Origin of the sequence: Pseudomonas fluorescens (assembly GCF_001307275.1) — a bacterium.
Taxonomy (GTDB): domain Bacteria; phylum Pseudomonadota; class Gammaproteobacteria; order Pseudomonadales; family Pseudomonadaceae; genus Aquipseudomonas; species Aquipseudomonas fluorescens_AA.
Window position 1 is genome coordinate 3096638 of the sequence record NZ_CP012831.1, and the last position, 57042, is coordinate 3153679.

General features: G+C 61.9%; 51 protein-coding genes (2 of these 51 only partly in view). 18 read left to right on the forward strand and 33 right to left on the reverse strand.

The annotated features are described in order from the left end of the window. A protein-coding gene (locus AO356_RS13675) for a DUF1090 domain-containing protein (protein WP_060740242.1) crosses the window boundary here: on the reverse strand, window positions 1-263 show its 5' portion. It extends 133 nt beyond the left edge of the window; the window shows 263 of its 396 coding nt (coding positions 1-263); it begins with the start codon at window positions 261-263; its stop codon lies off the left edge, out of view. A gap of 90 nt (window positions 264-353) precedes the next feature. Beyond that, complete coding sequence (ligB, locus tag AO356_RS13680; RefSeq protein WP_060740243.1) at window positions 354-2027, reverse strand: NAD-dependent DNA ligase LigB; 1674 nt, start codon at window positions 2025-2027, stop codon at window positions 354-356. Between the two features lie 206 nt (window positions 2028-2233). Between ligB and AO356_RS13685 the strand changes: the two genes are divergently transcribed. Beyond that, window positions 2234-2854 (forward strand): LysE family translocator, encoded by a 621-nt coding sequence (locus AO356_RS13685; protein ID WP_060740244.1) that lies wholly within the window; start codon window positions 2234-2236, stop codon window positions 2852-2854. A 224-nt stretch (window positions 2855-3078) separates the two neighbouring features. Here the strand turns inward: AO356_RS13685 and metK are convergent, their stop codons facing one another. Continuing rightward, the gene (gene metK, locus AO356_RS13690) at window positions 3079-4269 is read right to left on the reverse strand and encodes a methionine adenosyltransferase (protein ID WP_060740245.1); all 1191 of its coding nucleotides are present in this window, start codon (window positions 4267-4269) and stop codon (window positions 3079-3081) included. Window positions 4270-4288: 19 nt separating this feature from the next. Further along, window positions 4289-5284 (reverse strand): ArsR/SmtB family transcription factor, encoded by a 996-nt coding sequence (locus AO356_RS13695; protein ID WP_060740246.1) that lies wholly within the window; start codon window positions 5282-5284, stop codon window positions 4289-4291. Between the two features lie 310 nt (window positions 5285-5594). Between AO356_RS13695 and tkt the strand changes: the two genes are divergently transcribed. The 6 genes from tkt (at window position 5595) to fba (ending at window position 11974) form a co-directional block, all read left to right on the forward strand. After that, a complete protein-coding gene (gene tkt, locus AO356_RS13700; RefSeq protein ID WP_060740247.1) occupies window positions 5595-7592 on the forward strand; it encodes a transketolase in 1998 nt (665 codons plus the stop codon). 151 nt (window positions 7593-7743) lie between these two features. Continuing rightward, window positions 7744-8799 carry an erythrose-4-phosphate dehydrogenase gene (gene epd, locus AO356_RS13705; RefSeq protein ID WP_060740248.1) on the forward strand — a complete coding sequence of 352 codons (1056 nt, stop codon included), beginning with the start codon at window positions 7744-7746 and terminating at the stop codon, window positions 8797-8799. A gap of 24 nt (window positions 8800-8823) precedes the next feature. Then, the gene (locus tag AO356_RS13710) at window positions 8824-9987 is read left to right on the forward strand and encodes a phosphoglycerate kinase (protein ID WP_060740249.1); all 1164 of its coding nucleotides are present in this window, start codon (window positions 8824-8826) and stop codon (window positions 9985-9987) included. Window positions 9988-10018: 31 nt separating this feature from the next. Then, window positions 10019-10243 carry a hypothetical protein gene (locus AO356_RS13715; protein WP_060740250.1) on the forward strand — a complete coding sequence of 75 codons (225 nt, stop codon included), beginning with the start codon at window positions 10019-10021 and terminating at the stop codon, window positions 10241-10243. 56 nt (window positions 10244-10299) lie between these two features. Next, window positions 10300-10635 (forward strand): MliC family protein, encoded by a 336-nt coding sequence (locus tag AO356_RS13720; RefSeq protein ID WP_060740251.1) that lies wholly within the window; start codon window positions 10300-10302, stop codon window positions 10633-10635. 274 nt (window positions 10636-10909) lie between these two features. Further along, window positions 10910-11974 carry a class II fructose-bisphosphate aldolase gene (gene fba / locus AO356_RS13725; protein WP_003177554.1) on the forward strand — a complete coding sequence of 355 codons (1065 nt, stop codon included), beginning with the start codon at window positions 10910-10912 and terminating at the stop codon, window positions 11972-11974. A 465-nt stretch (window positions 11975-12439) separates the two neighbouring features. Here the strand turns inward: fba and AO356_RS13730 are convergent, their stop codons facing one another. The 3 genes from AO356_RS13730 to AO356_RS13740 all read right to left on the reverse strand — a co-directional run bounded on the left by AO356_RS13730 (window position 12440) and on the right by AO356_RS13740 (window position 15281). After that, entirely contained in the window at window positions 12440-12724 is a 285-nt protein-coding gene (locus AO356_RS13730) for a hypothetical protein (protein ID WP_060740252.1), read from the reverse strand. Window positions 12725-13609: 885 nt separating this feature from the next. Then, window positions 13610-14278 (reverse strand): polysaccharide lyase family 7 protein, encoded by a 669-nt coding sequence (locus tag AO356_RS13735; RefSeq protein ID WP_060740253.1) that lies wholly within the window; start codon window positions 14276-14278, stop codon window positions 13610-13612. Window positions 14279-14612: 334 nt separating this feature from the next. Then, the gene (locus AO356_RS13740) at window positions 14613-15281 is read right to left on the reverse strand and encodes a polysaccharide lyase family 7 protein (protein WP_060740254.1); all 669 of its coding nucleotides are present in this window, start codon (window positions 15279-15281) and stop codon (window positions 14613-14615) included. Between the two features lie 321 nt (window positions 15282-15602). Between AO356_RS13740 and AO356_RS13745 the strand changes: the two genes are divergently transcribed. The 3 genes from AO356_RS13745 to AO356_RS13755 are packed head-to-tail and all read left to right on the forward strand — an operon-like array spanning window position 15603 to window position 18573. Further along, window positions 15603-17726: a putative bifunctional diguanylate cyclase/phosphodiesterase gene (locus tag AO356_RS13745; RefSeq protein WP_060740255.1), complete on the forward strand. Its 2124-nt coding sequence runs from the start codon at window positions 15603-15605 to the stop codon at window positions 17724-17726. Between the two features lie 42 nt (window positions 17727-17768). Beyond that, entirely contained in the window at window positions 17769-18272 is a 504-nt protein-coding gene (locus tag AO356_RS13750) for a M48 family metallopeptidase (protein ID WP_060740256.1), read from the forward strand. 4 nt (window positions 18273-18276) lie between these two features. Next, window positions 18277-18573 carry a winged helix-turn-helix domain-containing protein gene (locus AO356_RS13755; RefSeq protein WP_060740257.1) on the forward strand — a complete coding sequence of 99 codons (297 nt, stop codon included), beginning with the start codon at window positions 18277-18279 and terminating at the stop codon, window positions 18571-18573. A gap of 126 nt (window positions 18574-18699) precedes the next feature. Here AO356_RS13755 and AO356_RS13760 read toward each other — a convergent pair whose 3' ends face one another. After that, window positions 18700-19152 (reverse strand): GNAT family N-acetyltransferase, encoded by a 453-nt coding sequence (locus AO356_RS13760; RefSeq protein ID WP_060740258.1) that lies wholly within the window; start codon window positions 19150-19152, stop codon window positions 18700-18702. Window positions 19153-19411: 259 nt separating this feature from the next. Between AO356_RS13760 and AO356_RS13765 the strand changes: the two genes are divergently transcribed. Beyond that, window positions 19412-20149, forward strand: a complete 738-nt coding sequence (locus AO356_RS13765; RefSeq protein ID WP_060740259.1) for a substrate-binding periplasmic protein — start codon at window positions 19412-19414, stop codon at window positions 20147-20149. 135 nt (window positions 20150-20284) lie between these two features. Here AO356_RS13765 and AO356_RS13770 read toward each other — a convergent pair whose 3' ends face one another. The 14 genes from AO356_RS13770 to AO356_RS13835 form a co-directional block, all read right to left on the reverse strand. Further along, the gene (locus tag AO356_RS13770) at window positions 20285-21121 is read right to left on the reverse strand and encodes an IS3 family transposase (RefSeq protein WP_060739330.1); all 837 of its coding nucleotides are present in this window, start codon (window positions 21119-21121) and stop codon (window positions 20285-20287) included. Beyond that, complete coding sequence (locus AO356_RS33055; RefSeq protein WP_237140769.1) at window positions 21118-21375, reverse strand: transposase; 258 nt, start codon at window positions 21373-21375, stop codon at window positions 21118-21120. The genes AO356_RS13770 and AO356_RS33055 overlap by 4 nt, the downstream gene beginning before the upstream one ends. A gap of 155 nt (window positions 21376-21530) precedes the next feature. Continuing rightward, window positions 21531-23714, reverse strand: a complete 2184-nt coding sequence (gene yccS, locus AO356_RS13780; protein ID WP_060740260.1) for a YccS family putative transporter — start codon at window positions 23712-23714, stop codon at window positions 21531-21533. A 234-nt stretch (window positions 23715-23948) separates the two neighbouring features. Beyond that, a complete protein-coding gene (locus tag AO356_RS13785; protein WP_060740261.1) occupies window positions 23949-25127 on the reverse strand; it encodes an NAD(P)/FAD-dependent oxidoreductase in 1179 nt (392 codons plus the stop codon). A 151-nt stretch (window positions 25128-25278) separates the two neighbouring features. Continuing rightward, entirely contained in the window at window positions 25279-26616 is a 1338-nt protein-coding gene (dbpA, locus tag AO356_RS13790) for an ATP-dependent RNA helicase DbpA (protein WP_237140825.1), read from the reverse strand. A 314-nt stretch (window positions 26617-26930) separates the two neighbouring features. Beyond that, window positions 26931-28397 carry a multidrug transporter subunit MdtD gene (gene mdtD, locus AO356_RS13795; protein ID WP_109791138.1) on the reverse strand — a complete coding sequence of 489 codons (1467 nt, stop codon included), beginning with the start codon at window positions 28395-28397 and terminating at the stop codon, window positions 26931-26933. A 70-nt stretch (window positions 28398-28467) separates the two neighbouring features. Next, window positions 28468-29805, reverse strand: coding sequence for a TldD/PmbA family protein (locus AO356_RS13800; protein ID WP_060740263.1), 1338 nt, complete (start codon window positions 29803-29805; stop codon window positions 28468-28470). Further along, window positions 29805-31247 (reverse strand): TldD/PmbA family protein, encoded by a 1443-nt coding sequence (locus AO356_RS13805; RefSeq protein ID WP_060740264.1) that lies wholly within the window; start codon window positions 31245-31247, stop codon window positions 29805-29807. The genes AO356_RS13800 and AO356_RS13805 overlap by 1 nt, the downstream gene beginning before the upstream one ends. A 370-nt stretch (window positions 31248-31617) precedes the next feature. Continuing rightward, entirely contained in the window at window positions 31618-33321 is a 1704-nt protein-coding gene (gene betA, locus AO356_RS13810; RefSeq protein WP_060740265.1) for a choline dehydrogenase, read from the reverse strand. Window positions 33322-33468: 147 nt separating this feature from the next. Next, complete coding sequence (gene betB, locus AO356_RS13815) at window positions 33469-34941, reverse strand: betaine-aldehyde dehydrogenase (protein WP_060740266.1); 1473 nt, start codon at window positions 34939-34941, stop codon at window positions 33469-33471. A gap of 79 nt (window positions 34942-35020) precedes the next feature. Beyond that, on the reverse strand, window positions 35021-35641 hold the full coding sequence (gene betI / locus AO356_RS13820; protein WP_060740267.1) for a transcriptional regulator BetI: 621 nt from the start codon (window positions 35639-35641) through the stop codon (window positions 35021-35023). A gap of 310 nt (window positions 35642-35951) precedes the next feature. After that, window positions 35952-37130 (reverse strand): choline ABC transporter ATP-binding protein, encoded by a 1179-nt coding sequence (choV, locus tag AO356_RS13825; RefSeq protein ID WP_060740268.1) that lies wholly within the window; start codon window positions 37128-37130, stop codon window positions 35952-35954. Next, entirely contained in the window at window positions 37127-37972 is an 846-nt protein-coding gene (choW, locus tag AO356_RS13830) for a choline ABC transporter permease subunit (protein WP_060740269.1), read from the reverse strand. The genes choV and choW overlap by 4 nt, the downstream gene beginning before the upstream one ends. A gap of 71 nt (window positions 37973-38043) precedes the next feature. Next, window positions 38044-38991 carry a choline ABC transporter substrate-binding protein gene (locus tag AO356_RS13835; protein ID WP_060740270.1) on the reverse strand — a complete coding sequence of 316 codons (948 nt, stop codon included), beginning with the start codon at window positions 38989-38991 and terminating at the stop codon, window positions 38044-38046. 425 nt (window positions 38992-39416) lie between these two features. Here AO356_RS13835 and AO356_RS13840 point away from each other — a divergent pair, with 425 nt between their 5' ends. Then, window positions 39417-40793 carry an L-serine ammonia-lyase gene (locus AO356_RS13840; protein ID WP_060740271.1) on the forward strand — a complete coding sequence of 459 codons (1377 nt, stop codon included), beginning with the start codon at window positions 39417-39419 and terminating at the stop codon, window positions 40791-40793. Between the two features lie 617 nt (window positions 40794-41410). Next, window positions 41411-42514, forward strand: a complete 1104-nt coding sequence (locus AO356_RS13845) for a GlxA family transcriptional regulator (protein WP_060740272.1) — start codon at window positions 41411-41413, stop codon at window positions 42512-42514. Window positions 42515-42632: 118 nt separating this feature from the next. Here the strand turns inward: AO356_RS13845 and AO356_RS13850 are convergent, their stop codons facing one another. The 6 genes from AO356_RS13850 to choX all read right to left on the reverse strand — a co-directional run bounded on the left by AO356_RS13850 (window position 42633) and on the right by choX (window position 48133). Beyond that, the gene (locus tag AO356_RS13850) at window positions 42633-42896 is read right to left on the reverse strand and encodes a hypothetical protein (protein WP_060740273.1); all 264 of its coding nucleotides are present in this window, start codon (window positions 42894-42896) and stop codon (window positions 42633-42635) included. Between the two features lie 382 nt (window positions 42897-43278). Then, window positions 43279-44442, reverse strand: coding sequence for a gamma-butyrobetaine dioxygenase (locus AO356_RS13855; protein WP_060740274.1), 1164 nt, complete (start codon window positions 44440-44442; stop codon window positions 43279-43281). Between the two features lie 19 nt (window positions 44443-44461). Further along, the gene (locus tag AO356_RS13860; RefSeq protein ID WP_060740275.1) at window positions 44462-44938 is read right to left on the reverse strand and encodes a thioesterase family protein; all 477 of its coding nucleotides are present in this window, start codon (window positions 44936-44938) and stop codon (window positions 44462-44464) included. Window positions 44939-45101: 163 nt separating this feature from the next. Further along, window positions 45102-46067 (reverse strand): L-carnitine dehydrogenase, encoded by a 966-nt coding sequence (locus AO356_RS13865; protein ID WP_060740276.1) that lies wholly within the window; start codon window positions 46065-46067, stop codon window positions 45102-45104. Between the two features lie 162 nt (window positions 46068-46229). Beyond that, on the reverse strand, window positions 46230-47117 hold the full coding sequence (locus AO356_RS13870; protein WP_060740277.1) for a 3-keto-5-aminohexanoate cleavage protein: 888 nt from the start codon (window positions 47115-47117) through the stop codon (window positions 46230-46232). Window positions 47118-47188: 71 nt separating this feature from the next. Then, the gene (choX, locus tag AO356_RS13875; RefSeq protein ID WP_060740278.1) at window positions 47189-48133 is read right to left on the reverse strand and encodes a choline ABC transporter substrate-binding protein; all 945 of its coding nucleotides are present in this window, start codon (window positions 48131-48133) and stop codon (window positions 47189-47191) included. A 192-nt stretch (window positions 48134-48325) separates the two neighbouring features. On the opposite strand from choX, the gene AO356_RS13880 reads away from it, so the two are divergent. After that, window positions 48326-49285, forward strand: coding sequence for a GlxA family transcriptional regulator (locus tag AO356_RS13880; protein WP_060740279.1), 960 nt, complete (start codon window positions 48326-48328; stop codon window positions 49283-49285). A gap of 68 nt (window positions 49286-49353) precedes the next feature. After that, window positions 49354-50529 carry an AAA family ATPase gene (locus AO356_RS13885; RefSeq protein ID WP_060740280.1) on the forward strand — a complete coding sequence of 392 codons (1176 nt, stop codon included), beginning with the start codon at window positions 49354-49356 and terminating at the stop codon, window positions 50527-50529. Window positions 50530-50734: 205 nt separating this feature from the next. On the opposite strand, the gene AO356_RS13890 is transcribed toward AO356_RS13885, so the two are convergent. The 5 genes from AO356_RS13890 to AO356_RS13910 form a co-directional block, all read right to left on the reverse strand. Continuing rightward, a complete protein-coding gene (locus AO356_RS13890; RefSeq protein WP_060740281.1) occupies window positions 50735-51151 on the reverse strand; it encodes a DUF3010 family protein in 417 nt (138 codons plus the stop codon). An 87-nt stretch (window positions 51152-51238) separates the two neighbouring features. Continuing rightward, on the reverse strand, window positions 51239-52015 hold the full coding sequence (locus tag AO356_RS13895; protein WP_060740282.1) for a hypothetical protein: 777 nt from the start codon (window positions 52013-52015) through the stop codon (window positions 51239-51241). 142 nt (window positions 52016-52157) lie between these two features. After that, a complete protein-coding gene (locus AO356_RS13900) occupies window positions 52158-52481 on the reverse strand; it encodes a helix-turn-helix domain-containing protein (protein WP_060740283.1) in 324 nt (107 codons plus the stop codon). Continuing rightward, entirely contained in the window at window positions 52465-52719 is a 255-nt protein-coding gene (locus tag AO356_RS13905; RefSeq protein WP_060740284.1) for a type II toxin-antitoxin system RelE family toxin, read from the reverse strand. The genes AO356_RS13900 and AO356_RS13905 overlap by 17 nt, the downstream gene beginning before the upstream one ends. A gap of 102 nt (window positions 52720-52821) precedes the next feature. Continuing rightward, window positions 52822-53223, reverse strand: a complete 402-nt coding sequence (locus AO356_RS13910; protein ID WP_060740285.1) for a lysozyme inhibitor LprI family protein — start codon at window positions 53221-53223, stop codon at window positions 52822-52824. Window positions 53224-53458: 235 nt separating this feature from the next. On the opposite strand from AO356_RS13910, the gene AO356_RS13915 reads away from it, so the two are divergent. The 3 genes from AO356_RS13915 to dgcA form a co-directional block, all read left to right on the forward strand. Further along, window positions 53459-54436 carry a dipeptidase gene (locus tag AO356_RS13915; RefSeq protein ID WP_030139307.1) on the forward strand — a complete coding sequence of 326 codons (978 nt, stop codon included), beginning with the start codon at window positions 53459-53461 and terminating at the stop codon, window positions 54434-54436. A gap of 79 nt (window positions 54437-54515) precedes the next feature. Continuing rightward, window positions 54516-55046, forward strand: a complete 531-nt coding sequence (locus tag AO356_RS13920) for a DUF5943 domain-containing protein (RefSeq protein ID WP_025215877.1) — start codon at window positions 54516-54518, stop codon at window positions 55044-55046. Between the two features lie 15 nt (window positions 55047-55061). Beyond that, a protein-coding gene (gene dgcA / locus AO356_RS13925; protein ID WP_060740286.1) for a dimethylglycine demethylation protein DgcA crosses the window boundary here: on the forward strand, window positions 55062-57042 show its 5' portion. 80 nt of this gene lie beyond the right edge of the window; the window shows 1981 of its 2061 coding nt (coding positions 1-1981); the start codon lies at window positions 55062-55064; its stop codon lies beyond the right edge, outside the window.

Consider the following 57042-nt stretch of genomic DNA (forward strand, 5'->3'; position numbering starts at 1 on the left):
TCGTGCTTGGCATCGAGTACCTTGTTTTCACGCTCCTTGCGCAAGGACGCATCGGTGCAATGGGTGGTGACTTCACTCAATGCGGTTTCCAGGCCTGCCTGCTGGTCCTGGTTGCCACGGGACTTGGCCAGTTCGATCTGGTTGATGATGCCCTGGCGCTTGGCCGCGCAGCCGGTGAGTTCCGGGGTTTGTTCGTCCGCCAGCAAAGGGGCGGCCATGGCGCTGCATAAGACCAGCAGGGCAACGGGGGACAGGAAATTCATAGCAACTCCGTAAAAAATCGCGAGCGGTCGGTACAGATGCGCTGTTGGAACGCATGTTCGCCCCTTGGGTTCAACCGCACGGGGGCCGGATTAAAAACCGTCGACCCCGGCGGAGCGTAATACGTCACTCAAGGCCAGCACCTGCGGGTCGCGAAAAAAGGCGCTCAATTGCGCGGCGCGTCCCGCTCCGATGCCGACTTCGACTTGCCATTGTTCGGTGCTGCGCTCGGCCAGCGCCTGCCACGGCCCTTCCAGCCGGGCCTCACCGATGGGTGGCAGGCCCAAGGCCTTGAGCCATTGCCCGAAAGGGCGTTGCCGGGCGCTGTCGAGGCCGGCGAGCAGGCGCGCGCTAGTGCGTTCGCCGAAGCCGTCAATGTTAGCAAGCTCGGCGGCATCGAGGGTCAACCAATCCAACAATCCGTGAAGCCTGCCGGCAGCCAGGAGTTTTTCCCAGGTGCCGGGGCCGACATGGGCCAGGGCGAGCCCGTGCTTGCCGCTGAGCCAGTTCAGGCGGGCGAGGAATTGGCTTTCACAGCCGGGCGTCGCTTGCCAGCAACTCAAGAAGTGGTGATTGCTTGCCGTGGGGGCATTGACGTCCTGGCGCTCGAGGCTGCGCAGCACCACCTCGTCGAGGCGTGGAATGGTCAGCCCGGCCAGGCTGATGGCAACCCGATCGCCGGGACGGATGTCCATCTCCTCCCAGCGCTTGAGGGAACTGACGCTGACCCGGCGAATCCGCCGGTCGTCGAGCAGGGTCGGTTCGAGTTCCAGCACAGGGGTGATGCGCCCGGTACGCCCGACCTTGAAGCGCACCTTGCGCACTTCGGCCAGGGCCTGGGCATACTGGTATTTCCAGGCCACGCTCCAGAACGGCGTCCTGGCCTGCCAGCGGTCGGCGGGTGGACGGCGGCTCTGGCGCAGGACGATCCCGTCACTGGCGAAGGCCTGCGGCGTGCGATACCAGTGGTCGCGCCACCGCTGGGCATCCCTCAGTGTCCGGACAGGTTGGTTGTAGTCGTGGGTGTCAGCGAAACCCAGCGCGTTCAGCGCGGCCATCCGCTCTGGCAGGGTGCCGGGCCCTTCAGGCCAGTCCCAGACAAACAGGCCGATGGAGGATGCCTCCTGCGCCGTCAAATTGTTGCGCGCCATCAAGCCCGCCACGGTTGCGCGGGCATTCAGGCTGCCGTGGCTGGCTTGGACATGGGCGTCCAGGCGCCAGTACAACTCGCCCTGGACGACCAGGTCCACGGGCTGGCGCAGTTGCTGCGCGATGGCGCCGATCTGGTGCGCACTCGCGGTCCAGTCATGCCCCAGGACGCCATCGCCGCGGCTGATCGCCTGATGCAGGCGACCCGTGCGGTAAACCAGGGAGACCGCCACGCCATCGACTTTCGGTTGCGCCCAGACGTCCTCTCGACCGAGCAGCCAGGCCTCCACGGCGTCGGCGTCCTTCAGTTTTTCCAGGCCGGTATGGACGATGGGGTGCCGCACCTTTCCGCCCGCTGAGCGCAGGGGATTGTCGGGCGCCGCGAGATCGAAGCAGCGGCGCCATTGGCCCAGCTGTGTGCGGGACTGATCATAAAGCTCATCGGCCACCAGCGATTGGCCGAGGCGGTGGTAACGGTCGTCCCAAGTGTCGATTTGTTGTTGCAGTGCGGCGATCTCCGCCCGGGCCCGTTCAGCGGGCCAGTCGGGACAGGGTGCGGCTAGCGCGGGGAGGGCAATGAATACGAGGCAGACGAGGGCATAGAGGAACGGTGGCATCGAAGCATCCTTGCTCGGTTGAGTATCTGAAGGCTAGTCAGCGTCCCGGCTGTTGCGAGGGGCGGAGCGTTACCGGATTTTGCGGCGCCTGGTGGCAAAGTCGCGGCGGTACAGTCCCGCAGGATTTCGTCACGCAACTGTCCCTTGAACCCCTCAATGACCGGTGCAGAATGAGCCTTCGATCCACCTCTGCCTGGAACGCCCGAATGGACCTGCCGACACTCGCTGTTTTCATTCCGGCCTGCTTTGCGCTGAACATGGCGCCGGGGCCGAACAACCTGCTCTCCATCAGCAACGCCTCGCGTTATGGCTTCGTCCGGGCGTGCAGCGGTGGCGTCGGTCGGTTGCTGGCGTTTGCGATCATGATCGCCCTGGCTGCGGTGGGGCTCACCGCCGTGTTGCACACATCGGAGCTGCTGTTTCTGGGGATCAAGCTCGTCGGTGCCGGTTACCTGTTCTATCTGGCCGTGCAGTTATGGCGGGCCCGGCCCGAGGCCGACAGCGAAGCCGGGCTCGCATCGATGACCCGGGCCGGCCTGGCGCGCCAGGAGTTCCTGGTGGCGATTGGTAATCCGAAGGCAATTTTGTTGTTCACTGCGTTCCTGCCGCAATTCGTCGACCGTACAGGTACCGTCACCCAACAATTCGCCGTGCTGGGCGGCTTGTTCCTCGCGCTGGAGTGCATCGCCATCGGGTTGTATTGCTACATGGGCATTTACGCGCGGCGGCTGTTCGCCCGGCCCAGTGGCAAACGCCTGTTCAATCGGATGTGTGCGGGGCTGCTCGCCAGTGCGGCTTCGTTTTTGCTGGTGGCACGGCGCTCTTGAGCGCCATGACGAGGGGATTTTGTGGGAGCAAGGCTTGCCCGCGATACAGGCGCCTCGTTACCGCAGGGACCGCGTTGTCCTCATCGCGGGCAAGCCTTGCTCCCACAGATAAATTCTCCCGCCACAAGAACCAGGCATGACTTTGCACTCTGAGTAGTCAAGCACCTGACATGAAAAAGCCCCTGACGACCCAGTCGCCAGGGGCTTTTCCTTACACGCGGGTGTTACAGGCCGGCAGCGGCGCGCAGGGCGTCCGCGCGGTCGGTTTTTTCCCAGGTGAACGTGGTGAAGGTATCGCCATCGACGGTCCTGGTCTCTGGCGTACGGCCGAAGTGACCATAGGCGGCGGTTTCCTGGTACATCGGGTGCAGCAGGTCAAGCATGGTGGTGATGGCGTATGGACGCAGGTCGAACACTTCGCGGACCAGGTTGATGATCTTGTCATCGCCGATCTTGCCGGTGCCGAAGGTGTTCAGCGAGATCGACGTAGGCTGGGCGACGCCAATGGCGTAGGACACCTGGATCTCGCAGCGCTCGGCCAGGCCGGCGGCCACGATGTTCTTGGCGACATAACGACCGGCGTAGGCGGCCGAGCGGTCAACCTTCGATGGATCCTTGCCGGAGAACGCGCCACCGCCGTGACGGGCCATGCCACCATAGCTGTCGACGATGATCTTGCGACCGGTCAGGCCGCAGTCGCCCACCGGGCCGCCGATGATGAACTGGCCGGTCGGGTTGATGTGGAACTGGGTGTCCTTGGACAGCAACTCGGCAGGCAGCACGTGCTTGACGATCAGTTCCATCACACCTTCACGCAGGTCTTTGTAGGACACCTCGGGGTTGTGCTGGGTCGACAGGACGACGGCGTCGATACCGACCACCTTGCCGCCTTCGTAACGGCAGGTCACCTGGGACTTGGCGTCCGGGCGCAGCCACGGCAGCAGGCCGGATTTACGGGCCTCGGCCTGGCGTTTAACCAACTGGTGCGAGAAGGTGATCGGGGCCGGCATCAGCACGTCGGTCTCGTTGCTGGCGTAGCCGAACATCAGGCCCTGGTCGCCTGCGCCCTGGTCTTCAGGCTTGGCCCGGTCAACGCCCTGGTTGATGTCCGGGGACTGCTTGCCGATGATGTTCATCACGCCGCAGGTCGCGCCGTCGAAGCCGACGTCGGAGCTGTTGTAGCCGATGCCCAGGATGACGTCGCGAACGATCTGTTCCAGGTCGACCCAGGCCGACGTGGTGACTTCGCCAGCGATGATCGCCACGCCCGTTTTCACCAGAGTCTCGCACGCCACGCGGGCGAACTTGTCTTCAGCAATGATGGCGTCCAGCACCGCATCAGAAATCTGGTCGGCGATTTTGTCCGGATGCCCTTCAGACACGGACTCGGAGGTGAAAAGGGAGTATTCGCTCATCTCGATGTTTTCCTACAAGTTACCGTTGGTGAGTGTCGCCAGTGGGTCGCTGAAAGTGGCGAACCTGGATCTGGAAACCATTACGTAAGCCTACATAGAGGCTTTCCCCGGGCACGAGGCCCGCTGCGGTGGCCCAGCGGGCCAGGTCGTCCTGTTCAAAGCCGAGCCAGAGGTCGCCGCAGGCTTCCCTGGCCCAGCTCTGGTTGTGGCTGCATAACTCGGTCACCAGCAGGCTGCCGCCCGGTTGCAGCAGGCGGGCCATGTGCTTGAGTGCATCGGCCGGCGCGGCGAAATGATGCAGCACCATGTTCAATACCACGCAGTCGGCCTGCAGGCTCATGCCATCCAGTGCATCGGCCAGTTGCAGGCGCACGTTAACCAGGGCCTCGCGCTCACACACCTGGCGCGCCAGTTCGAGCATGGCCGGGCTGTTGTCCAGTGCCGTCACCTGACTGAAGCGCCGCGCCAGCTCCGGCAGAAAGGCGCCATCGCCGGGGCCGACTTCGATCGCCGTGGCCGCAGGCTCGAAGCTCAATTTGTCGAGCAGCGCCACCACGCTTTCACGGTATTGCGGCAAGCCGGCGATCAGGTCTTGCTGGGCGCGAAACTTCTCGGCGACCCGTGCGAAGAAGTCCTGGCTGGCGGCCGCCCGCTGCCCGTGAACCTGGGTGATGCGAGCCTGCACGTCGGTCGGCAGGCTCAGTGCGTCCACTTCGTCCAGCAGCGCCGCGTGCAGCTTGCCGCCCAGCAGGTCGGTGTGGGGCAGGGCGCGACGATAGAAAATGGCGTTGCCTTCCCGGCGGGTCGCCACCAGGTCGGCCTGGGCCAGGACCTTGAGGTGGTGACTCATGCCGGACTGGCCGATGCCGAAGATCTGCGCCAGTTCCAGCACGCCGAACGAGTCGTTGGCCAGGGCGCGCAATACATTGAGCCGCAACGGATCGCCGCCGGCCTTGCAAAGGGCCGCCAGCTCATCGCAGTCGTCGTGACGAATGGAGGGCGCGGGCAGGTTCATCGTGGGGCCGTCTGTTTCATGAGTGGGGCGGTCCGTTTCAGTGAGGCAGTCTAGTGAGGGGTTTGAATCATCGCAAGTTCAATATCAAAAAGTTTTGATATTGGTTGATAAATGGCACTTCCCACTCCGTGCTTGACTCTACAGGCCATCAGCGGAAAGGTTTCACCCGGCGAATGCGACTTTATCCACCGGAAAAACGCTCAAGGATGACTATCTGTCATTGCCCCGGAGCGGGTGGGTGAGGGAAAATGCTCGCCTTTTTCAGTTTCGTTTTATTCATTCTCGATTCAATACCCGCAGGAGAACAGCGATGCCCAGCCGTCGTGAGCGTGCCAATGCCATTCGTGCCCTCAGCATGGATGCCGTGCAGAAAGCCAACAGCGGCCATCCCGGTGCCCCCATGGGTATGGCGGATATCGCCGAGGTGCTTTGGCGCGACTACCTCAAGCACAGCCCGAGCAATCCCTCGTTCGCCGACCGTGACCGCTTCGTGCTGTCCAACGGCCATGGTTCGATGTTGATCTACTCGCTGCTGCACCTGACCGGCTATGACCTGTCGATCGATGACCTGAAGAACTTCCGCCAGTTGCACAGCCGCACCCCGGGCCACCCGGAATACGGCTACACCCCAGGCGTGGAAACCACCACCGGCCCGTTGGGCCAGGGCCTGGCCAACGCCGTGGGTTTTGCCCTGGCGGAAAAAGTCCTGGCGGCGCAGTTCAACCGCCCAGGTCACAACGTCGTCGACCACCACACCTACGTGTTCCTGGGCGATGGCTGCATGATGGAAGGTATTTCCCATGAGGTCGCCTCCCTGGCTGGCACCCTGGGCCTGGACAAGCTGATCGCGTTCTACGACGACAACGGCATCTCCATCGATGGCGAAGTCGAAGGCTGGTTCACCGACGACACCCCCAAGCGCTTCGAGGCCTACAACTGGCTGGTGATCCGCAACGTCGACGGCCACGATCCGGAAGAAATCAAGACCGCCATCGAGACCGCTCGCAAAAGCGCCCAGCCGACCCTGATCTGCTGCAAGACCACCATCGGCTTCGGCTCGCCGAACAAGCAAGGCAAGGAAGATTGCCACGGCGCACCGTTGGGGGCCGAGGAAATCGCCCTGACCCGCGCTGCGCTGAAATGGAACCATGGCCCGTTCGAAATCCCGGCCGACATCTACGCCGAATGGGATGCCAAGGAAAAGGGCCGTGCGCTCGAAGCCGAGTGGGACCAGCGTTTCGCTGCCTATTCCGCCGAATTCCCCGCGCTGGCAAACGAGCTGGTGCGTCGCCTCAGCGGCGAGCTGCCGGCCGACTTCGCCGAAAAAGCCTCGGCGTACATCGCTGAAGTCGCCGCCAAGGGCGAAACCATCGCCAGCCGCAAGGCCAGCCAGAATACCCTGAACGCCTTTGGCCCATTGCTGCCGGAACTGCTGGGCGGTTCGGCCGACCTGGCCGGTTCCAACCTGACCCTGTGGAAAGGCTGCAAAGGCGTCAGCGCCGAAGATGCCAGCGGCAACTACATGTACTACGGCGTTCGCGAGTTCGGCATGAGCGCAATCATGAACGGCGTTGCGCTGCACGGTGGCCTGGTACCTTACGGCGCCACTTTCCTGATGTTCATGGAATACGCCCGCAACGCCGTGCGCATGTCGGCGCTGATGAAAAAACGCATCCTGTATGTGTTCACCCACGACTCCATCGGCCTGGGCGAAGACGGCCCGACGCACCAGCCGATCGAGCAACTGGCAAGCCTGCGCTGCACGCCGAACCTGGACACCTGGCGTCCCTGCGACGCCGTGGAATCGGCGGTGGCCTGGAAATACGCCCTCGAGCGTAACGACGGCCCATCGGCGCTGATCTTCTCCCGTCAGAACCTGCAGCACCAGAACCGCGATGCCGACCAGATCGGCGACATCACGCGCGGCGGCTACGTGCTCAAGGACTGCATCGGCGAGCCTGAACTGATCCTGATCGCCACCGGCTCCGAAGTCGGCCTGGCCGTCCAGGCCTACGACAAGCTGACCGAGCAGGGCCGCAACGTACGCGTCGTGTCCATGCCGTGCACCAGCGTGTTCGATGCCCAGGATGCTGGCTACAAGCAGGCGGTGCTGCCGCTGCAAGTCAGCGCGCGGATCGCCATCGAGGCTGCCCATGCCGATTACTGGTACAAGTACGTGGGCCTGGAAGGCCGCGTGATCGGCATGACCACCTACGGCGAATCGGCGCCTGCGCCGGCGCTGTTCGAGGAGTTCGGCTTCACCCTGGAAAACATCCTGGGTCAGGCTGAAGAGCTGCTGGAAGACTGATCCGAAAGTTGCGTCGTCCGGGCTGACGCCATCGCGAGCAAGCTCGCTCCCACAAGGATTTTCACCGGCCCTGTGGGAGCGAGCTTGCTCGCGATAGCGGTGGCCCAGGCAATACTGGACTGAAGGATTTACCACGGTAACCGAGAACCCCATGCCCCAACCGCGTCCCTACAAAGTTGCACTCAACGGCTACGGCCGGATAGGTCGTTGCGTCTTGCGTGCGTTGTTCGAGCGAGGGGCCAAGGCCGATTTCGAGATCGTGGCGATCAATGACCTGGCCGACATGGCCAGCATCGAATACCTGACACGCTTTGACTCCACCCACGGCCGGTTTCCCGGTGAAGTGCGGGTCGAGGGCGATTGTCTGCATATCAATGGCGACTGCGTGAAAGTGCTGCGCAGCGCCACCCCCGAAGGCATCGATTGGGCGTCCCTGGGTGTCGATCTGGTGCTCGAATGTTCCGGTGCCTACCACACCCGCGAAGACGGCCAGCGTTTTCTCGCGGCCGGCGCGCCTCGGGTGCTGTTCTCCCAGCCGATGGCCAGCGAAGCGGATGTCGACGCCACCATCGTCTACGGTGTGAACCAGGATTGCCTGACCGGCGAAGAGCTGCTGGTGTCCAACGCGTCCTGCACCACCAACTGCGGCGTGCCGCTGTTGCGCCTGCTGGACCAGGCCATTGGTCTGGAATACGTGTCGATCACCACGATCCACTCGGCGATGAACGACCAGCCAGTGATCGACGCCTACCACCATGAGGACTTGCGCCGCACCCGTTCGGCGTTCCAATCGGTGATTCCGGTGTCCACTGGTCTGGCGCGCGGCATCGAACGGCTGCTGCCGGAACTTGCCGGGCGAATTCAGGCCAAAGCCGTGCGGGTGCCGACGGTCAACGTGTCCTGCCTCGACATCACGATGCAGACCGTGAGCGATACCGACGCCACCGAGGTCAACCGGATCCTGCGCGAAGCCGCCACCAGCGGCCCGCTCAAAGGCCTCTTGGCTTACACCGAGTTGCCTCACGCCAGTTGTGATTTTAACCATGACCCTCATTCGGCCATTGTCGATGCCAGCCAGACCCGTGTTTCCGGGCCGCGGCTTGTGAACATCCTGGCCTGGTTCGACAACGAATGGGGGTTTGCCAACCGAATGCTGGACGTTGCCGAGCATTACCTGCAAACCGCTTCGAAAAAACCTGCTCTCTAAACAGTTACCCAGGAATTGCGACCCATGACCGTGTTGAAGATGTCCGACCTCGATCTGCAAGGTAAGCGCGTACTGATCCGCGAAGACCTCAACGTCCCCGTCAAGGACGGTGTTGTCACCAGCGACGCGCGTATCCTGGCTTCGCTGCCGACCATCAAGCTGGCCTTGGAAAAAGGCGCGGCCGTGATGGTCTGCTCCCACCTGGGCCGCCCGACCGAAGGCGAGTTCTCGGCGGAAAACAGCCTCAAGCCGGTAGCCGATTACTTGAGCCGTGCCCTGGGCCGCGACGTGCCGTTGGTCGCGGACTACCTGGGCGGCGTCGATGTGAAGGCCGGTGATGTCGTGCTGTTCGAAAACGTGCGCTTCAACAAGGGCGAGAAAAAGAACGCCGACGAATTGGCCCAGCAATACGCCGCCCTGTGCGACGTATTCGTGATGGACGCCTTCGGCACCGCTCACCGCGCCGAGGGTTCGACCCATGGCGTGGCGAAATTCGCCAAAGTCGCCGCCGCAGGCCCGTTGCTGGCGGCCGAACTGGACGCACTGGGCAAGGCACTGGGCTCGCCGGCCCAGCCGATGGCCGCCATTGTGGCCGGCTCCAAGGTCTCCACCAAGCTGGACGTGCTCAACAGCCTGAGCCAGGTGTGCAACCAGTTGATCGTCGGTGGCGGCATCGCCAACACGTTCCTCGCCGCCGCCGGTCACCCGGTCGGCAAATCCCTGTACGAGCCGGACCTGCTGGACACCGCCCGGGAAATCGCCGCCAAGGTCAGCGTACCGTTGCCGGTGGACGTGGTCGTGGCCAAGGAATTCGCTGAAAGCGCGACGGCCACCGTCAAGCTGGTGGCCGACGTGGCCGACGACGACATGATCCTCGACATCGGCCCGCAAACCGCAGCCAACTTCGCCCAATTGCTGAAATCCTCCCAGACGATCCTGTGGAACGGCCCGGTCGGCGTGTTCGAGTTCGACCAGTTCGGCAACGGCACCAAGGTGTTGGCCCAGGCCATCGCCGAAAGCTCCGCGTTCTCTATCGCTGGCGGCGGCGACACCCTGGCGGCCATCGACAAATATGGCGTGGCCGCGCAGATCTCCTACATTTCCACCGGTGGCGGCGCATTCCTCGAGTTCGTCGAAGGCAAAGTGTTGCCGGCCGTGGAAGTCCTGGAAAGCCGGGCCAAGGCCTGAGGCTGCGTTGACCAGGCAAAGGAGTGTTCTGATGGTCAAGACGTTCACGTTGCTGCTGGCGACAACGATGCTGGTGGCTTGCTCGAGCAGGCCGGAGGCTCCGGCCTCGCAGACCGACACGCCGACGCCCGAAGAAGGCTGTTACCAGGCCGACTGGCAGGCCGAGACGAATCCGGTGCTGAACAAGCGTTCCGGACCGGACGGCCTGGACAAATACGAGACGCAAACCCCGGCCAAGGAACATGGTTGTCCTTGACGGGTCTGACTCTTAACTCATGGCAGGCGGCGTGTGCCGTCCGTCGAGGAACACGGATGAAAGGCTTGATCGCCGTTATGGCGTTGGCATTGCTGGCCGGTTGTTCGCAACTGGGTTTTTTGCAGTCGTCCGAGCCCGTTGCAGAGGGCTGGACGAGCTGGACCTGTGACAGCGAGGCCAAAGTGCTCTGGCGCTACACCGATGCCACCCGCAAGGAAGTCGATGTACGCCTGGGCGGCGCCGATAAGGTTTATCGCCTCAAGCTTGAACCGGGTGCTGAAGGTTCGCTGTACAGCGATGACATGCTGGCCTTTCACGTCAAGGGTGAGGAAGGCCTGGTTTACTGGGTCGCCACCAATGACTTGATTGGGCGTGGTTGCAAGGCGCAGTAATACGATTGAACTGATCCACACAGATCCAAATGTGGGGGCAGATCCAGTGTGGGAGCGAGCTTGCTCGCGATAGCGGTGTACCAGGCAACAGTGATGTTGAATGTACCGCCCTCATCGCGAGCAAGCTCGCTCCCACAGGGATCGCGTCAGTATTTGGGTTTAGCGATACCGAACACGCAGCTCGGGCCAACCCCCGATCCGCAATGACTTGAATAGCCGCCGCCGCTCCGGCAGGCTGGCACGATTAACGACCCTCGACCGGGAGAGAGACACAATGGCACTTATCAGCATGCGTCAGATGCTGGACCACGCAGCCGAGTTCGGCTACGGCGTTCCAGCCTTTAACGTCAACAACCTTGAGCAGATGCGCGCCATCATGGAAGCCGCTGACAAGACTGACTCTCCGGTGATCGTCCAGGCTTCGGCCGGTGCCCGCAAATACGCCGGCGCGCCGTTCCTGCGTCACCTGATCCTGGCGGCGATCGAAGAATTCCCGCACATCCCGGTGTGCATGCACCAGGACCACGGCACCAGCCCGGACGTCTGCCAGCGCTCCATCCAACTGGGCTTCAGCTCGGTGATGATGGACGGTTCCCTGGGTGAAGACGGCAAGACCCCGACCGACTACGAATACAACGTCCGCGTTACCCAGCAGACCGTGGCCATGGCCCACGCCTGCGGCGTTTCCGTGGAAGGTGAGCTGGGTTGCCTGGGTTCGCTGGAAACCGGCATGGCCGGTGAAGAAGACGGCATCGGTGCCGAAGGCGTGCTGGACCACAGCCAGATGCTGACCGACCCGGAAGAAGCGGCGGACTTCGTCAAGAAAACCCAGGTCGACGCCCTGGCCATCGCCATCGGCACCAGCCACGGCGCTTACAAGTTCACCAAGCCACCTACCGGCGACGTGCTGGCTATCGACCGCATCAAGGAAATCCACAAGCGCATCCCCAACACCCACTTGGTGATGCACGGTTCGTCCTCGGTACCGCAAGAGTGGCTGGCGATCATCAACCAGTACGGCGGCGACATCAAGGAAACCTACGGCGTGCCGGTTGAAGAAATCGTCGAAGGCATCAAGTACGGCGTGCGCAAGGTCAACATCGACACTGACCTGCGTCTGGCCTCTACCGGTGCCATGCGTCGTTTGATGGCGACCAACCCGAGTGAGTTTGATCCGCGTAAGTTCTTTGGCGCTACTGTGACGGCCATGCGTGATGTGTGCATTGCGCGGTATGAGGCGTTTGGGACTGCCGGTAATGCTTCGAAGATCAAGCCGATCTCGCTGGAAGCGATGTATCAGCGGTATTTGAAGGGTGAGTTGAACGCCAAGGTTAACTAAGGCTTCCTTCAGTGGTGTGAGAAAACCCGCAGTGATGCGGGTTTTTTTGTGTTTGGGATTTGTGTGTATATCCGTTTCTTGGGTAACGGCGGCTTATGGTTCCGCTCTTACAGCGGGTCACTTTTGAGAAGCGCAAAAGTAACCAAAACGCTTTATGCCCCACCACTCGGCACCTCGCCTAGGCTCGGTGTGCCCTCACTCCGGCATTGCTCCGTGGGCCGCCGCGAAGGGCCATCCATGGCCCAACGCGGCTAACCCGGCATCCATGCCGGGTTGCCCACTCCACAATGCCTGCGTTCGGCCATCGTGGTTAACGGGGCGCCCGAGATCAACGTCCTCCGCGAGGCGGCCTGAGAGCCGACCTGGTTTAGGGTGAACGCGTTCCTCCTGTGGGAGCGAGCTTGCTCGCGAAGGCGGTGTCACTGTCGACGAGGATGTTGAGCAAGCTTGCTTCTTAGGGGCGCTTTACTGCCCTTCGAGCCCGCGCTGTTCAATCACTCCAAAAACATCCGCTACATCCTGGACCATGATTCGGGCGATGTTGGTGATGGTGTTGATGTCGGTCTCGGCCGAATCGCGCAGTGTGGTGCAGGCCATGAGCGTCAGGTAGTCGAGGGTGGCGTGCAGGCGCTCGCTGGCGCAAGCGTGGAGTTCGGGCAGTGGGGCGGTTTTATCGATGAACAGGACGGGGTGGGTGGTGGCGATTGGGGTTAGCGGGGTGAAGCTGCTGGACGATTGATTCGACGTCATAAGGTTTAATTCCTCAAGAAAAAAGAAATGCCACCTTTTCGCTGCGAAACAAACGGGTGGCAGCTACGCGCGGGTTCGCAGACCGAAGAGGAATCAAACTCGGCAGACCCAAAGATCTCCCGCGCGCAACCGCCATAAAATGAACGCGGGCAAGTTTGCCTGAATTTTCATTCGACGGTGTATTCCTCAATGGGCTGCGAAACCCTCCCACCGACCAAAGCCAGTAGGTGAACCAAACTATAGAAGGGGATTTTTGACGCAACAACCGACCTGTAGGACGCCCACAACCCCTGTGGCGAGGGAGCTTGCTCCCGCCCGGTGGCGCAGCCGCCGTAAATCCTGGTCATGGGACCGGTCTGACGAAAAGAGGGGGCTGCTTCGCAGCCCAGCGGGGATAAATCCCCTCGCCACAAAGGGGGAGTTCCTACGAGATTTTCAGAAGGCCGGGGGAACGATCAAAATCTCCGACCATCCCACAAATCCTAGTCGGCTGTCAGGCCGCCATCGCGAGCAAGCTCGCTCCCACAATTGGATCGGAGTACGAGCGTGATAGCCAGGCCGGCTGTCAGGCCGCCTCGCGCCGGCTTTTGATCTAGGGCGCCCCGTTAACCACGATGGCCGAACGTAGGTATTGCGCAGTGGGCACCTCGGCATGGATGCCGAGGTAGCCGCGCTGGGCCATGGATGGCCCTTCGCGGCGGCCCACGGAGCAATGCCTACGTTCGGGCATGCCGAGCCTAGGCGAGGCACCGAGTGGTGGGGCAAAGCGTTTTTGGTTACTTTTGGCGCTCTTCCAAAAGTGACCCGCCGTAAGGGCGGAACCGTAAGCCGCCGTTACCGCAGCAACGGATATACACACGGTATCTCTCTATCGAAAGCCCACAATCAAGTGTTGTGATCGATATCCAACTTGCTGAACGTCACCTTCCCACCTTCGCTGGTATAGCCACTGTTGTCCTGCACATACACACCAGCCTTGAAGTACAACGGCTTGACCTTCCATTTGGAACTGATGGTGGTGTACCAACTACGACCCGCCGCAGTAATGCCTAGGTCACCCGTACGATCAAGGTGGAGCCGGTAACTGAAGGACTGAGCCAGCTTCACGCCGGACGCGACGGTAATAACCCGACCCTCATCGTCATCGGGACGCATGCGGACCTTGGCAACGATGTCGCCAGTCTTGCCGTCATCCTTGTACTGGTACTCCAGTTTCACCATGGGCTTGCTGCTGTCCTTGGCATGAATCTGCCCGATCACGATCTTGCCGCTGCTGGGCACCTGGTTGACCACCAGGGTCGCGCTCAATTTATTGTCGGCGTCAGGGTAGACCCAGTTGCGCAAGGTGCCGTCTTTATAGGTTTCCCGTAATTCACTGCGCGGGTAGATCGCGTTTTCGGTCTTGGTGCCGGTGACAGGCGACCAGAAGTACACCGTGCTGCCTTCTGAGTTGAAGTACTTATCCTTGAACCCATCCACCAGTCGAGGCGTTTCGATGGTCTTCGGTGGGCTGCCCTCGGGGATGCTCAGGTTCCAGGTTGCAAGATCGACCATGTTCGGATCCTTTCTGAGAAGAAGAAATGATTTACGCCACAGCCGGAGGGCTCTAAGACGCGCTTTTGCTGAGGCCAAAAAGGGGGCGCGAACGTGTATTTGGCACGTTCGTACGGCGGAGGGTTGGCGTCAACAGTCCGTCAGAGTTGCGTTTGCCGGTTTGGTGCCCGAGATAGGCGACCGTTAGTCGGCTAGTAGGAATTTTTCGGGAACATGGCGATATGGCATCTGTCTATGGCGCCCTGTTGTGGGGCGTCAAACAACCCATAGGGAGGTTTTTGTCGCACGAGGCAAGCAGCGTTCCTTGCTGCTATGGCGCTACGAGAGGGCGCAATCAGAGGTTGTGATCGATATCCAGCATGCTGAAGGTCACTTTCCCGCCTTCGGTGACGTAGCCGGTGTTGTCTTGCACATACACGCCTGCCTTGAAGTACAGCGGCTTGTCGCTCCAGGTGTTGCTGATGTTGGTATTCCACTGATAGCCGGCGCCGTTGATGGTCAGGACGCCGGCGGGGCTGAGGTGAATCAGGTAGGAGAACGACTGGTTCAGCTTGATGCCCGTGGCGATGGTGATGACCTGGCCCGATTCGTCATCGGGGCGTATGCGGACCTTGGCGACGATGTTGCCGGTGGAGCTGTAGGTCTTGTACTGGTACTCCAGCTTCACCATGGGGCTGGTGCTGTCCTTGGCGTGGATTTGGCCGATCACGATCTTGCCGCTGCTGGGCACCTGGCTGACGGTCAGGGTCGCGGCCAGTTTGTTGTCCGCCGCCGAATACAGCCAGTTGCGCAATGTACCGTTGCTGTAGGTCTCCCGCAGTTCGCTGCGCGGGTAGATCGCGTTTTCCGTCTTGGCGCCGGTCACCGGTGCCCAGAAGAACAGGGTCCCGGTTTCGGAGTTGAAGTATTGGTCCTTGAACCCCTGTACCAGCAGCGGGGTTGAAATGGTTGCCGGTGGGCTGCCCTCGGGGATGCTCAAGTTCCAGGTGGCGAGATCGATCATGTCCGGATCCTACGTAACGAAGCGAAAAAAGTTGAAGCCCTGGCGCGGGCTCTAACTCGCGCGTTGTGGGCGTGTTGATCACGCAGGATGGGTGTTTTTCGACAACCGTCCGGCGGATGATTGACGTCAATTGTTCGTCGTCGGTGTCTTTGCAGTTTTTGTGCCCGAGGTGGGTGACCGTTAGTCGGCTATTTCGGGCTTTGTCTGGATGATGGCGCGATGACACCTACTGCTTTTCAAAATCCCGGTCTAGAGTGAGGGGACAGTATTTGTCCGATTTGCTACGTAAAAACGGACGTGGCGCCCGATAAGAGAAGCAGCATGGAATGCGCGCAACCAACGCCCGGCGAAGACAGCTCTGTCCTTTTGATTGTTGATGATTACCCTGAAAACCTGCTCAGCATGCGGGCCTTGTTGCAGCGGCAGGATTGGCAGGTGATGACCGCGTCCTCGGGGGTCGAGGCGCTTAACCTGCTGCTCGAACACGACATCGATCTGGTGCTGCTGGATGTGCAGATGCCCGAAATGGACGGTTTCGAAGTGGCGCGCCTGATGCGCGGCAGCCAGCGCACGCGGCTCACGCCGATCATTTTCCTGACCGCCAACGAGCAATCCCAGGACGCGGTCATCAAGGGCTACGCCAGTGGCGCCGTGGATTACCTGTTCAAGCCCTTCGATCCGCAAATCCTCAAGCCCAAGGTCCAGGCATTGCTCGAGCACCAGCGCAATCGCCGGGCCTTGCAGCGCCTGAGCCAGGATCTCGAAGCGGCCAGGGCCTTCAATGCCTCGGTGCTGGACAACGCCGCCGAAGGCATCCTGGTGGTGGATGAGAATGGCTGTATCCGCTTCGCCAACCCGTCTACCTGCCGTTTGCTCAATGCCACCGCCGACCAGTTGCAGGGGATGCCGTTCCTGGATTTCCTGCAGAAACCCCATATTCCCGAATGGGCCGATTCTGATATCCATAATGCCTATCGGCGCGGTGAAACCTGGCGACTGCATGACGCGGTACTGCGCACGGCACCCGGCCAGCAGGTGTCGGTGGCCTTGTCCTGTGCGCCGCTGCCCTCGGAGCAGAAGGCGATGGTGGTAACGCTGCAGGACATGTCCGTGGTTCGCCACTTGCACCAGCAGCTCGAATACCAGGCCGTCACGGACCCGCTGACTGGCTTGCTCAACCGCCGGGGCTTCTACCAGACCGCGGAAAACCTGTTGATGCGCAGCGAGCGGCTGGAAAGCAACTGGGTGCTGCTGTACCTGGACCTCGATGGTTTCAAGCGGGTCAATGACTCGCTGGGGCACGACGCTGGGGACCGGGTCTTGCGCTGGGTGTCGGAGCAGTTGAAGGCGTGCCTGCGCCCCTTCGATATCCTGGCGCGGCTGGGCGGTGACGAGTTCACAGCCCTGCTGGACCTGGAGTTTCCCGAACAGGCGGCCAAGATCGCGGAGAAACTCATCGAGCGCGTCGCGATCTGCCAGCAGATCGAAGGCATGGACGTGGCACTCGGTGCCAGCATCGGCATCGCGACGTACCCGGACTGCGGCGCCAACCTCGATGGCTTGCTACGGGCCTCCGACATCGCCATGTACGAAGCCAAGCGTGCCGGTCGCCAGCAATACCGTTTCTATGACCACGAAATGAACGGTCGAGCCCGTTCACGGCTGATGCTGGAAGAGAGCGTGCGCTCGGCCATCGAAAACCGTGATTTCAATATGGTCTACCAGCCGCAGGTGAGCATCGTCGACGGGCGGATCCGTGGGTTCGAGGCGCTGTTGCGCTGGCAGCATCCGAGTGTCGGCGATGTGCCGCCGGGCCTGTTCCTGCCGTTGCTGGAAGAGGCGCGATTGATCAGTCGGCTGGGCAGTTGGATTTATCATCGCAGCGCGGCCCAGCGCAAAGTCTGGGAGCGTTTGTTCGCTGACGACCTGGTGTTGGGGGTAAGCCTGAGCAGCACTCAGTTCGGCATGCCGAACCTGGTGACCGAGTTGCGCCAGGTCCTGGAGCGCCACGCCTTGAAGCCTCGGCAGTTGGAGGTCGAGGTGACCGAGGATGCGCTGATGCGCAATCCCGATGAAACCCAAAAGCAGTTGCGGTTGCTGCGCCAGCTCGGGGTGCGGGTGGCGTTGGATGACTTCGGTTCGGGCCCGTGTTCGCTGACGCATCTGCGCGACCTTGACCTCGATACCCTCAAGCTGGATCGGCACTTGATTGCCCGCTTGCCGGGGTCGCCCCGGGACGCCGCGTTGGCCGCCTCGGTCATCGACCTCTGTACGCAGTTGGGTTTGCGGGTCATCGCCGAAGGGGTGGAAACCCGCGAGCAGTATCTGTGGCTACACGCCCACGGCTGTGAGTTCGTGCAGGGGTTCCTGGTGGCGCGACCGTTGATGGCCGAAGACACCGATGTCTTCGCCACGCCCTTCGACTGGAGCGCGGTGCAGGCCTGAATTCGCTACACTGGCGGCCTCTTGTGACTGTGTTGCCTGCCGATGACCGCGCTCAAATACCTCCAGGCCTACCCCGCCGCCTTGCAAGCCCAAGTGCAGCAATTGATCGCCCAGGACCGCCTGGGCGATTACCTGCAACAGCGCTACCCGGATCGGCATCCGATCCAGAGCGACAAGGCCCTGTACGGTTATGCGCTGGACCTCAAGCAGCAATACCTGCGTAACGCGCCGGCCATCGACAAGGTATTGTTCGACAGTCGCCTGGACCTGACCCACCGTGCTCTCGGCCTGCACACCGCGGTGTCGCGGGTGCAGGGCGGCAAGCTCAAGGCCAAGAAGGAAATCCGCATCGCGGCGCTGTTCAAGGACGCGGCACCCGAGTTCTTGAAGATGATCGTGGTGCACGAGCTGGCGCACTTCAAGGAGTCGGACCACAACAAGGCCTTCTACCAACTCTGCGAACACATGCTGCCGGGCTATCACCAACTGGAATTCGACCTGCGGGTGTACCTGACCTGGCGTGACCTGCAACCTCACAAGGACTGACCGGATGGACGTGAGCAAGACCAAGACCAGTTTCTACCGTCGCCTGTACGTGGCTTACCTGATCGACAGCGGCCTGGCGAGCAACGTCCCGGCGCTCACTGAAGTCACCGGCATGCCGCGACGCACTGCCCAGGACACGGTCGCGGCCCTGGCGGACCTGGATATCGTGTGTGAGTTCGAACAAGAGGAGGGCGCTCGCAACCACGCCGGGCGTTATCGGATTCGCGACTGGGGGGCGATTGACCGGGGGTGGATCGAGGAGAATCTGCCGCGGATCAAGGCGGTGCTCGAGTATCCCTGATTTTTGGGTGGTGTTTGGGCTGGCCCTATCGCGAGCAAGCTCGCTCCCACATCGATCTTCGGTGAACACGCGATTGATGTACGACCTGGATCCACTGTGGGAGCGAGCTTGCTCGCGATGCCGTCATCAAGGTCGATGCATACCGATGTGTGGAATCCCATCCTCCAGGTATTCCACCCCCACCACTTCAAACCCGTACCGCCCGTAGTACCCCTGCAGATGCGCCTGGGCCGACAATGAGATCGATGTGCCGGGCCAATGTTTCTCGGCCTGCTTGAGCGCTTGCTCCATCAGCGTGTGGCCCAACCCCTGGCCGCGCGCCTGGGGAGCGATGATCACGCGCCCGATCACTACGTCGCTGTTCTGCGAGTGTGGGTCGAGCAAGCGCAGATAGGCCACCAGGTGGTTGTCGTGCCAGGCCATCAGGTGGCAGGTGTCGCCCTCCAGGTCCAGCCCGTCGACGTCCGGGTAGGCGCAGTTCTGCTCGACGACGAACACGTCGGAGCGCAATTTGAGGATGGCATACAGCTGTTCCTTGCTCAGGTCACTGTGATGTTTGCAGACCCACTCGATATCCATTTTTGAATTTCCTGAAGAACCTGCTGCCGATATTAAGCGTGGTTGGCTCGGAAGTCTCTTGCTCGCGCGACCGGAAAATCTGTGACAAAGACCAAAATGCCATCATTCCTTTGTCGCGGTGCTGTCGTCTTTGTGTAATCTTCGTGACAGCCCTGCGCAGCGGTTCCAATGAGCTAATGTTAGGACCGGGTGTCCGAGGATGCCTGTTGAGTTTCGGCTAAAAACAAACCGGGCTTTGAACCCGTCAAGGACGTTTGGCATGCCGCGATTGCATCGAACTCTTGCATTGATCGGGTTGCTGTTGCTGAGCTATGAGGCTTGCGCGCAGAAGTTGCGCCTGGTCGCCGATGCCTGGCCGCCCTTTACCGATTCCACCTTGATCAATGGCGGCCTGGCGACCGATATCGTCAGCACCGCCCTGGCGCGGGCCGGCTATGCCACCGACTTCGAACAGGTGCCCTGGGCCCGGGCGATGCTGGGCATCGGCGAGGGCCGCTATGACGTGCTGATCAACGCCTGGTACAGCGAGGATCGCACCCATATCGGCCGGTTCTCGGCCGAATACCTGATCAACCGCGTGCTCTTCATCAAGCGCAAGGACGAGGCGATCCAGTTCGACAGCCTGCAACAGCTGCGTGCCTATCCCATCGCTGTCGTGCGCGGTTATGCCTATTCCAAGGATTTCGATGAAGACCCGCAGATGCAGAAAGTCCCGGTGCATAACTTCGCCATGGCGGTGCGCATGCTGGCTGCCGACCGCGTGAAGTTGACCCTGGAAGACGAGTTCGTCGCCCGCTATTACCTGGCCCGCGAATCGCCCAAGGTGCGCAGCGCCGTGGAGTTCCTGCCCAAGCCCTTGAGCGAAAACAGCCTGCACATCCTGGTCAGCCTGAAGAACCCGGAGCATGAGCAGATCGTGGCCGGGTTCGATCGGGAGATCGCGGCGATGAAGGCGGATGGGAGTTATGCGCGGTTATTGAAGGCGCATGGGATGTAGCGCCTGAGCCGGCCCTATCGCGAGCAAGCTCGCTCCCACAGTGGATCGCTGGTGTGCACAGACTTTGTGTTACAGCAGATTCAATGTGGGAGCGAGCTTGAACTGGTCAACTAATTTTGGACACCAGTTACGGTTTCATGCTGCCAGTTTCTCCATAGCTACCGGCGACCGGTAGTCGTTGTAGCTATGGAGTCTGACGTTGTTGTAACGCATCACATAACGCTGCACATCCACGCGGGCTTCATGCTCCGAGCTGTAGCCATCTTCTGGCACCCACTCTGACTTCAGGCTCCCAAAGAAACGCTCCATCGGGGCGTTGTCCCAGCACTCACCTTTGCGACTCATGCTTTGCAGGAGTCCATGCTTGCGCATTTCATTCCTGAATTTGTGGCTGGTGTATTGGCAGCCTTGATCGGAATGAAACAGCACCTCTTTTGGGCAACCTCGCAATTGCACCGCCATTCGCAACGCTTCGCAGGTCAGCGAGGCATCGGAAATCATTGAAAACGACCAGCCCACGATCCGGCGAGCAAACAGATCCAGCACCGCCGCGAAATACATCCAGCGCTTGCCGACCTTGATGTACGTCACATCGCCACACCACACCTGGTTGATCGCCGTGACATCAAACTTGCGCTTGAGCACGTGCGGCGCCACCAACGCTTCCACGCCGGAAGATTTGTACTTGTGCCGCCGGCGCTGACGACTGGCAACACCGGCTTCGCGCATCAAGCTGCGAGCCATATGCCGCCCGACACGATGTCCCTTTGCTTGCAGCTCCTTGGAAAGGGTGCGAGACCCCGCGGATGCTCTGGACTCCTTGTGATGCTCGACCAGCACGGCTTTAAGTTTCTCCCGCTCGGGCTTCACTTTGCCTTGGCGCTGACGCCAGGCGTAAAAGCTGCTGCGGTTGACTCCAAACGCCCGACAGCAATTGTTAACGCCGTACTGCTCGTCCAGCTCATTGATCAACGAGAATGATCTTTGGAGTCCAAAAGCAGGAGAGCACTGGCCTTTTTTAGGATTTCAATGTCCAGGTCTTTTTGCCTGAGCAACGCTTTGAGCTGCTGAATTTCACGCTGATCAGCGGTAATCGCCTTGGCGCCCACCGGGGTCGAACCCAAGCGTTCCTTGCGAACCTGATCGACCCAGCGGCGAAGCGCCGTGGGCCCAATATCCAGGCTGGCGCAGACTTCGGGAACCGACTGTCCCTCGTCCAGCACCATGCTGGCCGCCTTGAGTTTGAACTCACTGGAGTAAGATTTACGCATAACCAAAACACCTCAGATTTGGGCGCCATCATAGCGCCCGATTGAAGTGTCCAAAATCATTAGGCCAGTTCAGCTTGCTCGCGATGAGGTCCGCTTGGACACCACAGCCCTCAAGCCTCGCCAGTGTCCTTGATCAAATGCGCCGCCAACGTGCGCAACGGCCCCAACTGTCGACAGATCAGCCCCAGTTGCGTCTGCACCAGGCGCTGGCCTTCGTCGATTTCATCGGGCATCTGTTCAAGCTCGCTGGCCAGGGCTTCCTCTTCGTCGCTCTGGATCGCAATCGGTTGTTTGCTCGCCAGGCCCTGGGCGATTTCGTCGATGCTCGCTGCCAGTCTCACCCCGGCACCGTCGATCAACTGTTCGCGCACTTCCGTCGGCAGTTCGGTGCCCCGGTGGGCGCCCAGGCCGGACAAGTAACTGAGCAGGGTGTGGGACAGCACCAGGAAGCGGAACCCCACATCGGCTTCCTTGCGGAAATGCCCTGGCTCCATCAGCATGTTGGCCAGCGTGGTGGACAGCGCGGCATCGGCGTTGTGGGCGTTGCGTCGGGCCAGGCGGTAGGCCAGGTCGTCACTTTTGCCCGCGGCGTATTGCTGCATGATCTGGCGCAGGTAAATGCTGTTGCAGGTCAGCGTGTTGGCCAGCACTTTGTTCAGTCGCCGACCTTGCCAGTCGGGCAGGAACAGGAACACCGCCAGCCCGGCGATCAGGCTGCCGAGCAAGGTATCGAACAGCCGCGGCAGCAGCAGACCATAGCCGTCGCCCACCTGGTTGAAGCAGAACAGCACCATGATGGTGATCCCCGCCGTCGCCAGGGTGTAGCGGGTGGTGCGGTTGGTAAAGAACACCACCCCGGCGGCAATGGCGAAGCACGACTGCACCAGCGGGTTGGGGAACAGATCGAACAACGCCCAGGCCACCGTCAGGCCGATGGCGGTGCCGATGATCCGCTGGCCGAGCTTGCGCCGGGTGGCGCCGTAGTTGGGTTGGCACACGAACAGCGTGGTGAGGATGATCCAATAGCCCTGGGACGGGTGGATCATGTGCACCACGGCGTAACCCACGCTCAAAGCCAGGGGCAAGCGCAGGGCATGCCGGAACAGCAGCGAGGTGGGCGTGAGCTGGGTGCGCAAGCGCAGCCAGACATCCTTGAGGCTGCGCGGCGAGCGGTCCAGCAGGCTGCTGTCGGTGGCGTCGGCCAGGGCGTCGGGGTTGCTCGCGTCGCTGAGCAGGCGGTCCATGGTGCCCAGGTTCACCGACAGGGCTCGCAACGAACGCAGCAAGCCACGCCAGGCCGGGTTGCTCTGGATGCGCAGGTGTTCAAGGGATGCGTGCAGGTCGTTGAGGGCCTCGGCGAAGGTGTCGTCGTAGACGAACGGCTGGCGCAGTTGGATCGACTCGGCCAGCGCCTGGCAGGCCTTGCCTTGCTGGCGCAGCAGGCGCTGGCAGCGGAACAGCACGTCGCTGTGGAAGAAGGCCTCGGCGAGCGCGTTGTAGGGATAGTGGGAGGAACTGGCGCGTTCGTGGATGTCCTGGGCCAGGAAGTACAGCTTCAGGTAGCGACTGACCTTCGAGCCCGGCCGGCCGTTGCCCACGCGGTGCAGGATGATTTCCTTCGCGCTGTTGAGCGCGGCGACCACCCGGCCATTCTGCTGGGCCAGTTCCAGGCGGCGGGCCTCGACGTCGAGTTGGCGGATCGGCTCGAGGAGCGACGATTTGAGTTTCAGGTAGCGTCCCAACTCGCGAAACAGCCGCGCCAGGCTTTGCTGCACCGGTTGGTTGGAAAACAGCGCCTGCCACAGCACCGAAAGCAGGCCGTACCAGGTGGCGCCGGCCACCAGCAGCAGCGGCTCATGCCAGAAATCGGTGACCGCGCCGCCGCGCTGGTCTACGCCGATCATGGTGTAGACCGAAAGGATCAGGGTGGCCGAGGCAATCGCGCCATAACGTTCACCCAGGGCCCCGAGCATGGTCAGGCCGAAGCTCGCTAGGGCCAGGGCGACGATGAACAGCACGGGATACGGGAACAGCAACTCCACCGACAGCGCCGCAATGGTGAAGCACACCAGCGTTACGGCCAGCGCGTTGAGGCGGCCCTGCCAACTGTCGTCGGTCTCGGCCAGGGCGCTGGCGATGATACCCAGGAACAGGGGAATCAGCAGCGCCATTTCGTCCAGGTACCAGCACAGCCCCATGCTGCCGGTCAGGGCGATGAACACCCGCACGCTATAACTGAACTTATCCAACGCCCAAAGGCGACGCAAAGACTGGCTAAACGAGTTCGATGACATGAAGTGCACGGGCCTGACGGGCAATGACGCTAAATTGAGGCAGTAATGACGCCGACGCAATGGCGGCGATCACATCTGACAGCAAAAAGTGTTCCGGGAGCCGCCACCAGTCCCTGTGGGAGCGAGCTTGCTCGCGATGGCGGCAGTCCTGTCACATTGATGTTGACTGAACCAGCCCTATCGCGAGCAAGCTCGCTCCCACAGGGTTACTGCTCACATTCAAATCATGTCGGATCAGACGTACTGCGCCGCCGCATACCCCGATGCCCACGCCCACTGGAAATTGAACCCGCCCAGGTGCCCGGTGACGTCCAGCACTTCGCCGATGAAGTACAGGCCAGGGCTTTTCAACGATTCCATGGTCTTGGACGAGACTTCCCGGGTGTCGACGCCGCCCAGGGTGACTTCGGCGGTGCGGTAGCCTTCGGTACCGGCGGGGACGACGTTCCAGCTCGCCAATTTCTCGGCAATGTCCGCCAGTTCCGCGTGGGTGTACTGCTTCATGGGTTTGGACACGAACCAGGTGTCGGCCAGCAGGTTGGCCATCTTCTTGGTGAACAGCTCGCCCAGCAGGGTCTTGAGTTCGCTGTTGGGGCGTTCGGCCTGTTGCTGTTGCAGCCATTGTGGCACGTCGTGGTCGGGCAGCAGGTTGATCTGCACCGTGTCCCCCGGTTCCCAGAACGAGGAAATCTGCAGGATCGCCGGCCCGCTCAGGCCGCGATGGGTGAACAAGATGTTCTCGCGAAAACTCTGGTCGTTGCAGCTCACCAGGCAATCCACCGAGGTGCCTGACAGCTCGGTGCACAGCGTCTTGAGCTGATCGGTGATGGTGAACGGCACCAGCCCGGCGCGGGTCGGCAGCAGCGCATGGCCAAACTGTTTCGCCACCTGATAACCGAAGCCGGTCGCCCCGAGGGTCGGGATCGACAGCCCACCCGTGGCGATCACCAGGGATTGGCAGGCGAGGGCGCCAAGGGTGGTTTGCAGCAGGTAGCCGCCGTCGGTTTTTTCGATCTGGGTGATCGACGTGTCGAGGTGCAGGCAGACGCCGGCCTGGTCGCATTCATCCAGCAGCAGGCCGAGGATGTCGCTGGATTTGTTATCGCAGAACAACTGGCCGAGTTTTTTCTCGTGATAGGGCACGCCGTGCTTGGCCACCAGGGCGATGAAGTCCCACTGGGTGTAGCGGGCCAGGGCCGACTTGCAGAAGTGCGGGTTCTGCGACAGGAAGTTGCCCGGCTCGGTGTACATGTTGGTGAAATTGCAGCGCCCACCGCCCGACATGAGGATTTTCTTGCCGGCCTTGTTGGCGTGGTCCAGCAGCATCACCTGCCGCCCGCGCACGGCCGCGGTCAGCGCACACATCAACCCCGCGGCGCCAGCGCCAATGATCACGACTTCGGTAGAGCGCAAAACGGTGTCCTCTCAACTTTCTCGCACACTGAATGTGGGAGCGAGCTTGCTCGCGATGGCGGCGTCTCAGGCAGCATCAATGCCGCTGATCCACCGCTATCGCGAGCAAGCTCGCTCCCACAGTTTGATCTCTGTTGGGTTGCAGATCGCTTTACAGGATCCGCACCCGCAACGAGCGGCCCTTGATCTTGCCATCGTTCAGGCGTTGCAGGGCCTGTTTGGCGATGCCGCGTTCCACGGCCACATAGGCCTGGAAATCGAAGATCGCGATCTTGCCGACCTGGGCACCGGGGATGCCGGCCTCGCCGGTCAGGGCACCGAGGATGTCGCCGGGGCGGACCTTGTCTTTACGCCCGGCGCCGATGCACAGGGTGCTCATGGCCGGCAGCAGCGGGCCGCCGCCCTGGGGCTTGAGGTTGTCCAGTTGGTCCCAGCTCAGGGGCGACTTCTGCAGTTGCTCGATGGCCTGGGCGCGGTGGGCTTCGGACGGCGCTACCAGGCTGATGGCGATGCCTTTCTCACCGGCGCGACCGGTGCGGCCAACGCGGTGGATATGAATTTCCGAGTCCCGGGCCAGTTCGACGTTGATCACCATGTCCAGGGCATCGATGTCCAGGCCGCGGGCCGCCACGTCAGTCGCTACCAGGACCGAGGTGCTGCGGTTGGCGAACATCGCCAGCACCTGGTCGCGGTCGCGTTGTTCCAGGTCGCCGTGCAGGCCAACGGCAGAAATGCCCTTGGCGCTCAGGTGGTCGACGGTTTCCTGGACCTGCTGCTTGGTGAAGCAGAACGCCACGCAGGAGGCCGGGCGGAAATGCGCCAGCACCTTGACCACCGCGTCCATGCGCTCCTCGGGGGAGATCTCATAGAAGCGCTGCTCGATCTGCGCGTCGGAGTGAAACGCCTCGGCTTTCACTTGCTGCGGATTGCGCATGAACTTGGACGACAGTTGCTTGATGCCCACCGGGTAGGTGGCGGAGAACAGCAGCGTCTGGCGGCGTTCCGGGGTCTGCTGGATGATGTCTTCGATGGCGTCGTAGAAGCCCATGTCGAGCATGCGGTCGGCTTCGTCGAGGATCAGCGTGTTGAGGCCGTCGAGCACCAGCGAACCCTTGCGCAGGTGCTGTTGGATGCGTCCCGGCGTGCCGACGATGATGTGGGCGCCGTGTTCGAGGGAAGCGATCTGCGGGCCGAAGGACACGCCGCCGCACAGGGTCAGGACCTTGATGTTGTCTTCGGCGCGGGCCAGGCGACGGATTTCCTTGGCGACCTGGTCAGCCAGCTCGCGGGTGGGGCACATCACCAGTGCCTGGCAGCCGAAGAAGCGTGGGTTGATCGGGTTCAGCAGGCCGATGCCGAAGGCGGCGGTCTTGCCGCTGCCGGTCTTGGCCTGGGCGATCAGGTCCATGCCCTTGAGGATCACCGGCAAGCTTTGCGCCTGGATCGGCGTCATCTGGGCATAACCGAGTGATTCGAGGTTAGCCAGCATGGCGGCGGACAGGGGCAAAGTATTAAAAGCGGTGGCAATGGTGGTCACGGGACTGGCCTGCAAAACAAAATGTCGCGCAGTGTAGCAGCCTCGTGCCACTTTCTTCGAAAGTTCTGGACGAGCTGTGGGGCAGGGTCCGGAAGCAAGACCATGGGGGCAAGGCTGTGGGAGCAAGGCTTGCCCGCGAAACAGGCACCTCGGTTATTCAAGGCACCGCGTGCTCCTTATCGCGAGCAAGCTTTGCTCCCACAACTCCATCACAGGGTTGCCGGGTCTGGCTTCTCAATCGCTCCCTCCAATGTTCAGCCAGCCTTTCAGTGCTCGATATGCTCATCGGGACGCTTCTGCCGCCGTCCATCCTGCTTGGACAACTGGGAAAAGATCGTCGCCGCCAGCATCGCCATGATCCCCACCGTCACGAAGGTCAGCTGGAACGCGCCCAGCACCGTCTCCACCCCGTCGTTGCCCACCTGGGCGGTAAATCCGCCGAGCAGGGCGCCGGCGCAGGCCACGCCGAGGCTCAGGGACAGTTGCGCCACCACCGACAACAGGCTGTTGCCGCTGCTGGCGCTGGCGTCGTCCAGGTCGATCAGGGTCACGGTGTTCATCGCGGTGAATTGCAGCGAGTTGATCGCCCCCAGCACCGCCAGTTGCGCCAGCAGCAGCCAGTACGGCGTCTGTTCGCTGACCAGGCCCATGCTCGCCAGCATCACGCCCAGGGCCACGGTATTGCCGGTCAGGACGATGCGATAGCCCAGGCGTTCGATCAGCGGTCGGGCCACGGACTTGGCGACCATGGCCGCTGCCGCCAGGGGCAGCATGCTCATGCCGGCCTGGGACGGTGAATAGCCGAGGGCGACTTGCAGCAGCAACGGCACCAGGAACGGCAATGCGCCGCTGCCCAGGCGCGCGAACAGGTTGCCGAGGATGCCCACCGCGAAGGTGCGGGTCTTGAACAATGACGGCGGGAACAGCGCGTTCTCGACATGCCCGGCCCGCAGCCAATAGGCCGCCAGGCAGGCCATGCCGCCGAACAGCAACAGCATCACCCGCAGGTGCGGCAGGTGCAGTTCGCCCAGGCCCTCCATGGCGACGGTGATCAGCACCATCGCCGCGCCGAACAGCAGGAACCCCAGGCCATCGAACCGAGTGCGCTCGCTGCCGCGCAGGTCAGGGATGAATTTCCACACCGCGTAACAGCCGATCACCCCCACCGGCAGGTTGATGATGAAGATCCAGTGCCAGGTCAGGTACTCGACCATCCAGCCGCCCATGGTCGGCCCGATCAGTGGACCGAGCAGGCCGGGGATGGTGATGAAGCCCATGATCCGCACCAGTTCCGAGCGCGGATAAGCCCGCAGCACCACCAGCCTGCCCACCGGCAGCATCAGCGCACCGCCCAGGCCCTGGATGACCCGGGCGCCGATCAGCATGCTCAACGAATTGGACAGGGCGCACAGCAGCGAGCCGAAGCTGAACAGCAGGATCGCCCCGAAGAAGATCTTCTTGGTGCCGAAGCGGTCGGCGATCCAGCCCGAGGCCGGGATCAGCAACGCCACGGTGAGCATGTAGGCGATGATCACACCTTGCATGCGCAGCGGGTTTTCCGCCAGGTCGCTGGCCATGGCGGGCAGGGCGGTGTTGAGGATGGTCCCGTCCAGGGACTGCATGAAGAAGGCGATCGCCACCACCCACGGAAGCCAGCGGGCGGTGACGGCGTCGAGCGGTGCGCGGTTGGGCATGGGACCTCTTGTTTGTGTTCGGGTGTCTGTTGGCTTCATCGCGGGCAAGCCTTGCTCCCACATGTACGGCGCACATCCTGTGGGAGCAAGGCTTGCCCGCGATGCTTTGTTACAGCGTCAAGGTCAACCGCTTCACCAGCGCCCCCGGCAACAACATCGAGGCCGTGGCTCGCTGGCTGTAGGTGCTGGCCGAGAGCAGCAGTTCCCGCTCTTGGGTCAGGCTTTCCAGTTGTGAGCCGAGCAGGCTGTAGACACTGTCGTCGAAACGCATGGTGCTGACCGGCGCGACGATCTGGCCATTCTCGACCCAGAACGTGGCGAAGCGGGTCATGCCGGTCAGGCGCGCCGCCGGTTGGTCCGAGTAGTTCAGGTACCAGAGGTTGCTGATGTACAGCCCGGTGCCGAGTTCTTCGAGGATGTGTCTTTGCTCCAGTTGTCCGCCCCGCATGTCCAGCGCCGTAGGGTATTCGCTGCTGCTGGCGCCGTTGGCCGCGAGGTCATATTCGGCGGCGCTGCGGGAGTTGACCAGTCGCGCATTGGCCGTGCCCTTGGCGATCAGCCCCAAGTCATCGCGGGGATAACCTTCGTCGGAAAATGCCGGGCTCAAGGAGCCGCTGACCTGCTCCGTCAGCCACACGTTGGGGCTGAAGTGGGCTTCGCCAGCGTAGAACTTCTGCAGCGGGCTTTGCTTGCTGGCGATTGCACCGGCCGAGAACCCGCCCCAACTGAGCATGCCCATGATCTCTTCCAGAGCGGCCGGCGCCAGGTAGGCGCGATATTCGCCGGGCGGCAACGTGCGCAGCGGGCGGCCGAGGAATTCCAGTTGCTCGCGGGCCTGTTCGAAGCGCCGGGCAAATCCGTCGCTGCTCCATTCATGTCCGGCGTAGCTGGCTTTCACCGCCTGGCCGTTGTCATGGAACAGGCTGAAATCGAAGTTGAAGCTGTTGGCCTGATGCCAGCCGAACGCCCCCGAAGAGCTGGCGAAACCACGGCTGATGGGCCCGGCGGCGTAGAACCCCACCAGGTCCAGGCCTTCGGCGGCGCGGGTGATTTCGGTAATGGCCTGTTCCGTCTCGGGCAATGGATGGGCTTGCACATTGTTGCTCTGCCAGTGGTCGGGGTTGAGCAGCAGGTACGGATCGCGGGGCAGCAACGGCAAGGTTTCGCGCAGTTGTTGCAGGCCTTCGGCCAGGCGTTGCAAGTCCGTCTCGGCTTCGCCGGACAAGGTGATCTGCAAATCGGCGTGGCGCCCGTCGTCGATCAGTTTGAAACTGACATTGGCTTGCTGCACCTGGCCGGCCTGGCGGACCTTGCCATGGTTGAAACGGACGAAGGCCGAAGACTCGGCGGCGTAGCCGAGGGTGAACTGTTCGGATTCATGCAACGTATCGCGCAGCCAGTCGACCAACGCCTTGAATGCCTCGGCCTGATTGTTGAAAGTGCTCATCAGGCATCCCCCCCAAACACATCAACGTTGCTGAACACGCAGGCTGGCGACGCATGGCCGACGCGGATGACCTGGTTCGGTTCGCCCTTGCCACAGTTCGGCGTGCCCAGGACCTGGAGGGTGCTGGCATCGCCCACCGCGCGCAGGCTCTTCCAGAACTGCGCGGAAATGCCCCGGTAGTTGGGGTTCTTCACCACGCCCTTGAGCTCGCCGTTCTCGATCAACTGGCCCCACTCGCAGCCGAACTGGAATTTGTTGCGGGCGTCGTCGATGGACCAGGAGCGGTTGGTGCGCATCAGCACACCCCGTTCGGTGCCCTGGATCAATTGCGCCAGGGACTGGTCGCCGGGTTCGATGTTCAGGTTCGCCATGCGGTCGATGGGTGGCCGATTCCAGCCGCAGGCGCGGCTGTTGGCGACACCGTCGAGGCCGGCGCGGAACTGCGACAGCGCGCCGCCCAGTGGACGCAGCAACAGGCCTTCGCGAATCAGGAACTGTTTGCTGGCGGCGCTGCCGTCGTCGTCGTGGCTGTAGCTGGCCAGTTCTTCGGGAATGTTCGGGTCGAAGGTCACGTTCAGCAGGCGGGAGCCGTATTGCAGGTGGCCGAAATCGCTGGCCTTGACGAAGCTGGTGCCGGCGTAATTGCGCTCGTCCCCCAGGATGCGGTCCAGTTCCAGCGGATGGCCGATGGACTCGTGGATCTGCAACATCATCTGGTCGGGCATCAGCAGCAGGTCGCGGGGGCCTTGCGGCGTGTTCGGCGCCATCAGCAACTGCAGGGCCTGGTCGGCGATTTTCGGCCCGGCCCCGATCAGGCCGCAGCGGCTGATCACATCGAAGCCGCCCTGCTGGCCGAAGTTTTCCCGGCCCAGGGTGCGGGTCTGGCTGTCGTGGCCGTCGAAGGCGGTGACTTCCAGGGCCGGGTAGATGAAGCGTTGGGCCTGGCGCAGTTCAGCGCCGGCACTGTTGAGGTAGATCTGCTCGACCTGGGTCAGGCCGATGCTGGCCTGCCAGTTCACCAGGCGCTCGTCCTGGGGCACCGCAGCCGATTCGTCGCCGAGCAACTGGTAGCAGTCGCTCAGGGGTGGGAAGGCCTGGTCGAAATGCGGCGAGAAGTAATCGGCGCGGTCACTGGACACGGCTTGTTCACGCAGGTCGAGCAAGGCATGGGGCTTGAGCTGGCGAGCATGTTGTTCGGCACGTTCCAGTGCCGCTTGCAGACCGGCCTGGGACAGGTCGTTGGTGGCGGCATACGCCTCGACACCGTTGACCCGCGCGGTGAGCATCGCACCTTCATCACGGTTCAGGCTGGGCGGTTCGGCGACGTTCTTGCGCACCGACAAATGCTGGCCGGATTCGCGCACGTAACGCAGGGAAAAGAATTCAGCGCCCGTGCGCAAGGCAGCGAAACGCTCCTTGAGCTGGGGGTGGAAGTCGAACATGGAACCTCCTTGTCTGGAGCGAGGGTGCGGCGCATTGCGGTGATTTGACGCGGCGGCTCTAGATTAGGCCTGGGGTGGGGGTGGGATCAAGGTAGAAGGGAATACTGAGGTTGTCAGGGCGGACGCTTTCGCGAGCAAGCTCGCTCCCACATTGGATCTTCGGCGACCACGGAATCCGTGCCGGCCATCGTGCCCTTTGTGGGAGCGGGCTTGCCCGCGAAGACGGCGGTACATCCGACATGGATGCACGCTGACCCACCGCTTTCGCGAGCAAGCTCGCTCCCACAGGGGGATCTTCAATGGTCACAAAATGTGCGTTCGCTGCAGATCCCTGTGGGAGCGAGCTTGCTCGCGATGGCGGTCCTGAGCCTTACTGAGCCATTGGCCCCACTTCGCGCAGTGGCTTGCCACGCACCGGCGCGTCGCCGGCCACGTAGTACGGGGCGGTGCTGCGTGGCAGGGGCTTGCGGCCGCGGATCTTGTCGGCGATTTTCTCGGCGATCATGATCGTCGGCGCGTTCAGGTTGCCGGTGGTGATGATCGGCATGATCGAGGCATCCACCACGCGCAGCCCTTGCATGCCATGCACGCGGCCTTCGCCATCCACCACGGCCATGTCGTCGGTGCCCATCTTGCACGAGCAGGACGGGTGGAACGCGGTTTCGGCGTGCTCGCGGATGAACTGGTCCAGTTGCGCGTCCGTCTGCACCTCGATGCCCGGGCTGATCTCGCGCCCCCGGAACGGGTCGAGCGCCGGTTGCTGCATGATCTCGCGGGTCAGACGGATGCCGTCGCGAAACTCCTGCCAGTCCTGCTCGGTCGCCATGTAGTTGAACAGGATGCTCGGGTGCTGGCGCGGATCCTTGGATTTGGCCTGGATCCGGCCGCGGCTTGGCGAGCGCATGGAGCCCATGTGCGCCTGGAAACCGTGTTCCTTCACGCCGTTGCTGCCGTTGTAGTTAATCGCCACCGGCAGGAAGTGATACTGGATGTTCGGCCAATCGAAATCCGGACGGGTGCGGATGAAGCCGCCGGCTTCGAACTGGTTGCTGGCGCCGATACCGGTGCCGTTGAACAGCCATTCGGCACCGATGGCCGGCTGGTTGTACCAGAGCAGCGACGGGTACAGCGAGACCGGTTGGGTGCAGGCGTATTGCAGGTACAGCTCCAGGTGATCCTGCAGGTTCTCACCGACCCCCGGCAGGTCATGGACCACCGGGATGTCGAGGCTTTCCAGCAATTGGGCCGGGCCGACGCCGGAGCGTTGCAGAATCTGTGGCGAGGCGATGGCGCCAGAGCACAGCAGCACTTCCTTGCGTGCCCGGGCTTCCACGCGCTCTTCAGCCGCGCCCACCAGGTAACGCACGCCGACCGCGCGTTTGCCTTCGAAGATGATCTTGTCGGTCAGGGCGTGGGTGACGATGGTCAGGGTCGAGCGCTTCTTGGCGACGTCCAGGTAACCGCGCGCGGTGCTGGCCCGACGGCCGTTGGGCGTGACGGTACGGTCCATCGGGCCGAAACCTTCCTGCTGGTAGCCATTGAGGTCTTCGGTACGCGGGTAACCGGCCTGCACGCCGGCTTCGACCATGGCGTGGAACAACGGGTTGTTGCCGGCCTTGGGCGTGGTCACGCTGACCGGGCCGTCGCCGCCGTGGTAGTCGTTCGGGCCGATGTCCCGGGTCTCGGCTTTTCTGAAGTAGGGCAGGCAGTCCAGGTACGTCCAGTCCTCGAGGCCAGGCAGTTTTGCCCAGTTGTCATAGTCCAGGGCGTTGCCGCGGATGTAGCACATGCCGTTGATCAGCGAAGAACCGCCCAGGCCCTTGCCGCGACCGCATTCCATGCGGCGGCCGTTCATGTGCGGCTCCGGGTCGGTCTCGTAGGCCCAGTTGTAGCGTCGGCCTTGCAGTGGGAATGCCAGGGCGGCAGGCATTTGCGTGCGAAAGTCCAGGCGATAGTCCGGGCCGCCGGCTTCGAGCAGCAGGACGGTGATGCCCTCGTCTTCGGTCAGGCGGGTGGCCAGGGTGTTACCGGCCGAGCCGGCACCGATGATGATGTAATCGAATTCTTGGGACATGAAATGCACCCTCTTTTTGAATTGGGTTCAGGTCAGGCCTGGCGAGTGCTTCGCACTCAATCGCGAGCAAGCTCGCTCCCACATTGGAATGGGAGCTCCTGTGGGAGCGAGCTTGCTCGCGATGGCGGCCGCAGAGGCAACGCCGGCTTAGAACACCGACGCGTAATCGCCCAGTTCGACCTGTACCGATTTGATTCGCGTGAAGTTGTTCAGCGAACTGATGCCGTTCTCCCGGCCCACCCCCGATTGCTTGTAGCCGCCGACCGGCATCTTGGCGTCGGACTCGCCCCAGGCGTTGATCCAGCAGATACCGGCTTCCAACTGGTGGATGATGCGGTGGGCGCGGTTCAGGTCGCGGGTCACGACGCCAGCGGCCAGGCCGAAGTCGGTGTCGTTGGCGCGGCGGATCACTTCTTCTTCGGTGTCATAGGTGAGGATGCTCATCACCGGGCCGAAGATTTCTTCACGCACGATGGTCATCTCATCGGTGCAGTCGGTGAACACGGTCGGGGCGACGAACGCGCCCTTGGCGAATTCGCCTTCAGTCAGGCGACCGCCGCCGCACAGCAGGCGCGCGCCTTCGGCTTTGCCTTTCTCGATGTAGCCCAGCACGCTTTCCATGTGGGCGAAGCTCACCAGCGGGCCGAAATTGGTGTTTTCATCCTCTGGGTTGCCAACGCGGATGCGCGCCACGCGCTCGGCGATCTTGGCTTCGAAGGCGGCCTTGAGGTGGCTCGGTACGAACACGCGGGTGCCGTTGGTGCAGACCTGGCCGGAGCTGTAGAAGTTGGCCATCATCGCGGTGTCGGCAGCGCGATCCAGGTCGGCATCGTCGCAGATGATCAGCGGCGACTTGCCACCCAGTTCCATGGTCACCTCCTTGAGCGAAGAGCTCGAAGCGCTGGCCATGACTTTCTTGCCAGTGTCGGTGCCGCCGGTGAAGGAGACTTTCTCGATGCGCGGGTGCTCGGTCAGCCAGGTGCCGACTTCACGGCCGCTGCCGGTCAATACGTTGAACACACCCGCTGGAACCCCGGCTTCGGTGTAGATCTCGGCCAATTTCAAGGTGGTGAGCGAGGTGACTTCGCTCGGCTTGAAGATCATCGCGTTGCCAGCCGCCAGGGCCGGTGCGGATTTCCACAGGGCGATCTGGATCGGGTAGTTCCACGCGCCGATACCGGCCACTACGCCCAGGGGCTCGCGGCGGGTATAGACGAAAGACGTGTCGCGCAACGGGATCTGCTCGCCTTCGATGGCGGGCACCAGGCCGGCATAGTATTCCAGCACGTCGGCGCCAGTGACGATGTCGACGTAGCGGGTTTCGGAGTAGGCCTTGCCGGTGTCCAGGGTTTCCAGGGCGGCCAGTTCATCGTTGCGCTCGCGCAGGATGTCCACGGCGCGGCGCAGGATGCGCGAACGCTGCATGGCGGTCATGGCCGCCCAGACTTTCTGGCCCTTTTCGGCGCTGACCACGGCGCGCTCGACGTCCTCGAACGTTGCGCGCTGCACCAGGGCGAGTACTTCACCGTTGGCCGGGTTGATGGCTTCGAAAGTGGCGTCGCCGCTGGCATCGCTGTACGCGCCATCGATGTAGAGTTTTTGCAGTTCGAAACGGGCCATAAAGTCCTCGCAAGTGCATGAGTGGTTGGCTGGCCACCGAGCGTGTCGTTTATAGCTGACTACGCGCTGCGGTGGGGGTTCAGGAATCGAGCGGTTCTGTGTGCTCTGGCGCCCCTGCCTTGGCCAGTTGGAAATCCATGTATTCGTAAGCGATCTGGTGCGCCTGGGCGGTATCGAACGCGTCTCCCGACAGCGCTCCGCGCAGCCACAAACCGTCAATCAACGCGGCCAGGCCCCGTGCCGCGCTGCGTGCCTGATCGACGGGCAACAGGCGGCGGAACTGGCAGCACAGGTTGGAATACAGACGGTGATCGTTGATCCGCTGCAACCTGTGCAAAGACGGGTGGTGCATGCTGGTGGCCCAGAAGGCCAGCCAGGTTTTCATTGCCGGGCCATTGACCTGGCTGGCGTCGAAGTTGCCTTCGATGATCACCTTGAGGTGAGCCCGCGGGCTCGAATCCTCCAGCGCATGACGGCGCGCGGTGACGTTCTCGCTCAGGACAGTCATCAGGTACTGGGCCGTGGCCGCGATCAGGCCGTTCTTGTCCTGAAAGTAGTGACTGATGATGCCGTTGGAGACACCGGCCAAACGGGCGATCAGCGCAATGCTGGCGTCCCCCATCCCGACCTGATCGACCGCTTGCAATGTGGCTTCGATCAATTGTTGGCGGCGGATGGGTTGCATACCGACCTTGGGCATCTAGCACATCTCCTTAGGCCTGCAGGCGGACGAGTGCAGTCCGTCATGGCGAGGGCCAGTCTATTTTGTTTTGATTGAACGTTCAATCAATAAAAACAAAGTTCTATGACAAGTCGTCGCTGTTTGTCGGGATTCCATGTGTAAATGGCGCCTGAAGGCACACGGAAACCCGCCGCGCAGGGGCGAGGACTTTTTCGGGATGTCTTTATAACACTCGTCGGTCGGTTGCCGAGCAAACGGTTGTGGCAAGGCTGAATGTCCGCACAAACAAAAACGCCGCGATCATCTCGCGGCGTTTGTGTGCGTGGGCTCAGCCCAGGTTCTTGCCGAGCAATGCGTGGTACAGCTCGCTGTCGCCCAGGATCCCGACGACTTTCTGGTTATCGTGGAGCACCAGTTTGTTGCCGGTCTGGTAGCGGATCTGCAACGCGTCGCGCATGCCGATGTTGGAGTCCACCAGGGTCGGACGCCGGCCCAGCTCTTCCACCGATTGGCCCGGTGCCCAGTTTTGCAAATCCAGGACCGCGCCGTTCTGCCGGGCGCCCTTGATGGTGTTGCCTTCGGCCAGGTCGAGCCAGGAGTCGCCGCCCGGATCCAGGCAGACCGAACCGTTGATGCGCTTGCAGTTGTCCAGGGTGCGCATCAGGCTGCGACCGCACAGGACGTTGAGTGGGTTGGTGTGGGCGACGAAGGTGCGCACATAGTCGTCCGCCGGGTTCAGCACGATCTCTTCCGGCTTGCTGTACTGGATGATCTTGCCGTCTTTCATGATGGCGATCCGCGTGCCCAGTTTCAGGGCTTCGTCCAGGTCATGGCTGACGAACACGATGGTCTTTTGCAGTTTGCGTTGCAGTTCCAACAGTTCGTCCTGCAAACCCTGGCGGATCAGCGGGTCGAGGGCCGAGAACGGTTCGTCCATCAGCAGGATGTCGGCGTCCATCGCCAGGGCGCGGGCCAGGCCGACCCGTTGCTGCATACCGCCGGACAGCTCGTCGGGCTTCTTGTTGCGCCATTGGGTCAGGCCCACCAGCTCGAGTTTTTCATCCACCAGCTTGCGCCGTTCCTTCTCGGGACGGCCCTGCATTTCCAGGCCGAAGCTGATGTTCTCGCGCACCGTCAGCCAAGGCATCAGGGCGAACTTCTGGAACACCATGGCGATGCGCTTGGTGCGCATCATCTTCAGCTCGGCGGGGGAGCAGGAGGCGATGTCGATCTGCCGTCCTTCATGCTCGACGAACAACTTGCCACGACTGACGGTGTTCAAGCCGTTGATGCAGCGCAGGAGGCTGGATTTGCCTGAGCCGGAAAGGCCCATCAAGACGCAGATCTCACCCTTCTCGATGGATAGGCTGGCTTTTTCCACGCCGACGATCAGGCCGGTCTGCTGCAGGATCTCGGGGCGCGAAAAACCCTTGTCCAGCAGGTCCAGCGCGGCCTTGGGACGGTTGGAGAAAATAACATCGACGTCCTCGAAACGAATGATGCTCATGCGTCACCCCCTACTTTAGCGTCGGGTTGTTTGCAGATTCGGTCGAGCATGATCGCCAGTAATACGATCGCCAGGCCTGCTTCGAAGCCCAGGGCGATATCGGCGGTGTTCAGTGCGTTGACCACGGGTTTGCCCAGGCCATCGGCACCCACCAGCGCGGCGATCACCACCATCGACAACGACAGCATGATGCACTGGGTGATACCGGCCGCGATGCTTGGCATCGCATGGGGCAGTTCGATACGCGACAGGAGTTGGCGGCGGGAGCAGCCGAAGGCTTTGCCGGCGTCCATCAGTTCGTCCGGAACGTCGCGGATGCCCAGGTAGGTCAGGCGGATGGGCGCGGCAATCGCGAACACCACCGTGGAGATCAGGCCCGGGACCACACCCAGACCGAAAAGGGTCAGGGTAGGAATGAGGTAGACGAAGGTCGGTACGGTCTGCATCAGATCGAGTACCGGCCGCATCATTGTGTAGAACATCGGCTTGTGCGCGGCAACAATGCCCAGCGGCACGCCGATCAGCACGCAGACCAGGGTCGCGAACAGCACCTGGGCCAGGGTTTCCATGGTTTCTTGCCAGTAACCCAGGTTGAGAATCAGCAGGAAGGACGCGATGACGAATACGGTCAGGCCCCATTTGCGCTGGATGAAGTGCGCCAATAGCGCGATGAGGCCGATCAGGGCCAGGGGGTTGAACCAGGTCAGCGCAAACGTCACGCCGTGAATCATCGTTTCCAGAAACAGCGCGATTGCGTCGAATGTGCTGGCGCCGTTTTGCGTCAACCATTCGACAAAGCCCGCGATGTACTGGCCCAAGGGTATTTTCTGATCAATAAGCATGGTAGTGAACGTCCGCATGCAAGGGAATAAACAGCCCGGGCGAGCGAACTCGCCCGGCATAACATAAGCAGTTATTGCGCAAGCTTGGCTTTCACGGCTTCCAGGCCAGGTTTACCGTCAATGGTGGTCACGCCAGCGAGCCAGGTATCGAGTACCTGTGGGTTTTTCTTCAGCCAGGCCTTGGCGGCGGCCTCAGGTTTCATCTTGTCGTCGAGCACGTTGCCCATCAGCTGGCTTTCCATGTCGACGGTGAACTCCAGGTTTTTCAGCAGTTGTCCAACGTTGCTGCATTCCTGGCTGTAGCCCTTGCGGGTGTTGGTCGCCACGGTAGCGGCACCGAAATCGGGGCCGAAGAAGTCGTCGCCGCCGGTCAGGTACTGGATCTTGAAACGCGTGTTCATCGGGTGTGGCGCCCAGCCGAGGAACACCACGTCGGTGCCACGCTTGGAGGCGCGGTCGACCTGCGAGAGCATGCCCGCTTCACTCGACTCGACGACTTTGAAGCCGGCGTCCTTCAGGCCGAAGGCGTTCTTTTCGATCATGCTCTGGATCAGGCGGTTGCCGTCGTTGCCCGGTTCGATGCCGTAGATCTTGCCGTCCAGCTCTTTCTTGAATTTGGGGATGTCGGCGAAGTCATGCAGACCTTTGTCGTACAAGGCCTGGGGCACGGCGAGGGTGTACTTGGCGCCCTTGAGGTTGGTGCGCACGGTTTCCACGGTGCCGGCTTCGCGGTAGGCCTTGATGTCGTTTTCCATGGTCGGCATCCAGTTGCCGAGGAATACATCCATGTTCTTGCCATCGGCCAGGGACTTGTAGGTCACCGGCACGGAAATCATGGTGGTCTTGGTCTTGTAGCCCAGCGCGTCCAGCACCACGCTGGTGGTCGCCGTGGTCACGGTAATGTCGGTCCAGCCGACATCGGAGAAGTTGACGGTGCTGCACTTTTCGGGGTCTGCAGCGTTGGCCAGCATCGGAAGACTCAGCATGGCGGCCAACAACAACGGCTTGGAACCTTTCATGGGTGGACTCCTGGTGTTTTATCGGCGGTGTCCGGTCAGGACAACCACGCTTAATTGGATGTTGCGGTTGGTGGCGCGTGGGCACTCTCTGACACGCGGCCTTGCAAACGAGCCGTAACCGATCATGTACCAGTGCAAATCTGACGCCTACAGGGTGGGTCGTATCCAGTACAGGGATGGTCGCATCCAGTGTCGGTGACGTCGTTTACAGATTTTTTCCGCCCCTGACGGGCCTCTGACACGCAGAAAAACGCCGCAGAAACGGGGTCAGGGACGGGCGGCGCTGGTGGGCATGATTGCGTCGGTGTCAGACGTCGGGCGCCCAGGCAAAAACCGGATGATGCGGCCATCCCGGCGTTGAGCGTAGCAGCTCCGTCACCGGACGCTCCTGCGCCCGGATGTGCCTGTTCTGGAGGTTATCGGCAATGGCAATCAGCGTTTTCGACTTGTTCAAAATCGGTATCGGCCCGTCCAGTTCCCACACCGTGGGCCCCATGCGTGCCGCGGCGCTGTTCGTTGAAGCGCTGAAGGCAAAGGCCCTGCTCAATGATGTGCGCCGGGTCGAGGTGCAATTGTTCGGTTCGCTGTCGGCCACCGGCATCGGCCACGGCAGCGACAACGCCGTGATCATGGGCCTGATGGGGGAGTGGCCGGACGCAATCGACCCGTCGCAGATCGGCCCGCGCATCGAGCTGCTGCGTGAAACCCAGACCCTGCTGCTCGACGGTCGGCTGCCGGTGCCGTTCGTATGGTCCCGGGACATGCGCCTGATCGACGAGAACCTGCCATTCCATCCCAATGCGATGACGCTGGTGGCCGAGGGCGCCGACGGCGAGCTGCACCGTGACACTTATTACTCGGTGGGCGGTGGTTTTGTCGTCGATCAAGCCCAGGCCTCCAGCGGCGTGGTGGATCTGGACAGCACTGAGCTGCCTTACGATTTCTCCAGTGCCGAAGAGTTGCTTGAGCTGTGCCGTACCCACAACTTGCGGGTAGCCGAGTTGATGCTGTCCAACGAAAAGGTCTGGCGGTCCGAAGAAGAGATCCGCAGTGGCCTGATGAAACTGTGGCGGGCCATGCAGGATTGCGTCGAGCAGGGCCTCAAGCACGAAGGCATCCTGCCGGGCGGTTTGAATGTGCGTCGGCGGGCGGCCAAGTTGCACCGCAGCCTGCAAGAGTTGAACAAGCCCAATGTCATCGGCTCGACCCTCAGCGCCATGGAGTGGGTCAACCTGTTCGCCCTGGCGGTCAACGAAGAGAACGCGGCCGGCGGGCGTATGGTCACGGCACCGACCAACGGTGCGGCGGGGATCATCCCGGCGGTGCTGCACTATTTCATGAAATTCAGCGAAGCGGTCACCGACGCCAACGTCGTGGATTATTTCCTCGCTGCGGCGGCCATCGGGATCCTGTGCAAAAAGAACGCATCGATCTCCGGCGCCGAAGTCGGTTGCCAGGGCGAGGTGGGATCGGCCTGCGCCATGGCGGCGGCGGGCCTGGCGGAAATCCTCGGGGCCACGCCGGAGCAACTGTGCAACGCGGCGGAAATCGGCCTGGAACACAACCTCGGCCTGACCTGCGACCCGGTGGGCGGCCTGGTGCAGGTGCCGTGCATCGAGCGCAACGCGATCGCCGCGGTCAAGGCCATCAACGCCGCACAAATGGCCCTGCGCGGGGATGGCCAGCATTTCATCTCCCTGGACCGGGTGATCCGCACCATGCGTGACACCGGTGCCGACATGCATGACAAATATAAAGAGACCTCGCGCGGCGGCTTGGCGGTCAGTGCGGTGGAGTGCTGAAGCACGCATTGCCGGGGCTCTCTGTGGCGAGGGAGCTTGCTCCCGCTGGGCCCGGTAGGAGCTGGCGAAGCCTGCGATCTTTTGATCTTGATCTTTGGCTCTCGATTCAATGGGCTGTGGAAAGATCGCAGCCTCGCTTCGCTCGACAGCTCCTACCGGGCTGAGCGGGAGCAAGCTCCCTCGCCACGGGTTGTTCTTAAAATCGCTCACAAAATGCACATCCATCCTGAAACACGCCACCTTTTAGCGCGTCGCAAACAGACAAGACCCCCGTTGTCGAGCCAGCCGCTCAATCGCGCTCGACCGTCCGTCACCCGCACCTGTGGTGCTACTCCTTGCGCTAGCCGCGCAGCCCAGTTCCCACAAGTGCTACCGAACTGCTCACAGCCTTCTGTGATCGGTACCTGCCGCCATTGATGGCACCTAAAACCTGGACGCGATGCACGCCTTATATAGACAGGCCGCGATGTCGTTTTCAGGATTTATTGAACACACATTCAATTTTAGGCATGGCAATTGCTCTATCCCGATAAAGCCCTGTCTCGCGCAAGAGAACGTGGCAATAACAAGAGCCTCCGCCTGAGGCCATCACCCGCTTTGTGTGAGGAGATACCGCGATGACGACGTCCAACTCCGGGGCCCAACCCCAGAACCGTGCGCCTCAATCCATCGGCTTTTTGCTGCTGGACAATTTCACGCTGATTTCCCTGGCGTCCGCGGTGGAACCGCTGCGCATGGCCAACCAGCTGTCCGGTCGCGAGCTGTATCGCTGGACCACCCTCACGGTCGATGGTGGCCAGGTCTGGGCCAGCGACGGTTTGCAGATCACCCCCGACGCCTCCATGCATAAAGCGCCGCCCCTGGACACCGTCATCGTCTGTGGTGGCATTGGCATCCAGCGCACCGTGACCCGTGAACACGTGTCGTGGTTGCAGAGCCAGGCCCGCCAGTCCCGTCGCCTCGGCGCGGTCTGCACCGGCAGCTGGGCCCTGGCCTGCGCCGGCCTGTTGGATGGTTTCGATTGCAGCGTGCACTGGGAATGCCTGGCAGCGATGCAGGAAGCATTCCCGCGGGTGTCGATGAGCACCCGCCTGTTCACCCTCGACCGCAACCGCTTCACCAGCTCCGGTGGCACCGCGCCGCTGGACATGATGCTGCACCTGATCAGTCGCGATCACGGTCGCGAGCTGTCGGCGGCGATCTCTGAAATGTTTGTCTACGAGCGTATCCGCAACGAGCAGGATCACCAGCGTGTGCCGCTCAAGCACATGCTTGGCACCAACCAGCCGAAGTTGCAGGAAATCGTGGCGTTGATGGAAGCCAACCTCGAAGAGCCGATCGACCTGGACGAACTGGCGGTGTACGTCGCCGTGTCCCGGCGTCAGCTGGAGCGGTTGTTCCAGAAGTATCTGCACTGCTCACCGTCGCGCTACTACCTCAAGCTGCGGCTCATTCGTGCGCGGCAGTTGCTCAAGCAGACGCCGATGTCGATCATCGAGGTGGCCTCGGTGTGCGGCTTCGTTTCCACCCCGCACTTCTCCAAGTGCTACCGCGAATACTTCGGTATTCCGCCGCGGGACGAACGCGTCGGTTCCAACACCACGCAACAGGTGGCGATGATGCCGCTGCCGCAGGCGTTGGTGCTGTCGCCATTGTCCGGGCCGCTGTCGGCGCTGAGCCAGGCGCGTAATGAGTCGACGTTTGCCAGTGTGAGGCTCTAAAACCTCTAGCGCCTTCATCGCGAGCAAGCTCGCTCCCACAGGGCGATCGGCTGGGTGCAATAGAAAGTGTGCACACCAGGGATCACTGTGGGAGCGAGCTTGCTCGCGATTGGTTTTATCAGGCGCTGTGGTTTTGCTGGTAATTCATCAGCGCCGGCAACAGCTGCTTGTCGATTGCCTGGCGCACGGCCGGCAGGATGGTGGCGCTGCTGGTGTACATGTCCTTGACCATCCGCCGCAGTTCATTGGCGCGGGCCTGGTCCAAGCCCCGCACAGCGCACTCGCAGGCCTGCTCGGCGGTGGAGCCACTGGGTATCTGCAGTCCCAGGGCCTTGAGATGGCCCAGCAGGTCTTCCTGGTCGATCAAATCGGCGTGCATCATGACGCTTTTCCTTGTTCAGGGATTGGGGTCGTGTCTCGATTCTGGTAGCCACCCGAAGCGGCGGCAAGGGCAAATGGTCGCAATGTCACGAATGACTATGGAGGCGTCGTTTTCGGTTAACTTGCCCAGGCCTGGACTGGGCACACTGGCCCCAAGCTGAATCACGATGGTTTGGTCACCCTCGCGCGACAGCTCCTCCAGTAACGCAACCTGCCCCGATCCTGTCACGGCTTGATCGGGGATTTTTTTGTCTGTGACAATCAGGGAGTGATGGGTTGTTCGTCAGGACGCTATCGCGAGCAAGCTCGCTCCCACAGGGGGTTGTGTCGTTCACGAAACCTAATGTGGGAGCGAGCTTGCTCGCGATGAACGATGACGCGGTCTACCTCTGCAACACCAGAATCCGCGACAACAATTCATCCCGATCCACATAACACCCCTGGAAATGCCGCGCGCCGGAAGCCGGGTCGAAGGCGTTGCGGGCATGGAGCGTGCGGCGGTTGTCGAAGCACCAGAGCTGGCCCGGTTCGAGGCGCTGCACCAAGCGAAAGTGTGGCTCGCGGGTCAGGGCGATGAAGCGGCGGTAGGCACGGTAAAGTTTGGGCATCTGCTCGACCGAGGTGTCGAACGGCCCGCGCAGGAAGTTCGCCATGCGGATTTCCGAGACCTGTCCGAGGGCATCCAGGGCGATGATCGGCGCCAGGCAGCGATAGTCGCTGCGGCGGTCCTTGTTGCGAAATTCCACCGGAATCCGGCACAGGGCGTCGAAGGCCTCGGGGTCTTCCCGGCGCAGGGCTTCGGCAATGGCAAAACCGTCGACAAAAATGCTCTCGCCACCGTCGGCGTCATTCACCAGGCAATGCAAGAACTGCAGCCCCGGCTGCAACTCCCGGGTCGGCAGGTCGGTGTGCAGTGGCAGGTTGAAAGCGGTGTAGGCGTTGCTGTCGGCATCGGCCTTGGACTGCACGTTGAACAGCACGCCGAAGTTGCTCTCGCGGATGAAGGCGATGCGTTGGGCCACCCGTTTCAGCGAACCGGGTTCGGTGGGCACGCCGCTTACTTGGGTCAAGCCGATGTCGCGCAGCGCCAGCAACCATTGCAGCAGCGCGTCGGTATCGTCCATCAGCGCCGGATAATCGAACACCGGCAGTGGCAGGTCGTGCCGCCATAGCTGGCGTTGGGGCTTGTTCGCCAGGCGTTCGGCCCGGGATTGATCGTCGTAGGCGTGGGCGCGCAACCAGCCCGGGTCAAAACGGCTCTGGTGGCCGTCCTGCCAGTCCACGCATAGGCAGCCTTCGTCGTCGAGGCGAATCGCGCCGGGGGCCATGTCCTCAGCGACATCGACGATTTCCAGCACCTGCTCGCGGGTGACGCTGTAGACGCATTGGGGGCAAGGGCAGTTGTCCCGTAACCATGGGTGATGAAAGGGGCTGGTCCGGCCATCGGCCCATGTGACTTGCACCCGGTCGGCCAAGGGGGTTGCGGCGGTCAACGCGAAGATCAGGGGATAACGGCGGAAGTCGGCAAAAGCGGCGGCGGTGTTCATGCGATCTCCTGTGCGGGGCTTATCGGGCGGGGGGCAGGGCGATGACCCGACCGATGTAGGCTGGGGGCGGCAGGTCGGATTGCTCGTCCAGCAGGGCGTCGAGCCGGGCCAGGGTCTGCTCCGTGAAGGGCGCCGAGCGCGGGCCCGCCAGGTCGACATGCAGCAGCATCTGTTCATTGCCGGCCAGTTCTTTATCACCACCGACCAGGTGCAGGCTGTGGTAGAGGTGCAGGCGTTTGGCGTCGTGGCCGATGATCTGCGTGTGCACTTGCACCTCGGCCCCGAGTTTCACTTCGTGCAGGTAGTTGAGGTGCAGCTCGAGGGTGAACAGCGAGTGACCGCTGGCTTCGCGGTTCTGGCTGTCCAGGCCGAGCCGGTCCATCAGCGCGTCGGTGGCGTAGCTGAAGATCAGCAGGTAGAAGGCATCGCGCAAATGGCCGTTGTAATCGACCCATTCGGGGAGGATGCGGGTCTGATAGGTGGTGAGGGTGGGCATGATTCAGGTCCGACAATTGGGGTGACTGGGTTGGCGCTATCGCGAGCAAGCTCGCTCCCACAGGGATCTTCTGGGGGAAATAAAGAGCGTTCACACCGCGAAATCCTTGTGGGAGCGAGCTTGCTCGCGATGGGGCCAGGCCTGCTGGCCCCAGAACCAGGGTTTACTCTTCGAAAGCCATTCCATGCTTGGCCTTGGTGGTCTTCACCGCCTCCAGCACCGCCAGCAGGCAATCATCACGATAGCGCTCCAGGGCCGAGATGCTGTGGCTGCCCAATTGCTCGCTCGTGCCGTCCACCACATCGTCGATCAGCTTCTCGGTCAGCTCCGGCGCTGGCAGGTAGGTCCAGGGCAGTTGCAGTGCCGGGCCGAACTGGGCCATGAAGTGCCGCATGCCGGCATCGCCACCGGCCAGGGTGTAGGTCAGGAACGTGCCCATGAATGACCAGCGCAGGCCGGCGCCAAAACGGATGGCATCGTCGATTTCCCCGGTGGTGGCGACGCCGTCGTTGACCAGGTGCAGGGCTTCGCGCCACAGCGCTTCGAGCAGGCGGTCGGCGATGAAGCCGGGCACTTCCTTGCGTACATGCAGCGGCCGCATGCCGAGGGATTCGTACACCTGCATGGCCGCCTGCACGGCTTCGGGCGCGGTGTGCTTGCCACCGACCACTTCCACCAACGGCAACAGGTAGACCGGGTTGAACGGGTGTCCGACCACGCAGCGTTCGGGGTGGGTGCAACCTTCGTAGAACTCACTGGGCAGCAGCCCCGAAGTGCTGGAACCGATCAATGCATTCGGCTTGGCGGCGGCGCTGATCTGGCCGTGCAGTTCGAGCTTCAGTTCCAGGCGCTCGGGGGCGCTTTCCTGGATGAAGTCGGCGTCGCGCACGCATTCTTCGATGGTCGCGACAAAGCGCAGTCGATCCTGCGAGGCGCCAGGGGCCAGGCCCTGTTTTTCCAGCGCGCCCCAGGCGTTGGCAACGCGTTTGCGCAATGCCGCCTCGGCACCCGGCGCGGGGTCCCAGGCGACGACGTCGAGGCCATGGGCCAGGGCGCGGCTGACCCAGCCGCTGCCGATCACGCCGCTGCCCAGGGCGGCGAAGGTCTTGATGTCGGTGATAAAGCTCATGGTGATGTCCTGAAAAAATAGTTCGGTGGTCTCCTGTGGGAGCAAGGCTTGCCCGCGATGGCGGCAGTAGATTCAGCAGGGATGTCGACTGACATACCGTCATCGCGGGCAAGCCTTGCTCCCACAGGTTGTGCCCCCCAATAGGGGAATGTGGATGTCGGCTCAGCCGCGCTGGGCCAGGCCCATTTTCTTGCGGCCTTCAGCCGGAGTGAGCACGCGCGCCCCGAGGCGGCTGAGGATTTCGCCAGCGCGCTCCACCAGTTGGCCGTTGGTGGCGAGCACGCCTTTATCCAGCCAGAGGTTGTCTTCCAGCCCGACCCGCACGTTGCCCCCCAACAGCACCGCCTGGGCGGCCATCGGCATTTGCATGCGGCCGATGCCGAAGCCCGCCCACACTGCGTCGGCTGGTAGGTTGTCGACCATGGCCTTCATGGTGGTGGTGTCGGCCGGCGCGCCCCACGGGATGCCCAGGCAGAGCTGGAACAGCGGGTTGTCCAACAGACCTTCCTTGATCAGTTGCTTGGCGAACCACAGGTGCCCGGTATCGAAGATTTCCAGTTCGGCCTTGACCCCCAGCTCGGTGATCCGCTTGGCCCCGGCCCGCAGTTGTGCCGGGGTGGAGACGTAAATGGTGTCGCCGTCGCCGAAGTTCAGGGTGCCGCAATCCAGCGTGCAGATTTCCGGCAACAGCTCTTCGACGTGGGCCAGGCGGGTCAGCGGCCCCACCAGGTCGGTGTTGGGGCCGAACTCCATCGGTCGTTCGCCCGCACCTATCTCCAGGTCACCGCCCATGCCGGCGGTGAGGTTGACGATGATGTCCACGTCCGCCTCACGGATGCGCTCCATCACTTCGCGGTACAGCGCCACGTCGCGGCTGAACTTGCCGGTCTGCGGGTCGCGGACGTGGCAGTGGACCACGGTGGCACCGGCCTTGGCGGCTTCGACGGCAGCGGCGGCGATCTGTTTCGGGGTGACCGGCACGTGGGGGCTCTTGGCGGTCGTGTCGCCAGCACCGGTGAGTGCGCAGGTGATGATGACGTCGTGGTTCATGGTGCGGATTCCTTCAGGCGTGGTGAGTCACCGCGCAGCCGTGTGGTGCTGCGCAGAGGGAGAACGGTTGGTCAGTTACTGGTGAGTTTCAGGTTGTCGGCGGCCGGCTTGCCGTCGAAGGTGGTCACGCCGTCGAGCCAGCGCTGCTTGTCTTGCGGATGATCCTTGAGCCATTGCCGGGCCGATTCGAGCGGATCCTTGTGATCGAGCAGCGGCTGCATCATCCGGCTCTCGTCTTCGGCGGTGAAGGTCAGGTTGCTCAGCAAGCGACCGACGTTCGGGCATTGCTCGGCGTAGTTCGGCGCAGTGACGGTCCAGACGGTGGCCATGCCTTCGTTCGGGCCGAGGGCGTCTTCGCTGCCGGTGAGGTAGGTCATTTGCACGTTGACGTTCATCGGATGCGGCGCCCAGCCAAAGAACACCACGGCTTCCTTGCGCCGTACGGCGCGGTCCACGGCGGCGAGCATGCCGGCTTCGCTGGACTCCACCAGTTGGAATTTGCCCAGGCCGAACTGGTTCTTGGCGATCATCGCCTTGATCTGGGTGTTGGCGCCGGAGCCGGGTTCGATGCCGTAGATCTTGCCACCCAACTCTTTTTCGAATTTGGCGATATCGGCGAAGGTCTTCAGGCCCTTGTCGGCCAGGTAGGTCGGCACGGCCAGGGTGGCGCGGGCATCCTTGAGGCTGGGCTGCTCCAGGACCTTGACCTGCTTGGCTTCGACGAATGGAGTGATGGTCTGGGTCATCAGCGGGTTCCAGTAGCCCAGGAACAGGTCCAGGCGTTGGTCACGAATGCCAGCGAAGATGATTTGCTGGGAGGCGCTGGTCTGCTTGGTCGTGTAGCCGAGGCCGTCGAGCATCACTTGGGTCAGGGCGCTGGTGGCGATGACGTCGGTCCAGTTGACCACGCCCAGGCGCACGTTCTGGCACGCGGCGGGTTCCGCGGCCATGGCGGCGCCATTCATTAAGGTGGTAGCGCTGAGTGCAAGAACGCAGGAGCTGATCAGTCGTTTCATGTCGGGTTCCTCGGCAGCTTATTGTTATGGGGCCCGGTGTCTGTGCGCCGGTGATGCCAAGTTACGCAGCCCGAAGCGTGGCAAAACGCACAGCGGCGACGTGCTCTTGCACTGCAGCGACCTGCGCTCTTGAACGACGCTTGCAACTGGCGTATCAAGGTCCGCACGCTACCCGTCGACCGAGTGCGCTTCATGTCCCAGGATTTCTACTTCTTGTTGATGCCGGGCTTTTCAGCCATCGGTTTCATCTCGGCCATCGAGCCGTTGCGGGTCGCCAATCGCTTTCGTGGCGAGCTGTATCGCTGGCATGTGTTGAGCGTCGATGGCGGGGCGGTGCTGGCGAGCAATGGCATGTCGGTCAACGCCGATGCCGCGCTGGAGCCGTTGAAGAAGGGCGCGACTCTTTGGGTGGTGGCGGGATTCGAACCACTGAAGTTCGCCACCCCGGCCCTGGAGCGCTGGTTGCATCGGTTGGACAACGAAGGCGTGATCCTGGGCGGTATCGACACCGGCAGTGTGGTCCTGGCCGAGGCGGGGCTGCTGGAAGGGCATCGCGTGACCTTGCACTGGGAGGCGATCGAGGCGTTCAAGGAGTCTTATCCGCAGCTTGGCGTGACTCAGGAATTGTTTGAAATCGACCGTCGCCGCATCACTTGCGCCGGTGGTACCGCGTCCATCGACCTGATGCTCGACCTGATCGGCCAGGCCCATGGTTCGGAGCTGGCGATCCAGGTCAGCGAACAGTTCGTGCTCGGCCGCATCCGCCCGCGCAAAGATCACCAGCGCATGGAAATCGCCAACCGCTATGGCATTCGCAACAAGAAGTTGGTGCATGTCATCGGCGAGATGGAAACCCACAGCGAACCGCCCCTGAGCACCTTGGCCCTGGCCGAGTCGATCAACGTCACCCGCCGCCAGCTCGAACGCCTGTTCCGCCTGCACCTGAACGACACCCCGAGCAACTTCTATCTGCGCCTGCGCCTGGAAAAGGCCCGGCAACTGCTGCGCCAGACCGACATGAGCGTACTGGAAGTGAGCATCGCCTGCGGCTTTGAGTCACCGTCGTACTTCACCCGCAGTTACCGGGCACGGTTCGCGCGTTGTCCACGGGAAGATCGGCGGCGGCAGGGGGATGGGCGGGAGGTGGTTTGACAGGCTTTTATACTCAATTATACTCGCGACTATAAATTATACCTGTCGCCATAATTGAGTATAAAACCATGTCCAAGCACCCTGGTTTTGTATTCCGACGCCCTGATCTGGCCCGCAATATTGTCGATGGGCTGGTCGGCGCCGGGATCCAGGATTACACCTCAGGCCTGTTCCTGGCCGCGCCGAGACGTACCGGAAAAAGTACGTTCCTGCGTGAAGACTTGATTCCCGAGTGCGAAACCCGCGGCTGGCTCGCGGTCTACGTCGACCTGTGGGCCAACAAGGAGAAAGACCCTGCCGACCTGATCGCTTCGGCAATCGCCGGGGCACTGGTGCCTTATGAAAAGGGGATCCGCAAGCTGGCCAAATCCATGGGCATCGACAAACTCAGCTTCTTGCGCACGTTGTCCTGGGATTTCAGCCTGCCGCAACTGCCCGAAGGGGCGACGCTGACCCAGGCGCTGGAGTTGTTGCACAGTGCGGCCGGTAAAACCGTGGTGCTGGTGATCGACGAAGCCCAGCATGCGTTGACCACCGAGGCCGGGGTCAACGCCATGTTCGCCCTCAAGGCTGCCCGCGACCAACTCAACCAAGGGCGCGAGGGCGATACCAGCGGCCTGCGCCTGGTGTTCACCGGCTCCAATCGCGACAAACTCGCGCACTTGGTACTCAGCCGTAACCAACCGTTCTACGGATCCAGCATCACCTCGTTCCCATTGCTGGGTAAAGAGTTCACCAAAGCCTACGCTGCCCATTTGAACGCGCATCTGGCCCAAACCAATCAGTTCAATGCCGATGACTTGGACCAGGCCTTCGAGTTGGTAGGGCGCCGCCCTGAAATGCTGCGCAGCGTCATTGGCGAAATTGCCTTGGAACTGGGTGAGGCGAGCCACTTGGGCGAATTGCTGCGCAACAGCGCGCAAATGCTCCGTGCTGGCGTCTGGACCGAGTTTGAAAGTGCCTGGAACGCCTTGACGGTGCCGCAACGGGCAGTGCTGCAGGTCATGGCCGAGCGCTCGCAAAACAACGAACCCTTTGCGCCCTTCACCGATTCAACGCTGGACGCCGTGAGCAAGGTGCTCAGGAGCATGGGCAGCGAAGTCGTGCCTGGCACCCAGACCATCCAATCCTGCATCGACGCGCTGCGTGACAAGGAACTGGTGTGGAAGTCCAATCGCGGTGGTTACGCCTTGGAGGACAAAGCGTTTGCGGATTGGTTGAAGGGGTATCGCAAGCAACATTGAACCTGGGAATACATTCTGTGGCGAGGGAGCTTGCTCCCGCTGGGTGCGCCCTGTAGGAGCTGTCGAGTGCAACGAGGCTGCGATCTTTCCCCAGACACTTGAATCCCAAGCGAAAGATCAAAAGATCGCAGGCTTCGCCAGCTCCTACAGAGCCGAGCGGGAGCAAGCTCCCTCGCCACAGGTATTGTGTTCGGCTGGAAAAGGTCTATTTCTTCATCAATGCCGAGCACGCCGCCTTGTACGCCTCGTGCTGATACTTGTTCAGCGTCGCCGGCAAGGCGAAGTCATGTTTCTTGTGCTGCGCGTTGAGGGTCTGCGGTGACAGCAGTGTCACCTCGCAGCCTTCCAGCAACTGGAAAACCCCTTCAATCTTGAACGTGGTCGGTCCGCCGGCGAACTCGCCTTTCTTGCTGCGCTTCTTGATGGCGATGCGCTCGATGCCATTCTCGACCACGAACGCCCGTACCTGGGCGGCAAACGCCTTGACGTTGGCGGCTTCGTCATCGTCGTCCAGGGCGATTTTCTTGGTGTTCAGCGCGATGTGAGTCAACGCCTGCTGCTCCAGCGAGGCAACGGCGATGATCGCTTCGCTGCCTTTGATTTCGATGCCGCAAATGATCATTGGAACCCTTGATGCCTGGAGGTGTGGAGTTGCAGTTTATCCATCTTGGTCTGGAACGCCGCGGTGATTTTTTCATTTGCGGCCCACTCAGTTCATGCTTTGGCGCAGATCGAGCATGATCTTGTCGAAGTAATCGACCCGGATGACGCCGAAGCGGGGGTATTCGAAGTCCAGGATCACATACAGCACGCAGACCATGACCGCCGCGTAACCCAGGCTGTGCAGCCAGTTGCGCCGCTTTGTACCGGCCATGCCATAGCCGATCAGCAGGGCGCTGATCAGGGCCATGGTCACCAGCATCAGGTAGATGACCAGCGGTGGGTGGGTTTCATGGGCCACGGCGCGGGTGGTGGTGATATCGATCATTTCATTTTGTGCCTGCAGCACACTGACCCCCAGGGTTGGGGTGGGCATTTGCTGCAGGGCGGCGATCGTGCGTTTCCAGATGGTCTGTTGCAAGTCACTGGCACGATCATGGGCGGCTTCGTCGAGTTCGTCTTCGCGCAGATCGCGGTAATACTCGATGCGGGCGTCGACGTAATCCTTGAACGCCTGGCGCACGGCCGGTTGCTCGCTGGCCGGTAGCAGGTCCAGGCGTAGCCAGGCGGTGCCCATGGCATTGGTTTCGGCAACGATCAGCGCGCGCCGTTGATCCAGGCGCGTGGCTGCGCCAGAGAAGGTAAAGGCAATCAGCAGTGCCAGCAGGCCGAACACTGCGCCTTCTATTGCCCCAATGCCTTGGCGGGCGCCCTCCGGGTCTTGGGCCAGGTGACGGTTGCCGATCCGGCGACCGGCCTCGATGCCCGCCACGATGGCGATAAAAATAGCTAACCCATATAAAGGCAAGGCGGTAAGAGAGAGCATATGAAAATCCCTTGATAGGCAATAACACCGACTAACGTGAGCGCCTGTCATGAGCTGATCCTAAGCCCCTCCTTTCGCTTCGGATACTGTCAGAGTTAACAGTATCCGAAGCCTAATGTCTGTTGGGATATCCCCCGTAGGCCTACAGTTCCAACTGGTCAGCATGGATACCAAAGGCAGCGGCAATTTTCTCTCGGGTAGCCCGGCGAGGCTTTGCGACCGATTCCTGTTGGGCAAACGCCGACTGAGAAATACCCAGGCGCCTGGCGACTTCATCCTGAGTCAGGTTCAAGTGTTCGCGCCAGGCGCGGATAGGCGTAGCGCCGTCGACGATACGGCTGACCACTTCATGGGGAATCAGATCGGGTTCCAGTTTTTGCGCAACGTATTGTGCGTACGGAATGACCACAAATGCCGGGTTTCCGTCTGCATCGTTGATGATCTGAATATCAGTAGGTGCGTTCATCGCGTTTCTTGACCTCTTGAATGCTGACGACCTTGATCGCCCCGTCCCAATCGAACATGACTCGGTAGTTGCCTACCCGCAGGCGGTACGCATAGTCATGACCGACAAGCGCTTTGACGTTGACCACGTCAGGCATCTGGGCGAGCGCCGTAACGGCATCCCGAACTTGGGCCTGATGGGCTGAGTGCAATTTCAGAAGCTGCTTAACGGCTTTTCTGGTCCAGTGGATAGTGTTCATGGAAAGAATATAAGTCTTTTATAAGATTTGCGAATCCTGACTTATATTCTTTCCGGGGCCAACGCGTGAACGATGTCTGGATATTGCTCCGTGGATAACCCTTTACTCCTGCCCAATCGACTCCAAAAACTCCGACCGATCATCGCTCACCTGGGCCATGCAGTCGTTTTCGGCGATCTTGTAGGCTTCGCTGCCGGGTTTGGCCGGGAAGGCGGCGATGGCGCAGTCGGCGTCGCGCTGTTTTTGCCACAGTTGTTGGGCGGCCTTGACCTTGGCGGTGATGTCGTTGAGCTGGGTCTTGTCGCTGGCGTAGCGGGTTTGCAGGCGTTCGTTGAGGCTCTGCAGGTTTTCGTTGAGCAGTTGTTCGGCGGCCGTCTTGCCGTAGGCCGAGCAGGCCAGGGTCTGGACGTCGTTTTCAACTTCGTCGCAGGGATTGGGCTCGGTGTCTTCGGTTGCGTGTGCCAGGGTGCTGATCAGTGCCAAAGCCAGGAAGATTGATTTCATCGCGTTGCCGCTCAAGTCCAGTGAAAACCAGTGATGCGGCGGATTCTGGCGCAACCGTCGGGTAAAGAACAGACGGGCAGGGTGGGCCTGTTGTAGCCCATTGTCGTGGATTGACGCTTTCGGCAATTCCCCTGTCGTTTTTGCACCGGGTCGCGACGGCCCTCAGGCATATGCTGGCCCCAAAGCGCCGGCACACGATTCGGCGCATGAATCGCTGACAAAAGGGGACTGCCTGATGAGCCCAGCCGAATTGCACGCCGACAGCATCGTTATCGACGGGCTGATCATTGCCAAGTGGAACCGCGACCTGTTCGAAGACATGCGCAAGGGCGGCCTGACCGCAGCCAACTGCACCGTGTCGGTGTGGGAAGGTTTCCAGGCCACCATCAACAACATCGTCGCCAGCCAGAAGCTGATCCGCGAGAACAGCGACCTGGTGATTCCGGTGAAAACCACCGCCGACATCCGTCGCGCCAAGGAACAGGGCAAGACCGGCATCATCTTCGGCTTCCAGAACGCCCACGCCTTCGAAGACCAGCTCGGCTACGTCGAGATCTTCAAGCAGTTGGGCGTCGGTGTGGTGCAGATGTGCTACAACACCCAGAACCTGGTAGGCACCGGTTGCTACGAACGCGACGGCGGCCTGTCGGGCTTCGGTCGCGAGATCGTCGCCGAGATGAACCGTGTCGGCATCATGTGCGACCTGTCCCACGTCGGTTCCAAGACCTCCGAAGAAGTCATCCTCGAATCGAAGAAGCCGGTGTGCTATTCCCACTGCCTGCCGTCCGGCCTGAAAGAGCACCCGCGCAACAAATCCGATGAAGAGCTGAAGTTCATCGCCGACCACGGCGGTTTCGTCGGCGTGACCATGTTCGCGCCGTTCCTGGCCAAGGGCATCGATTCGACCATCGACGACTACGCCGAAGCCATCGAATACACCATGAACATCGTCGGTGAGGACGCCATCGGCATCGGTACCGACTTCACCCAGGGCCACGGCCAGGATTTCTTCGAAATGCTGACCCACGACAAGGGCTACGCCCGTCGTCTGACCAGCTTCGGCAAGATCATCAACCCCCTGGGCATCCGCACCGTGGGCGAGTTCCCGAACCTGACCGAGACGCTGCTCAAGCGCGGCCATCCTGAGCGGGTGGTGCGCAAGATCATGGGCGAGAACTGGGTCAACGTGCTGAAAGACGTCTGGGGCGAATAACCGCCGCCGCATCGCTAATCCTCTACCTGCGGCCCTCTGCGCCGCAGGCAATACCACGAATTTCCGGAGTCAAGTTTTCATGGCCAAGATCGCCCCGCAACTGCCTATCGAAGTCGACAGCGAAACCGGTATCTGGACGTCCGACGCCCTGCCGATGCTGTACGTACCGCGTCACTTCTTCGTCAACAACCACATGGGCATCGAAGAAGTGCTGGGCGCCGACGCCTACGCCGAGATTCTCTACAAGGCCGGCTACAAATCCGCCTGGCACTGGTGTGAAAAAGAAGCCGAATGCCACGGCCTGGAAGGCGTCGCAGTGTTCGAGCACTACATGAAACGCCTGTCCCAGCGTGGCTGGGGCCTGTTCAAGATCCAGGACATCGACCTGGATAAAGGCACCGCCAGCGTCAAGCTCGAGCACTCGGCGTTCGTCTATGTGTACGGCAAGGTCGGGCGCAAGGTCGACTACATGTTCACCGGCTGGTTCGCCGGCGCCATGGACCAGATCCTCGCCGCTCGTGGCAGTTCGATCCGCACCGTGGCCGAGCAGGTCTATGGCGGTTCCGAAGAAGGCCACGACGACGGCCTGTTCATCGTCAAGCCGTTGTAAGTCGAGGATCGCGCCATGGCTTTTGAAGCAATGTTCCAGCCGATCCAGATCGGCAAGCTGACCATCCGCAACCGCGTGCTCAGCACCGCGCACGCCGAGGTCTACGCCACCGACGGCGGCATGACCACCGACCGGTACGTGAAGTATTACGAAGAAAAGGCCAAGGGCGGCATCGGCCTGGCGATCTGTGGTGGCTCGTCGGTGGTTGCCATCGACAGCCCGCAGGAATGGTGGAGCTCGGTGAACCTGTCCACCGACCGCATCATTCCGCACTTCCAGAACCTGGCTGACGCCATGCACAAGCATGGCGCCAAGATCATGATCCAGATTACCCACATGGGCCGTCGCTCGCGCTGGGACGGTTTCAACTGGCCGACCCTAATGTCGCCGTCCGGCGTGCGTGAGCCGGTGCACCGTGCCACCTGCAAGACCATCGAGCCGGAAGAAATCTGGCGGGTGATCGGCAACTACGCCCAGGCGGCACGGCGTGCCAAGGCCGGTGGCCTGGACGGCGTCGAGCTTTCCGCCGTGCACCAGCACATGATCGACCAGTTCTGGAGCCCGCGGGTCAACAAGCGTACCGACGAATGGGGCGGCAGCTTCGAAGGCCGCATGAAGTTCGGCCTGGAAGTGCTGAAGGCCGTGCGCGCCGAAGTGGGCGACGATTTCTGCGTGGGCATGCGCCTGTGCGGCGACGAGTTCCACCCGGACGGCTTGTCCCACGAGGACATGAAGCAGATCGCCAAGTACTACGACGACACCGGCATGCTGGATTTCATCGGCGTGGTGGGCTCGGGTTGCGACACCCACAACACCCTGGCCAACGTCATCCCGAACATGAGTTATCCACCGGAGCCGTTCCTGCACTTGGCCGCCGGTATCAAGGAAGTGGTCAAGGTCCCGGTGCTGCACGCGCAGAACATCAAGGACCCGAACCAGGCCACGCGGATCCTGGAAGGCGGATACGTCGACATGGTCGGCATGACCCGTGCCCACATCGCCGACCCGCACCTGATCGCCAAGATCAAGATGGGCCAGATCGACCAGATCAAGCAGTGCGTGGGCGCCAACTACTGCATCGACCGTCAGTACCAAGGCCTGGACGTGCTGTGCATCCAGAACGCCGCGACGTCCCGTGAATACATGGGCGTGCCGCACATCATCGAGAAGTCCACCGGGCCCAAGCGCAAAGTGGTCGTCGTCGGTGCCGGCCCGGCCGGGATGGAAGCGGCGCGTGTGGCCGCCGAACGTGGGCACGACGTGACCTTGTTCGAGAAGAAGGAATTCATCGGCGGGCAGATCACTACCGCCTCGAAAGCCCCGCAACGGGACCAGATCGCCGGTATCACTCGCTGGTTCCAACTGGAACTGGCGCGGCTGAAAGTCGACCTGCGCCTGGGCGTGGCGGCTGACGCGGCGACGATCATGGACCTGCGTCCGGACGTGGTGGTGCTGGCCGTCGGCGGCCATCCGTTCCTGGAGCAGAACGAACACTGGGGCGCCGCCGAAGGGCTGGTGGTCAGCAGCTGGGATGTGCTCGACGGCAAGGTCGCGCCGGGCAAGAACGTGCTGGTCTACGACACCATTTGCGAGTTCACCGGCATGTCGGTGGCCGACTTCCTCGCCGACAAAGGCAGCCAGGTCGAGATCGTCACCGACGACATCAAGCCGGGCGTGGCCATTGGCGGGACTTCGTTCCCCACGTACTACCGCAGCATGTACCCCAAGGAAGTGATCATGACCGGGGACATGATGCTGGAGAAGGTCTACCGCGAAGGCGACAAGCTGGTGGCGGTGCTGGAGAACGAATACACCGGCGCCAAGGAAGAACGCGTGGTGGACCAGGTGGTGGTGGAAAACGGCGTGCGGCCGGACGAAGAAATCTACTACGCGCTCAAGGAAGGCTCGCGCAACAAGGGCCAGATCGACGTCGAAGCCTTGTTCGCGATCAAGCCCCAGCCGTGCCTGGAGCAGAGCGGCGATGGCTACCTGCTGT

Excerpts from the sequence above, each read along its gene's own strand:
- AO356_RS13710 (WP_060740249.1), top strand. The coding sequence starts at position 8,824 with ATGACCGTGTTGAAGATGTCCGACCTCGATCTGCAAGGTAAGCGCGTA.
- betI (WP_060740267.1), bottom strand. The coding sequence starts at position 35,641 with ATGCCCAAGGTCGGTATGCAACCCATCCGCCGCCAACAATTGATCGAA.
- AO356_RS13855 (WP_060740274.1), bottom strand. The coding sequence starts at position 44,442 with ATGAACACCGCCGCCGCTTTTGCCGACTTCCGCCGTTATCCCCTGATC.
- AO356_RS13750 (WP_060740256.1), top strand. The coding sequence starts at position 17,769 with ATGACCGCGCTCAAATACCTCCAGGCCTACCCCGCCGCCTTGCAAGCC.
- AO356_RS13920 (WP_025215877.1), top strand. The coding sequence starts at position 54,516 with ATGGCCAAGATCGCCCCGCAACTGCCTATCGAAGTCGACAGCGAAACC.
- choX (WP_060740278.1), bottom strand. The coding sequence starts at position 48,133 with ATGAAACGACTGATCAGCTCCTGCGTTCTTGCACTCAGCGCTACCACC.
- AO356_RS13835 (WP_060740270.1), bottom strand. The coding sequence starts at position 38,991 with ATGAAAGGTTCCAAGCCGTTGTTGTTGGCCGCCATGCTGAGTCTTCCG.
- tkt (WP_060740247.1), top strand. The coding sequence starts at position 5,595 with ATGCCCAGCCGTCGTGAGCGTGCCAATGCCATTCGTGCCCTCAGCATG.
- choV (WP_060740268.1), bottom strand. The coding sequence starts at position 37,130 with ATGAGCATCATTCGTTTCGAGGACGTCGATGTTATTTTCTCCAACCGT.
- fba (WP_003177554.1), top strand. The coding sequence starts at position 10,910 with ATGGCACTTATCAGCATGCGTCAGATGCTGGACCACGCAGCCGAGTTC.
- betB (WP_060740266.1), bottom strand. The coding sequence starts at position 34,941 with ATGGCCCGTTTCGAACTGCAAAAACTCTACATCGATGGCGCGTACAGC.
- metK (WP_060740245.1), bottom strand. The coding sequence starts at position 4,269 with ATGAGCGAATACTCCCTTTTCACCTCCGAGTCCGTGTCTGAAGGGCAT.
- AO356_RS13870 (WP_060740277.1), bottom strand. The coding sequence starts at position 47,117 with ATGAACCACGACGTCATCATCACCTGCGCACTCACCGGTGCTGGCGAC.
- epd (WP_060740248.1), top strand. The coding sequence starts at position 7,744 with ATGCCCCAACCGCGTCCCTACAAAGTTGCACTCAACGGCTACGGCCGG.
- AO356_RS13880 (WP_060740279.1), top strand. The coding sequence starts at position 48,326 with ATGTCCCAGGATTTCTACTTCTTGTTGATGCCGGGCTTTTCAGCCATC.
- AO356_RS13850 (WP_060740273.1), bottom strand. The coding sequence starts at position 42,896 with ATGATGCACGCCGATTTGATCGACCAGGAAGACCTGCTGGGCCATCTC.
- AO356_RS13800 (WP_060740263.1), bottom strand. The coding sequence starts at position 29,805 with ATGAGCACTTTCAACAATCAGGCCGAGGCATTCAAGGCGTTGGTCGAC.
- AO356_RS13695 (WP_060740246.1), bottom strand. The coding sequence starts at position 5,284 with ATGAACCTGCCCGCGCCCTCCATTCGTCACGACGACTGCGATGAGCTG.
- choW (WP_060740269.1), bottom strand. The coding sequence starts at position 37,972 with ATGCTTATTGATCAGAAAATACCCTTGGGCCAGTACATCGCGGGCTTT.
- AO356_RS13760 (WP_060740258.1), bottom strand. The coding sequence starts at position 19,152 with ATGGATATCGAGTGGGTCTGCAAACATCACAGTGACCTGAGCAAGGAA.
- AO356_RS13890 (WP_060740281.1), bottom strand. The coding sequence starts at position 51,151 with ATGATCATTTGCGGCATCGAAATCAAAGGCAGCGAAGCGATCATCGCC.
- AO356_RS13895 (WP_060740282.1), bottom strand. The coding sequence starts at position 52,015 with ATGCTCTCTCTTACCGCCTTGCCTTTATATGGGTTAGCTATTTTTATC.
- AO356_RS13860 (WP_060740275.1), bottom strand. The coding sequence starts at position 44,938 with ATGCCCACCCTCACCACCTATCAGACCCGCATCCTCCCCGAATGGGTC.
- AO356_RS13755 (WP_060740257.1), top strand. The coding sequence starts at position 18,277 with ATGGACGTGAGCAAGACCAAGACCAGTTTCTACCGTCGCCTGTACGTG.
- AO356_RS13765 (WP_060740259.1), top strand. The coding sequence starts at position 19,412 with ATGCCGCGATTGCATCGAACTCTTGCATTGATCGGGTTGCTGTTGCTG.
- AO356_RS13730 (WP_060740252.1), bottom strand. The coding sequence starts at position 12,724 with ATGACGTCGAATCAATCGTCCAGCAGCTTCACCCCGCTAACCCCAATC.
- AO356_RS13840 (WP_060740271.1), top strand. The coding sequence starts at position 39,417 with ATGGCAATCAGCGTTTTCGACTTGTTCAAAATCGGTATCGGCCCGTCC.
- betA (WP_060740265.1), bottom strand. The coding sequence starts at position 33,321 with ATGTCCCAAGAATTCGATTACATCATCATCGGTGCCGGCTCGGCCGGT.
- AO356_RS13885 (WP_060740280.1), top strand. The coding sequence starts at position 49,354 with ATGTCCAAGCACCCTGGTTTTGTATTCCGACGCCCTGATCTGGCCCGC.
- AO356_RS13745 (WP_060740255.1), top strand. The coding sequence starts at position 15,603 with ATGGAATGCGCGCAACCAACGCCCGGCGAAGACAGCTCTGTCCTTTTG.
- AO356_RS13905 (WP_060740284.1), bottom strand. The coding sequence starts at position 52,719 with ATGAACACTATCCACTGGACCAGAAAAGCCGTTAAGCAGCTTCTGAAA.
- dbpA (WP_237140825.1), bottom strand. The coding sequence starts at position 26,616 with ATGCTGGCTAACCTCGAATCACTCGGTTATGCCCAGATGACGCCGATC.
- AO356_RS13685 (WP_060740244.1), top strand. The coding sequence starts at position 2,234 with ATGGACCTGCCGACACTCGCTGTTTTCATTCCGGCCTGCTTTGCGCTG.
- AO356_RS13715 (WP_060740250.1), top strand. The coding sequence starts at position 10,019 with ATGGTCAAGACGTTCACGTTGCTGCTGGCGACAACGATGCTGGTGGCT.
- AO356_RS13740 (WP_060740254.1), bottom strand. The coding sequence starts at position 15,281 with ATGATCGATCTCGCCACCTGGAACTTGAGCATCCCCGAGGGCAGCCCA.
- AO356_RS13910 (WP_060740285.1), bottom strand. The coding sequence starts at position 53,223 with ATGAAATCAATCTTCCTGGCTTTGGCACTGATCAGCACCCTGGCACAC.
- AO356_RS13865 (WP_060740276.1), bottom strand. The coding sequence starts at position 46,067 with ATGAGCTTTATCACCGACATCAAGACCTTCGCCGCCCTGGGCAGCGGC.
- mdtD (WP_109791138.1), bottom strand. The coding sequence starts at position 28,397 with ATGAAGCCAACAGACACCCGAACACAAACAAGAGGTCCCATGCCCAAC.
- AO356_RS13900 (WP_060740283.1), bottom strand. The coding sequence starts at position 52,481 with ATGAACGCACCTACTGATATTCAGATCATCAACGATGCAGACGGAAAC.
- AO356_RS13845 (WP_060740272.1), top strand. The coding sequence starts at position 41,411 with ATGACGACGTCCAACTCCGGGGCCCAACCCCAGAACCGTGCGCCTCAA.
- AO356_RS13805 (WP_060740264.1), bottom strand. The coding sequence starts at position 31,247 with ATGTTCGACTTCCACCCCCAGCTCAAGGAGCGTTTCGCTGCCTTGCGC.
- AO356_RS13735 (WP_060740253.1), bottom strand. The coding sequence starts at position 14,278 with ATGGTCGATCTTGCAACCTGGAACCTGAGCATCCCCGAGGGCAGCCCA.
- AO356_RS33055 (WP_237140769.1), bottom strand. The coding sequence starts at position 21,375 with ATGGTGCTGGACGAGGGACAGTCGGTTCCCGAAGTCTGCGCCAGCCTG.
- yccS (WP_060740260.1), bottom strand. The coding sequence starts at position 23,714 with ATGTCATCGAACTCGTTTAGCCAGTCTTTGCGTCGCCTTTGGGCGTTG.
- AO356_RS13720 (WP_060740251.1), top strand. The coding sequence starts at position 10,300 with ATGAAAGGCTTGATCGCCGTTATGGCGTTGGCATTGCTGGCCGGTTGT.
- ligB (WP_060740243.1), bottom strand. The coding sequence starts at position 2,027 with ATGCCACCGTTCCTCTATGCCCTCGTCTGCCTCGTATTCATTGCCCTC.
- AO356_RS13915 (WP_030139307.1), top strand. The coding sequence starts at position 53,459 with ATGAGCCCAGCCGAATTGCACGCCGACAGCATCGTTATCGACGGGCTG.